The organism is Chryseobacterium sp. 'Rf worker isolate 10', from assembly GCF_050753305.1.
Classification (GTDB): domain Bacteria; phylum Bacteroidota; class Bacteroidia; order Flavobacteriales; family Weeksellaceae; genus Chryseobacterium.
The window spans coordinates 2,180,709-2,232,222 of sequence record NZ_JBOZOF010000001.1 but is presented as its reverse complement, the minus strand read 5'-3'; the positions used below and the strand labels follow the sequence as shown (position 1 = coordinate 2,232,222).

Here is a 51,514-nt window from a genome sequence, read left to right as displayed (position 1 = left end):
TGTCTAAAATAATCGCTCAAATTATTTAACACCTTTTCTTTGATAACACAAGCTAATGTTTGTTGTCTATTTTTATCCCTTGAAAACATTAGAATATTGGTGTCAACAGTAGCTGTATCGAATATTTGAGTTCCACCAAAGTCTATAAGAATTTCAGGATTTGTTTTATCTGCAAAAAACTTCCTTAGACTTTCTCCATAAGCTGCACGCATCCACTTGTTAGAAGTGATAAATGTTAGAAGTCCTTTTTCTTTTAAGACATTATATCCTAGTTCATAAAATAAACTGTAAATATCTCCCGTTCTGGCAAAAGTTTCATAACCTAATGTTTGTAATGCATCACTTGCTGCTCCCATTTTCTGTAATTGAATGTACGGAGGATTCCCAATAATGACATCAAAACCTGTGAAGTTTCCATCATTATCCAGTACTTCTGGAAATTCAAAACGCCATTCAAACGCATGACGATAAATAACATTATTTAGAATTTCTTCTTTTTGTTTTTTAGCTTGTTCAGCCTTGATTTTGAGTTTTTTGAGTTTATCTTTTTCTGCTTTTTTTATAGTTTCTCCAAAAACAATTAAATTGTTTTGTCTTTGTTCTTCATTTTGGTATTCACCTAATGCTTTAGAAACTTTTTCTTTTTCCTTATTGTCAAGACTGGATTTGAGATTGTTTTTGATAGTACTTATAATATCTTCAATCTCTCTCTTTTTAGTTTTGGAGTTGGTGGTTTTGTAGTCTTTTACTGCCTGTTTGTAATCTTCGACTGAGAATGTAATTTCCTTGCTTTTAAACGCACTCTTTAAACTGTCATTCAATTTAAACTTACTGATGAGTGAATTTCCGCATTTAATATTAATGTCAATATTAGGAAGGGTTTGTAGTTCTCCTTCATCCGTATAATAAGCATTTTTAAGGAGCTCGATCCAGAGTCTCAGCCTGCAGATATTTACTGAGTTAGGGTTAATATCTACACCAAATAAACAGTTTTCAATAAGAGTTTCCTTTTCATGAAAAATTGCTTTTTGAATTTTTAAACTTTGTGGATTTTTACGGTTATAGCTGAATAAATCTCCATCAGCATCAGAAATATAAATTTCATCATTATCAATTTCTATTGTGCATGGCAATTTTTTTCCATCCTCATCTCCTAAAATACCCAACTCACTTTTAATGACAATCATTTCATTAAGAGCAGAAACAAGGAAATGTCCTGATCCTACGGCAGGATCACAAATTTTGATAGAGTTAACTACTTCATTGAATTTTTTACGATCTTCCTTCTTGAAAAAAGTATTGCAATAATCAATAACATCTTCAAATGTTTCAATGGTTTCTGTAATTTCCTCTTTAAATTTTTGAACTACAGATTTTCTCAATGTTTCTTTACACATAAACATGGTAATGGTACCAGGAGTATAGAAAGATCCATCTTTATAACCATTGATTTTTTCAAAAATTAATCCCAAAACAGAGGCATTAATTAATGTTTTATTTTGTTGCTTATCATTAATTTCAACAGATGCATCCGCGGAAAAATCATAAGCATCTAAAAATTTAAATAGATATTCTAAAGTATTAAGCTTTCCTGTTTGTTTTTTCCCATTAGAATTTTTTAATACTGTTGATGAGAAAACTTCCATTTCTTCATCCATCAAAGCAGTTATATCAAAAGTCAAATCTTCCAGTTCACTCTTTTCAAAGAGGCTACTATTCAGATAAGGAATATATTTAAACCTTTCTGCGTATCTCTGATGACGGTCTTGTATAGGTTTTGCTAATGCTGAAAAAAACATCTCATTAAGCGCATCAAAACCAGGTATAAAGTCTGAATTTAAGAATTTATATTCGGGTGAATCATTATTGTAACTTCTCAACTGAGATTCTAATAATTTTAAGAAAAGAATCCTGTTAACCCAAGTAAGACATAGTTCCAAACCAACAGTGAAAGACTTTTCTTCATTATTAGGAATGTTTTTAACCTTGATAAGGTAGTCCTTATCTTCAAGTGTAAAAATTGTATTCTCTAATAATGGACCATAATCTGCTTCTTTATTCTTTTTTCTTTGGATAATTTTTTTACCACTTTCTTTTACTTCTTCAAGTCCTATGATATGAAGTAGCTCATTATAAAAGGCTTTATTAAGCTGATTACTATCGTTCCCAAAGCTTTTTCCAAGTAAATGAACATCAGAAAATAACTTATAAATATTAACAAGCTCTTTATCTTTAAATTTTGAAACTTCTTTGTTTCTAAAATCAAGATATACAAATGGAAGGGTATCTTCTACTTGTTCTATATATTTCTTTGCTATTTCATTATAGAATAGTTCATTTTTTATGGTGTCTTTTAAGCCATCTCTAAATGCTTTGTATTCCTTAATTAATTCGCTGTTTTTATAAAATAAGTTGTAGAAATCACTTGCATTGAAAAAGAACCACTCAAAACCATTGGTTATAATAAGATGCTTAATATTATTGTTCTTATAATCAACTCTTTCTCTAAGGTAATACAACAGCATTTCCTGAAATGCCTTTTTATTAAGCTGTTTTTCAGTCGGGAATTCAGCTCTGTTGCTTGGTTTTTTTGCTTCTATTAAAACTCCTACGTCAGAAGTTGCATCTTTACCCAAATAGATTGCTAAATCAATTCTTTCCTTTGTATTGATTTCATTTTCAGAATAGAACGTAGATGATAGAAATTTCGATATAGGAGATTTTAAATGCTCTTCACTTTCATTTCTACTATCAACTAAATGAATAGCATTGATACATTCTTGAAGTTTCACGGAAAAATCATCAATATCTGCTCTTAAAGGTTTAAATTTTTTGTAGGCAGGGTTTAATGCTTTCTGAGGTTCGAGTTTATTAATTTTCATGTACTGTTTGTCTAATAAAAGAGGGGATTAATTTAGACAAAAATGTGGTATAAAACAAACGGGAAACCTTTATATCTCTAGAAATTATAGCAAATTATTAAAATAAAATCCTTTAATTTTAATAAAGATGAGCTATTGATCAATTTCCAAACTCTTGCAACAGCCCTCCTACACATCCACCTCCTCAATCTCCACACCGGCAAATACACAAAAATCATAGGCAGTATAACATTATTCTTTAAAACAATATTCTGTCAACCTCTGTTCTCCGGATTTTAATAAAATACCCTGTTCAACAGCCCATTTCAGGTCTCTGCTTGCAGTGGGAGCAGAAATACTTTTGAAGTTCTGCATATAGTCTTTCCTGCTGAACTTATTTTGTTTTACTTTCTCTTTAAATAAGAAAACTCTGTCTTCTGTATACAATGTTTTATTTTGAGATTGTAAAAGTTCCTGTAGAGATTCGAGAATAATACCGAGCATAAATTCTATAAATGGGGTAGAATTTCCTTTTTTATCAGATTCTGATAAGGTATTATAGTATTCGGCCTGTTTTTGCTTGATGAGGGCTTCTACGGGCAGATATTCAAATACAGGATATTGCTGCATCAGAATCAAGGTCTGCCAGAGTCTGCCCATTCTTCCGTTACCGTCTGTAAAAGGATGTATAAATTCAAACTCATAGTGGAAGACACAGCTTTTAATTAAAATCAGGTCTTTGTCTTTTTTCAGATAAGAGAAGAGGTCTTTCATCAATCCTTTTACCATGGTGCCTCCTGGTGCTATATGTTCTACTTTCGAACCTTTAATGATACCCACATTGGTGGTTCTTAGCTTACCAGGATGAGCAACCAATCCTTTCATCAGAATAGAATGTGCTTTTTCTAAGTCTTTCAGGTGATAAGGATTCAGCTTATTGATTTCTTCATACACCTGTATTGCATTCTGAACTTCAAGAATATCTTTTTGGGGAGCAATGACTCTTTTATTTTCCAGTAAAGCGGTTATCTGCTCTTCAGTAATGGTATTTCCTTCAATTTCCAATGAAGACTGGATCGTTTTAATCCTGTTCTTTTTCCTTAATTCAGTGACAGGCTTATACAGATGTGAAGCATTGATTTCTCCTATTTTTTCAGAAATAGAAGCTACTAAAAATAAAATGGTGTCTGTAATAGTATAAGGAGGTTTCATATCTTTGATAGTATCATATGATACTATCAAAGATAGAAATTTATATTAAAAATATAGAGATTTATTAAAATAAACTATGTATTTAAATCCACAGCCTGCACTCGTTTACACATCCACTTCCTCAATCTCCACACTGGCAAATACACAAAAACCACAGACAATATCCCCGCCAGTATTCCCACGACCACAGCCATTGCCGTAGCATCCAGTTTATAGTCCTTTGAGAAATTATATTGTCCTATAAAGAGTAGGGAGAGTACCAATGAACCTGTAATTAAGCCGTGTAAGATGCTTAGCTTGGTCATTAATTTTTTAATATTCAGCTGTTCGTCTACGGTAAATTCTATGGCTTCCTGGCTGGCAGCATCGGTTACTCTTTTGATGATATCAATGGTAAGGACTACCGGAAGGAAGATAGCCATTGGTAGGGTAAGGCGGGCCAGGTTTTGGGTTCCTGAGAAAAAATGGGTGTAGCCTAGTTCTTTGAAGCTGGCATATGCGATGATGAAATTAAAAAATACATTCGGAAGGACATAATACATCGTACGCTTGATGAGAAAGCGTTTCAGGGTGGTTTTTTTTATTGGTTTTGGCTTTGGAGGCTTTATTTTAAATTTCATAGAGAGGTGGTCAATAGCTCGATGGCTTTATCTTTTATCAGATGGGCTTCTTCTTTGGGAAGAAAATTTTCATTGGACATGAAAGTGAAGTCCATTTCATTGTTGTACGTACTGGTTACCAAAGTGTTTGAGTTCAGCCATGGGAAAGCCACGGTAGGACTGATCATGGTTTCCAGTTTGAAGTTTTTATAGTCATTCGGGATATTTACCTTTCCCATATTGGATAGGGTTACATCATGTCCGCCTTCGCTGGATTTCAGCATACTGATCATACGTTCTACAATGGGGTGCATATGTTCACCCATCCAGAGGAGTTCACGGGCTTCCATTTTGTTGATTTTCTCGATCAGATCCTTTTTGATCTGTTTGGCATTGCTCATTATATCCTTGCTGCCTTTTTTCACAGAAAGCTCTACCGTTGGGGCAAAAGCAAACAAATGATCTTCTTTAATTTCCGGAATAAAATGACGCACATCTACAGGACTGATCACTTTACCTTTGGCACGGTCTCCCTGAATATCACGGAAGGCCTGCATCACAGATGAACACAGCAAAGCATGTACGGAAATTCCGTTGGCTTTACATTTTTCGGTGATCAGTTTGGTATCTTCTGGAGTCATTTTCCAGTGAATGGCGTAGTTTTTCCCAAGGTTTCTCTTTTTGCTTTTTCGCTGGATAGAAAAGAATATTCTGGCGAAAAGTAAATAAAGACTGGCCTTGTATTTTTTGATTCCTGTATTAAAATCTGAAGGCAGAAAATCATTCACAGATTCAAAAGCAACATAAGGAATGAGCGGGGCATGAGGATTGTCCAGCAAACTCAAAAGTTCACGCATCAAAGTCACTCCGGTTGTTCCGTCTGAAATACAGTGGGGCATGACCCAAAGGATTTCGGAAGCATTCTGTCCTTTCACCCAAACCACTTCGGCTAACGGTTTTTTCGGATGTTCAAAGAGCTGGAACCATCCATTTTCAGATTCTTTGAACCAATCTTCGTCTGTCTTTCGTTCCACAATACGAAGGGGAATAGGCTCAATATCCTTTTGTCCTACAAAAAGAGGATAGCGTCCGCTGTTGCGATCAATGACTGCTCTCAGCATCGGATGTTTCTGCTGGATTTTGATTAAAGCGATTTTAAAGTTCTCTTCAGTAATCTCTCCTTTGATTCTTGCGGTATACACACAGTTTAAAGGTGTTTCAGGATCCACATACATGATCCTTTCCACCATCATTAAGGGTCTTCTGATCATGATACTGCCATTTGTTTAAGTTGTGAATGTATAATCTGCATCACCTCATCACGGACTGCCAGAGCATCTGTGTAAGGCAAATATCCTTCGCTTCCCATGAATGAAAAATCCATTTCACCACGGTAAGTGGAGGTTACCATCGTTGTCGTATTTCCCAAAGGACCAATCACGGATGGACTGAAAATAGTATCCACCGAGAATTCTTTATACTGATGAGGAATCTGAATGCGTCCCAGATTGGAAAACATACAGTCGTTGGACGATTTTCCGTTCTTTAAAAGCTTGGTGAAATTCTTTAGCGCATCATGTCCGGATTCCATCACCATCATCGTGATATAAGGATTCAGTTTTGAGGTCTTTTGTTCCACCGATTTCTGCATCGCACGGAGATTGTCTGTAAAGCTCAGTTTTTCATCAGAAGAAACCACAATCATCAGCCCGAAAGCGAAAATATGATCTTCCTTGATCTGATTGGCAAAACGTCTGATATCTACCGGACAGGAAACTTTGTTAAAGGATTTCTCACCTCTTACTTTTTTAAATGCCTGTAATACCGATGCACTCAAAAATGTGTTCACGGTCACTTCCTGAGATTTGCAGTAGGCAATTAATTCTTTACTCACCGCTTCATCCAGTTTCCAGTGGATCAGATAATCTTTCTGTCTTTCCACAGCGTTTTTACCTACCGGAATACATTTGATTGCTGTGGCAGCAAGCCTTCCGATAAACTTAGCTTTCAGTTTCTGTCTGCGGCTGTTCAGAATTTTTGCCGGAACCACATCCTGAATTCCTAAGATGGGATTTTCAATTCCGATATCAGCAGCCGGATTGTCCAGTACTGCTAAAAACTCTTTTAAAAAAGCCATTGCAGAACCGCCATCGCAAAGACAATGATGGAACGCAAATAGCATGTCAGAAACGTTTTCCCCTTTGATCCAGACAAACCGGATCAGGGGTAATTTTTCATAATTAAAGGTGGTGTTCCATTCTCTTCTGGATTCTTCCTGCCATTGATCTTCGCTCTGTCGGGCAATGATTCTTACAGGAATAGAAACAGGATTATCAGGAACATTATACCATGGAATATTTTTTTCGTCATGGCTGATCAATGCTCTCAGCCATGGATGTTTTTTTTGAATCTGAGCCAGAGCCTGCTGGATATCTTTTAATGCAAAGGTACCTCTCAGTCTGAACGGAATGACCGCGTTAAAAGGTTCTGTGCCGTCCCCCAGTAACATACGTTCACCAAATAGCAATCTTCTTTTCATATGCAGCTATTTATTGGTTTATACAGAAGCTAAAGTTGAGTGTTCCTGTACAAAATTTTCTAACAGTTCTACTGCTTTGTCGTTACCTCCGGCAAGGGTAAATGTATTGCGGACTTCCTGAGCAGCTAATCTGTATTTCGGATTTTCCAACAATTCAAAAACCGTTTCACGAAGAGCATCTACACGCAGTCTTTTGTATCGGATGCTGATTCCGCAGCCTGCCTGTTCGATCAGTTTTGCAATATGGAAGTGATCATACGCAATGGGTGTAATCAACATCGGCAACCCGTTACGGAAAGTATCGTTAACGGTATTGAAACCTCCGTGGCAAATCACCATATCCATTTGCTGCATTACCGCAGATTGAGGGACAAAGCTGTTTACAATAAAATTGTCCGGCCACTCTTCAAAGATTTCCGGTGGAGTAGCGGCAATTACTGTAACGGGCTGGTCTTTAAATGCAGCGATGATTTTTTCAAAGAAAGCTTTTCTGATGTCTACCAGCAATGTTCCCAATGATACAAAGATCTTTGGAGTGGTAGAAGCGTTCAGTTTATCCCAGTCAAATGGAGCATCGTTTGGACGGCCTTTTACCGGACCTACGAATTTCATGTGAGACGGAACGGTTTCAAAACCAGCGAAAGCCTGAGATGTAAACACCATATTCAATTTGTGAGAATGGATGTAAATTCCTTCTTCATGAATACCTACTTCTTTTTGAAGGTCTTTGATCAGGTTTTGCTGCCATTCCCAGATTTTTGGGGCACTTTTTTCTGTATCTCCCATGACATCCGGTGGAACTGGAGTTGTCGTTACACAAGGAATATTATGTTTATGAGCGAAAAGAGCCCCTCCGAAAGTGATACAGTCGTTCACAATCACATCCGGCATCCAGCTTTCTGTCAGTCTGGTTAATCCCGGCATCATCATTTTCGCGAATGGAACATAGGTTTCTTCCAGTGCCAGTTTCATCACTTCAGGTCCGGAACATGCGGGTCCGTCATCCTGTCTTTTTAAAATACGGGCAATTTCCTCCTGATATGGGATAAGATCTTCTTCAGGATAGAAATAAGAACCTCCTTCAGGAATATGTTTGTTGTCTAAAGGCGTAATCCCGAACCATTTTACTTCGTGTCCGCGGGCAATTAAACTCGCTCCCACACTCAAAGTAGGACTTACATGTCCGAAAAACGGAGGAACAACGAATAAAAATTTAGACGGTTTTTCAGGTTTTGAAGCTTTTGACAGAGCCTGTTCCAATAGGGTAGCTGCCGTAACTGAGCCTCCTGCTTCCACAAAAGACTGACCTACTTTCTGAGCTGCTTCACGGTAGCTTGGATTATTTAAAATCTGCTGTACAGCGTCTCTCAGGTGATTGGCTTTAAATCTGTTAAAATTAAGACGCTCACCTGCTTCTGTACGCACTACACGTCCTGCAACATGTGACTGGTCATACGCAATCGGAATTACCACCAAAGGAATACCATTGGATAATGTTTCAGATACGGTATTATGACCGCCGTGGCAAACGACACCATCCAGATGAGGCAACAGATCCAGCTGAGGAACCTGCTGATACACCATAAAGTTATCCGGCCACTGCTCGAAAAGCTGTGGATCGGAAACCACTACCACAGTTAAATCTTCTTCTTTAAAGGCATCAACGACCTTTTGGAAAAATGCTTTTTTATGATCGTGATCGAAGGTTGTTCCGATACTTACTAAAATCTTTTTATTGCCATTGCTTTTTAATTTCTCCCAGTCGAATTCACATGAAACACGTCTTTCCGTAAGAACCGGACCTGTGAATTGGTATTGAGACGGTAGATCATCCATTTCACCAAAGAAATAATTGGACGTCAGAACCAATGTCAACAGATCTGAAGTCGCCAGAGAACGTTCTTCCTGAAACCCCAATTCTTTCTGCAGATCAATGATTTGATTCACTTCCCATTCGTGTACTTTTGGAAGCTCATTCATTATTTTAATGGCTGCCGGAGCCGTAACGGAAGTCGCACAAGGAATTCCTAATGCCTTTGCTGCAACCGGGACTGCAAATAACTGATGATCTCCGATAATCAAATCGGGTTGCTCTATTTTTAATAAAGAAACAATTCCGTTATAGCAATGTCTGTTCAGCGGGATAAGAACTTCTTCGTACAGGAACTTAACGCTGTCTATACCATACACTACTTTTTTAGATATAATATCAAGATATTGTTCGCTTTCTTTCTTTTCTTCGTCGGTCTGATCGTATTGGATCAGTAATAATTTTCCTCCCTCGGGAAGTTTAGCCTCTAAAGTAGGGTCAAGGCTGATCCAGGCTACTTCATGTCCTCTTTCCAGCAGGGTAGCACCAATGCTTAAGGTAGGGTTGACATGTCCTGTCAATGGTGGAACTATAAATGCAAATTTAGCCATGGTTTTGTGTTAAAATTTTAGATAAAAATTGAGCAATCGTTTCAGCGATACGCTGAGGTTCCTGAATAGGAATATTATGATCGCCCGGAATTAATTCAAGTTCAGACTGGCTGATTTGAGATTGCAGCCACTCACCGGTAGGTCTGCAGTTGGAATCAGCGCCATAAAGCAATAGAGTAGAAGCCGTCAGTTTGCTGAAGTCGGTTTCACCCAGGAAATGTTTTTCCTTAATCATATCTGCTTTAATGCTGGTCTGGTTAAACAGAAATTCATACATACGATGGTTCTTTTCCATTTGTCTTTTGCCCATCTGCACTTTGGTGGTATCGGTAAAGTTGGCTACATAGTGCTCAAGAAACTCTTTGCTGTATTCATCAATGATGTTACGGGCTTTTTCGTCCTGAGGATCCGGAGCTTCCGTCACTACAAGCTGATTCACGCGATCTGGGTATTCCAAAGCTGTTTTTAATGCAATAAGACCTCCGAAGCTATAGCCGACAAGGTGTACTTTTTCCAGTTGAAGGTGATCTATTAAACCTATTAAATCGGATGACATGTTGTCAAGATCGTACCCATCCAAAAAGCGTTCACTCATACCGTGGCTTTTCAGATCGTACATCACCACATGGAAATGCTTGGCCAGCACCGGGGCAATATTAAAATAATAAATGGACAGGTTACTGAACATACCGTGGATGAGTACCACGGTTTGTTCGGCTCCTTTGTTGAGTTCCTGTATATGAACTTGTCTGTTATTGACAGTGATTATTGGCATTCGTAGATATAATTGATGATCATACTAAGGTCAAGATTAATTAGCTGGTCAAGATCCATAGAAGATAACCAACCTGTAAAGTCGATCTGATCGCCAAAATGCGCCTTGATCTTTTCAGAGAAAGAGACAATCTCAATGCTATCCATTTCAAGATCTTTGGTGAATGAACTTTCAGGAGTAATATCCATCTCTTCTACAAATTCAGCACCTATCACTTCAGTAATAAAACCTTTTAATAAAGTAAAAAGTTCTTCGTGGTTCATTTTTAATGTTGCGTTTACAGTGTCCATCCGATAATATAATTTTTATGTTTAATAGTTTTGATTTCAATGTTGTTGATCCACAAGTGATCATCTTTTATCACTTCGACTTCGAAGGCTTTAGGATTTCCTTTGAGTCCTGTTCCCAGGAATTTTCCGTAAGCTTCCTTGGCTACCCAGAATCGGGTGGTCCATTCTGCCTGATCTCTGTCTTTTAATAAGGTTAATTCTTTGTCGGTAAATACCATGTCATAGAATCCTGAACTGCGTTCTTCCATCAGTTCCATATCGATTCCTACAGATTTTCCATATCTCGCAATTCCCACGGCTTCTTTTCCTTTGTGAGCTAATGAAATATGAATGTCTTCTGTAAAATCACTGATGAGGTAAGGTTTCCCTACTTCATCGGAACGAATTTCAAAAGTGATCGGGAAGCAGGCATGATTCTTTTCCTGACGGAGAAGGTTTCTTACGGCATCTTTCACCGCTACACGGCTTACCATCCAGTTTTTCTTTTTGTTAGGTAATAACTGTTGGTGATGCTGTTTTTCCGTTTGGTTGAAGTATCTTTTCAGGATAAAATCCCATGAAGCGACTCTTGTATAGGCTTGGTGGAAAAAGAATACTTCAGGAGCAATCTCTTCCGAAAGACGGTTGTGCAGCGGTGACATGGAAACATTCCATAAAGCGGCATCAATTTCCAGTCTTCTGTTCTGCCAGCCGGTAATCGCGCACCATACTTTTCCGTCTCTTTTCAGGATGATATCGGCGATGGCAAATTCATCATTAAGCTCGGTCAGCATGCAGGTACATTCAAAAATACCTTCCTGATCATGCATATCTCCGAAGAATTCAATATCTCTGATTTTCACAGGAAATGCAATACGGTCTTTCACCAAAGTAAGCTGAAGCCAAAGTCCGAATAACTGTCCTGCATTATCCAGTAAAGAACCTTTACCGCCGTTTCCTTTTATTTTTCCGATGATTCCTTTATCTCCAACGGCTGAAATTTCAGTAATTCCCTGGTATTTATCTCCATGGAACATATGCATGTCATAGATTTCTTCAGGCGTTCTTTCAATAGGCAAAAGATTACCAATGGAAAGATTGAAATCAGGGGTTGGAACAGGAGCAGATTTTAAGACTACTTCTGCATTGGCAAAGTTTTCAATATCGAGATAAGCGTGATTCGGTGAGCGCCATTCTCCTTTTACGGTTTTTTCGAAAGGTTTGGCTACGTTCATCCATTGGAATACACTTACGTTCATGATTTTATGAACCTGTGTTCCCGGAATTTCCGCTTCTGCAATTTCTGCAAGCTGTTCAAAGATCATCGTCATCGGAATAACCGGTTCCATATCAGCGACATGAGCCCATCCTTTTGGCTGTCTCAATAAACTGTGATCGATCAGGTAAGGATGACTTTCCAGTGTGACGTACAAGTCTTTTGTGAAGGTTGTACTTCTTGGTGCTTTTTGAGCTACATGGGTTACAGGTGCAGGTCTTTGGATGGTAATTTCCGGACGGTTTTGGAATAAAGTTAATACTTCTTCCTGCATACGGATCATATCTGCAACGTTTTCCTGAAATGCCTGTACCAGCGGATGACCGCTTTTTGTGGCAATAGCCGAAGCTGTTGCTGTATATTGTTTTGGCGTGTCAAAAGATTGAGCCAAAGCTTTCACTTCTTTAAAATTACGGATAATAGGAGAACCTAATTCCAGCTTAATGCCTTTTCCTGAAGGTCTTTTCGAATGATTCTGAATCTCCAGAAAATCAAGAGCAATTGTTTTTCCTTCTACAAATAATGAAGCCACTACACGCTGTAACTGAGCCAGTGCAGAACGGGTCGGAACGCTGGAAGCAATGGTACTGAAGGCTTTCCCCTTCAAAGTATCATCAATAAATCCAATCAGACCTCCTGTACCCACCTGAATGAAAACCCTTGCGCCTTCTTCGTATAATTTGTCTGTCAGTTCACGGAAACGAACAGGTTCTACCAAATGCTCAGCACTCAGTTTTCTGATCGCTGCCTGATCTGCAGGATAAGGTTCTAATGTTGTGGCAGACCACAATGGGATTTTCGTCTGCTGGAACTGTGCTTTTTCCATTCCCGCAAGGATTACATCCAGTTTGTCAGCGATAAAAGGAGAGTGGAATCCAGACTGGAACGGCAGTACCTGATGGAAGATCTGTTTTGCTTTTAAGAAAGGAACCAATTCATCCAGAGCTGCATTGCTTCCGCAAAGAATCACCTGATTAGGGCAGTTGTCATTGGAAACATAGAGATTTGAAATTTCTGCAATAAAAGGTTTTATCACATCAATTCCGGCTCCTATGGCGATGAATTTGGAGTCTTTTAATTCAAATGTTTCAGGATTCAATACATCAATTAAAGCTTTTACAGAGTTGGCTTCCGCTAATTCTGAAGAGTAACCGGCAAGCCATTCTCCTAAACTGTGCCCGGCATTCATATCAGGGATAATTCCCAGTTTTTTCAGTGAATTATCAAGGATACTGCAGTTGTTGAAGATGTTTAAAGCATCGGTTAAAAGGCCTTCACCTTCCGTTTCGATAGGGGCTGTCAGCCCGAAATAACGGCTTGCCGTTTCTACTTCACCTTTTGCAAGACCATCTAAGCCGGGGAATACAAAGGCTACTTTACCGCCATCTTTTAATAATGGGGCAGAGGTGTACCAGATATCCTGTTTATTTTTCCAGGTGATGTTTTTGGAAACAATTTTCATGGCTTTTTCTACTCTGGCAGGAGTGGGATCGAATATCGCAACTCTGAAATCTCCTTCGCCAATCGCTGTTTCATTATTTTGTAATGCTGAAAGCAGTTCTTCATGGGTAGGTCTGGCCAAGATCAATACCTGATCTTTTTTCGGCATATCATAGCCTTCCAAAACAACATGAGCATTGATTCCTCCGAATCCGAAAGCATTCACTGCAGCTACTTTTGGCAGTCCTGTTTTTGACCAGTTTTTGGCTTCCTGTACAGGCTCAAACCTTGTATTTTTCATATCCGAAGTCGGATTCTCACAATATAAGGTCGGTGGTAAAGTATCGTGATGTAATGCTAAACAGGTTTTAATTAATCCTGCAATTCCTGCAGCTGGCATAGCATGCCCGATATTGGACTTTACAGATCCGATACCTGCAGCCGGAGCCGTTTCTTCTTTTCCGAAGAACTGAGCTAAGGTCTGAAGTTCTGTTTTATCTCCAAGGGGAGTTCCTGTGCCATGAGCTTCAAGATATCCCACTTTACTTTTATCTAAATCAGCATTGATCCACGCCTGTTCTAAAGCTTTCAACTGACCTTTTACGGATGGGCTCATCACGCTGGTACCATTACCATCGCTGCTTACGCCCACGCCTTTGATCACAGCATAGATTTTGTCCTGATCCCGAACAGCATCTTCCAGTCTTTTTAAGACTACAAAACCGCAGCCTTCCCCAATCAATAGACCGTCAGCATCCATACTGAACGGTTTGATCTGCTGCTGGCGGGACATTGCGCCCAGTTGGGCAAAAATACTCCAGAAAGCGGCATTCTGTCCTGTGTGTACACCTCCTGCGATCATGATATCGGAACGACCTCTCTGAAGTTCCTGTACAGCATGATCTACAGCAATCAAAGCAGAAGCACAAGCGGCATCTACAGTAAATGCAGCACCTCCTAGATTGAAGCGGTTCGCTACAAGAGAGGCAACAAGATTGGGAATTAATCCCATTGCGGTGTCTGCTGCAAAACGTCCTTTACGCTGTTGAAAAGCATGCTTTACTTTTTCAATATCTGCAGGAGAAACCTGAGGCAGTAACTCTTGTAACAATGAAGAAATCTGTTCTCCGGTTCTTACAATTTCAATCGCTCGGGTAGCACCAGGACCAGTATAGTTTCCTTTACCAATGATGATTCCCGTTTTTTCAAGGGAGATATTCTTCTGAAATACGCCTGCATCTTCCAGTGCTTTCTGTACCAGATCAAGGGTAAGCAAATGGTCAGGTTCCGTTCCTTCAACAGCCAATGGCAGAATACCAAATGTGGTGGGATCGAATGTATAGTCAGGGATAAATCCTCCACGCTGACAGTAAAAACGGTCAACGGGACTTGTCGCATCACTGAAATGAACCGGATCTATCCGATCCGCCGGAGCGAGTTCGGTAGAATCAACTTTATTGACAATATTCTGCCAAAAAGTGTTGGCATCCTGTGCCCCGGGAAAGACACAGGATAGACCAATTACAGCAACATCTGTTTTTTTCATATTGAGTTTATGCAGCGTTTTACCAATTATTTCCTGACATGATCAGCACCTGGCTTTCTGTTCCGTATTTAATCTCGTTAAGGAAGATTTCTTTTCCTTCATCCAATGGAATCATGGAAATACCTCTGCGTTCGTACTCAGATTCAAGGGTGGAAGAAACCATTCCGGCACCTTTCCATGGTCCCCAGTTGATAGAGATTACTTTTCCTTTTAATCTTTTATTTAAAGCATTTGCATAGTCATCCAGTACGCTGTTGGCCGCAGCATAATCTGTCTGACCTTTGTTGCCGTATACGGAAGCGATGCTTGAGAATAATACTACAAACTGACAGTCTGAACGAAGCTGTTCTGCCAGTACACGAAGTGGTTTTACTTTGGTATCAAATACACGTCCGAAAGAGCTTGTGGTCTTTTGTTTGAATAATTTATCTTCTAAAAGACCTGCTCCATGAATCACTCCATCCAGACGGTTGTATTTCTCATAGATACTGCTGATCAGATTACTTAATCCTTCTTCGTCACAAAGATCCAGTGATTGGTAAATGATGGTATTTCCAAGCGCTTCCATATCACGGATTGTGCGCAGGATCTGATTGTTTTTGAAAATCTTCGTCGTTTCTTTTTCTATTTCTGCAGGAGATGTGAATTGTCCGGATTTGATAAGGAAGCCTCTGATTTCTTCTTTGGTTTTCATGGTTTCAAATTCCTTGGCAGAAACCTCATTTCTTGGATCAGCTGATCTTCCTACCAGAATATAGGTACAAGGATAAGCCTGAGACATGTGTTTTACCAGTTCGGCAGTGATTCCCTGTGCACCTCCCAGTACCAACACCACAGATTTTTGATCTAACTGGATATGTGCTTCATGTAAGCTTGTAGATAATGGAGAAGGAATGATGTCTACTTTATGTCTCTGATCATTTTTATAAATAACTTCAGCAGGTTTATCGTTGGTAAGAATTTCTTTCAACGTAATTTCAGCAATCTGATCTACTTCCTGAGGAGTACTCAGGCTGATTAATCTGCAGGTTGTATTATCAAATTCTCTTGCCAGACTTTTGAAAAGTCCCGGATATCCCTGGTGGTGGCGTAATATACTTGCATCTGTAATTTCCTGAAGGTGTGCAGGAATATCTGAGATCAGATATACCCATTTCGCTTTATCAAAATCCAGCTTCTTGATCAGATCTACATGATCAATGATGCTTGGTTTATCAGCTGCGGAGAATAGATCTAACATAATTAATCCGTCAATATGGGAAAGATCTTTTTCTGTATCTACTAATTCTACGATGGCACCATGTTTTTCCAATGCATCTTTGATTGCTGAGGTTTGTTTGCTGTCATCTTGTGTGATGGCAAAGCGTTTTCCCTGCAATACTTCTGTATTTTGTATTAAAAAAGCATCGGTAGGAGTGATATCAAAACGAAGACGTGAAAGTACATTCTGAACAGGTTCTGTAGTGCTGTCTTCTTTCACTTCAGGTGTCGTTTCGTTGGTTTTACCATTCATTTCGCTGATCCAGCTTGCCAGACCGCGAAGGGTTTTGATAGCCGCCAGTTTTTCCATCACATCATCAGCCTGTTCAAGGTTTTGCCCAAAACCGATCTTGGTTTTAAGATCGCCGATGATTTCCATACGTTTGATGGAATCTATACTTAGATCCGCTTCCAGATCAAGGTCAAGACCTAACATTTCTTTTGGATAACCTGTTTTTTCACTTACAATATTCAAAATGGCATTTTGAAGGTCTTCAAGAGAGAATGCCGGCTGAGCTTGTGATTTTGAAACTGTTGGTTCAGTTGCTGTTCCGTTTTTTTCAGGCGCAGCAGTTGTTTCAGCTCCTGAAAATTCAGTAAGCCATGAAACTAATCCGCTTAAAGTTTTTATTCCTGCAAGCTGCTCCATAACGGTATCTTCATTAGCATTTCCGTTACCCAGGGTTCCCAGTTCGTTACGAAGTGTTCCGATGATTTCAACTCTCTTAATAGAATCAATACTTAAATCCGCTTCAAGATCCATTTCCATACCCAGCATTTCCTGAGGATATCCTGTTTTGTCGCTTACCACCTGTAATAATAAAGACTTAATATCTCTTGTCGGAGCTTGTTTTACAGCAGCCACGGCTACTGGTTTTTCCTGATGAACAGGTTGAACCGGAATGGTAGAGATGGGTTGGTGTGCAGCAACTGGTGCTGGTGAATGGTATACAGGAGCAGGGAAAGCCTGAGGATTCTGTCCCATAAAGGAAAGCATCACATCACGCTGTGCCTGTATCATTAATTTCATGCTGTTCAAATATTCCTGCAACATACGTTCAGCAGTAGACTGAGCTTCAGTTGCGGGTGCCTGTGAGTTATTAGTAAAGTTGTTCATGGGAATAGGGTTTATAAGTGGTAATGCACCGTTGGCTGGCAGATTACCGGTAGTTGGGTGGGCAGTTTGCCCGTTAACACGCCATATGGCTGTGCTCTTCTTATAAAGCTCAGGTTGGTTAAGGTCAATAATGTTGACACTTCTACCATCAAAAAGCTTGTTGATCGTAAAGCTTCGGCCTGTTCCTAAATATTGAGCCAGCATGCAAAGCAGATGACTGAATTTATTACGGCTGTTGTCTTCAACATATAAGGTCAGCTGATCTTTTTCCAGACATGATTTGGTTAATCCGGTAAGTACTTTTCCTGGTCCTACTTCGATGAAGATTCTTGCACCATCATTGTACATGGCCTGAAGCTGTTCTACAAACCTTACAGGCTGTACCAGATGGTCAGTAAGTCTTTCTTTTATTTCTGATGGGTTCGACGGATATACTTCTGCTGTAGTATTGGACCAAACAGGGATCTGCATTTCCTGGAAAGGAACGTCTTTTAATACTTCAGCATATAAATTCTTGGATTTTGCCAATAATGGGCTGTGGAATGCACATGCAACTTCCAGTTTTTTAGCAGAAATACCTTCCTGTTTAAGCACTTCCAGTAATGTATTGATCGCTTCTGTACTTCCAGCGATAACGCACTGAGTGGGAGCGTTGAAGTTGACAGGATAACATCCTTCTACTTTTGCAATAATTGGCTGTAAACGTTCCGGAGCAGCACTGGCTGCCAGCATGGAACCCGGATCTCCACCTTCTACTGAATCTAAGATAGACTGCGCTCTCTTAACACTTAAGTCAACCAGTTTATCTTCTCCAAATACTCCTGCAAAGCATAAAGCCGGTATTTCACCGTAGCTGTGACCTGCCAGCATATCAGGAATAATTCCCAATGATTCTAAGAATTTAGCCAATGCAAGGTCTACAATTCCTAAAAGAGGTTGTGCTAAACGGGTATCTTTAATGGTTTCTTTCTGTTGTTTTAAATCAGTATCATTAAAGGTTTTAGATGGGAAAACTACTTTTTCAAGTTCAGGATACTCATCAATAATCTTACGCATAGCCGGGAAAACCACAAATAAGTCACGTGCCATATTGATTCTCTGGCTACCTTGTCCAGGGAATGTGAAAGCTACTTTACCTTCTTTTTTGTTAACTGTAAAGGTGTCTTTTGTCTCAATCCCTAGCAGTACCAGTTCAAGCTTCATCATCAGGTCTTCAGCGGTGTCAGCAACAATGCTGAACTGGATTGGTTTTTCTGAGCTGATGCTTAAACTGTAAGCGATATCTTTTAATGGAATACCATCATTAATTTCTAATAAAGCCTTAACCTTGCTTGATTCTCCTTTGGCTTCTTCATAGGTGTCTCCACGGAACACAAATAATTCTGAAGGCCATGACTGCATTGCGATTGAATTATCCTGCTTAGGATGGTTGGCAATAACCGTATGGAAATTCGTTCCTCCAAATCCAAAAGCACTGATTCCTGCATAACGGTTTTTCTCGCCCCACAATCCACTTTCTGCATGGAAAGCAAATGGGCTGGTTGCTGCATTATAATACGCATTAGGCTGCTGAAGGTGAAGGGTAGGTGGTTTTACTCCATGATATACAGCAAGTGAAGCTTTGATTAATCCAGCTAGCCCTGCCGCACACTTGGTATGCCCGATCTGTGTTTTCACAGAACCTAAATGCGTCTGCCCCGGTAATGCTCCTGAACGGCTGAATAAATTGGTCAGTGCACTTAATTCGGTTTTGTCACCTACTACTGTTCCTGTACCGTGAGCTTCTACAAGACCAACGGAAGAAGGACTAATACCAGCCTGGGAATAAGCACGCTCTAAGGCTCTTACCTGACCTATTTTTCTTGGAGCCGTTAATCCTAACGCTTTACCGTCACTGGATCCCCCAACTCCTTTGATTACTGAATAAATACGGTCACCATCACGTACTGCATCTTCATATCTTTTTAAAACAAGGATGGCAATACCTTCTCCAAGAGCGATACCGTCTGCATCACTGTCGAATGTAGCACATCTTCCTTTTCTGGATAGGGCATGCGTGCTGGAGAACATCAGGTAATCATTGATTCCATTGTGTAAATCTGCACCTCCTGCAAGAACCATATCGGATTTTCCCAATACAAGTTCCTGGCAAGCCAGATCAATAGCGGCTAATGACGAAGCACAAGCTGCATCTACGGTAAAGTTTCTACCGCCAAGATCCAGTCGGTTTGTAATTCTACCTGCGATTACATTCGCCAGAATACCTGGGAAAGAATCTTCTGTAGTATGTGGGAAGGCTTCTTTTACTTCTTCATGAAGTTCTCCGAAAACCTGTTTATAATATCCTCTGAAACTATAGCTGTTGGCAAGGTCATTACCTCCTTCAGCACCTATAATGACAGAAATGTTATCTCTGTTGATGTGTTTTTCACCATATCCGGCATCTTCCATCGCACGTTTTGCAACCAATAAGGTTAACAGCTGTGTAGGTTCAATAGCGGCAAGTGATTGTGGTGGAATTCCGAATGCTAATGGATCGAAATCAATTTTTGGAATGAATCCTCCCCATTTGGAATGGGATACATCCGATTCATTGGAATCTGGTTTGTAATAAAGATCTTTATTCCATCTTTCATCCGGTACTTCGGTAACACTGTCTTTTCCTAAAATGATATTTCTCCAGTATTCATCAAGGTTTTTAGCACCTGGGAAGATACACTCCATTCCTACGATAGCGATGTCCAGAGGTTTTTCTACAGATACCGGTTCTTCCGGTAACGCTGCATCCTGAATGTGTTCGTAATTGTCTACAACACTTTGATGAAGAGCTGCCAATGAGATGACACGGTTATGCATCGTAGCAACCTGACCAATCATATACATTCCTAAGTCTAATTGATCATCTTTAGGAATATTAACCAGTTTATCACCCTGACGTTCTATGCCTTTAGCGGCAATACGTAAACGGCCTACATTTAATTTTTCAAGCTGTTCCCATACCTGTTTTTTGTCCATTCCGGCAGCAAGAAGTTTTGCTTTTTCCGTATTGAAATGGTTGGCAAATGCAGTATTTAAGCAACGGGTTTCATGTCCCGGAGCTGTTTCCAGTAAAACGGTATCTTTCGCCTGCATAGCCTGAGCCTGGAATTCTTCCTGAATAGCTCCCGTCTGTACCGCTTCATGTGTATAAAGATAGGCAGTCCCCATCAATACACCAATTTTGACTCCTCTCGCAGCCAATGGTGCAGCCATGATGGATACAAATGCGGTTGAAAAAGCGTTATGAATTCCTCCTGCAAAAAAGACACTGATGTTTTCAGGGTGGTCTTCTTTTAAAATACGTTCAATTTGTTTTTCCCAAAGAACTGTACTTGAAAGAGGGCCTACGTGACCTCCGCACTCGCGTCCTTCAAAAATAAAGTTTTTAGCACCTTCTTTCAGGAAAATATCCAGTAGGGCAGGGGAAGGAACATGTAAGAAGGTTTTTATTCCGGCTTTTTCAAATACTTTGGCCTGAGCGGGTCTTCCTCCTGCGATCAAAACTACTGGAGGTTTCGCTTCTAATATATAAGAAGTCTGTTCTTCTCTTAATTCCTGTGGTGCAAATCCTAGGATTCCTACACCCCAAGTTTTATCACCAGCCAGTTTCTTGGTATCCATCACCAAAGATTTTGCAGATTCTCCTTTCAATAAGGATAGAGCAACAAAGGGTAGAGCTCCGGCATCTGCTACTGCATTGGCAAATGAAGGAACATCACTTACACGGGTCATTGGACCTTGAGCGATAGGATAGTTCAGACCCAGTTCCTGTGCTAAAGAATTATTTTTATCAATTACTTTCAGTGCTTTTGCCTGCTTCAAATGCCCATACATGGCTTCTTTGAAACCGAAAATCAGTTTTTTCAGTGTTTTGAAGTCTTCATACAGGTCTGTGGCCAATGAAATGTCTTGTCCCATAGGAATATAACATGTGCTAAGGTCAAGGCCTGTAAAATATTGTTTCAGATCTTCGGCGGTTGCATTTTCGGGTAAAGCCGGTGAATTGGGTCTTACCAATACACGATGGTTCGCAATCACCTTAGTTTCTGTACCATTCAGTTTTGAGCAAACTTCTTTCAGATCCTGTGGAACTGAACTTTCCGGGAATAAAGCCAACTGGCTGTCCAGTACAATTCCTGTTGCTCCCAAAGCTTTTGATGCTGCAGCGGTATGGAGACCTATTCCTCCCTGTACCCACACCGGAATGCTTTGGATTTCTTTGATCACACGCTGGAATAATACAAACGTGGATTCATAGCCTACTAATCCGCCTGCTTCATTTCCTTTGATAATGATTCCTTCTGCTCCCGACTGTTCAGCCTGTCTGGCTTCTTCCAAACTGCTTACCTGATATACTGCAGGCAGGCTGGAAGGCTTAGACATTCCGAACGGAAGGATCGCAAATCTTACTTTTTCAGAAATTTGAAGAGAGGCGAAGTTGTCTTTAGAAAAATAAATACCATATGATGGTACGTCTATCTGGTCAAGTTGATGTAACGCTTCCTGCGCAGCCGTTATCTCACTTCCTAAACTTAAAACGGGAAATGCACCCGCCTGGTGTAGTCTAGGTATAAGGTTAACGTCTGGTTTTTCAAAAGGCGTCAGTCCAATAATGGGTAAGTTTTTCATGGCGTGATAATTATTGAATGATAGCAAGAGATTCATAACAAAATGCTGTGCCTTTCGGTAATAAGGCGGTTGCTTTTTTGTTATGATATAATAAAATTGGTTTTTGTTAAATCGTTAACGGTTTGAATCGTTTTGTGGTAATTATTCAATAATCTATTACTTATCAATAGATTGTCTGATAGTAGGGTGATCTCCGGTTTTTCAAAAGGCATTAGCCTGATTTTGGTCAAGTTTTTCATAGCATTTACGGTATAGAAATGATTAATGATATCTCATAACAAAACATCAATATCATCGTTATAAACGACGATATCCCGTTATGAGGAAATAAAAATAATAAAATTATAATATATCTTCAGTCATAAATGCTATTTGATAATGATTTTTTAATAGAAAAATATCAATTGTTCAAATGCTATTAAAGTATATTTATTATTTTCTTATTCTTAGAAACGTGACGATACAATCTTAGTAATTTTAATTATAAATAGTTATAGTTAAAAAAATGTTAAGCAAATATAGTAATAAAAAATAAAATATTTCAAAAAAGGGAGATTTGTTTTCGGGTATATTACAAAAAGATAATATACAATGAATAAGGTTCGAAAATGTAAGAATGGCCTTTATCAATCTGATAAAACGGATATGCGAATTTATGTAAAATTAATCAATATATTGTGATTTAATCTGAATTATTTGTGAATTTTATCTATCTTTTTGATAAATAAACAGATAGGAATTTTAACAAATAATTAAATTATCTTTTCGAAATTCATAAAAAAAACAGTAAGTACTTGATATACTTACTGTTTTTGAATAGGTTAAATGTTAAGGTTTTTTCTGATGAATGACCTATAAAAGTTAGCGTTGTATCAATTATAGGCCAATATTATTTATTGGGTGGAAATTAATGGATTGTCAAAATTTAAAAAATACTTAATCCGTATTGTTTTGCCAGGTCTAAAATCATGTGATATCCTGCGAGTGAATTGCCGTGTTGATCTAAAGACGGACTGAATACCCCGATTCCCATTTTTCCGGGAACACTTACCGTAATTCCTCCTCCTACACCGGATTTGCTGGGCAGTCCTACCATTCTGGAGTATTCTCCACTGAACTCATACATGCCGGCAGTCAGCATCTGTGATTCTACCAGTTTTGCCATGTCGGCATTTTTGTAACTGGAATCTCCGTCAAATCTTACGCACTGGTTGGCGAAGAAGTAGCCTATTTTTGCAAGATCTTCAGCGGTAAGTTCAATAGAGCATTGTTTGAAATAGTTGTCCAGCTGGTCTTCATTTCCTGAAATCAGCCCGCTGTTTTTCATAATATAAAACATACCACGGTTACGATGTCCCGTTGATTTTTCAGATTCGTAAACAGATTTGTTGTAATCTATAGACTGGTTTTTGGTGATGTATCTTACCATATCCAGTATTTTCAGGAATGGTTTTTCTCCGTCTCCGGAAATTAATGAAGTGGTAAGAATTGCTCCTGCATTCATCATAGGATTAAGCGGTTTTCCTGTAGTTTCCAGATTTGAAAAATGATTGAAAGGTTTGTCTGAGCCGAAATACCCCATTTTATCAAAAATATCAGCTTCTCCTTTTTCGTTTACAGCCACCATTAATGAGATGATTTTGGAGATACTCTGCATGGTGAATTTTTTATTCACGTCTCCTGTGTTGAATACCTTACCGTTTTTGTCTACTACGGAAAATGCAATGGCTTTGGCATCCATTTTCCCCAGTTCAGGAATGTAGTCTGCTACTTTGCCCTGGCTGTAATAAGCTCTGTTCTTTTCCAGGATAGTGTTTAGGGTTTTTTCTGAAATGGTTGAAACATCTGCTGTTTTCTGAGCGTAAACAGTTGTGTTTAAGACTAAAAAAGCTGCAGTACAAATTCCTTTTGCAGATGATAAAAAGCTGTTGTCTTTCATAGGTAAGGTCTTCAAATAAAATGTTTATGATATGCCTGAGAAAACAAAGATAAAGTATTTTTAATATTGTCTGTAATTCTCCTTAATGGTACTCTTGCTGTTTATATGATATTTCTAAATTAAATAAAGTAATGTGTATAATGAGATTAAAAAAAAGGTTTTGACAAATGAAAAAATATTTTAAAAAAGAACAGAATTTCATTTAAATTTTTTTTCTTTTTTTAAATGATTTTTAAGTATGATTAATTTTAATTTATTATCTATTTTTAATTAATAAAATTCACAATTTTAATTTTTGTTGATTATTTTGGTTTTTAATAATGCATAAAATGTGGTATTTTATTTATTTAAAATAGGTTTAATACTCGGATTTTTTAGAAAAAGTTAATTTTTTCACATAACTAATATGTGAGTGAAATAAGATATAAGCAGGAATTTGTCTATATCGTTGGACTTCAGTTGTGAAATTGTGTTATTTTTTCACTATTAAATGATTTTTGTATTATTTTTTTTGTTAATTTGACAAAAAATTAATAACACTTTTTTAATAACTATGAAAAACAACACCTATTTTGGTAGGCAGCACGTCTTCAGATGGCTCCTGCTATGTTGGCTTTTGGTGCCCTGGGTACTACAAGCGCAAGCTCGAATTACATGGACCGAAGAGGTCGGATGCCAGGAATTCCGAGGCGAAAAAGAAGGTCAGGTTCCTGACAACGGAATCGCCAGTTCCTACATCAATTCTGCGCAGTGCCTCCGGGTCTGCGAGAAATCATTAGACCCTGTCAAATATCTGGTTCAGGGATCCAACGTTTCTAATGTACAATGGTCAGTTTCAGGAGGAACTGCCACAATTTCCGGAGCCGGAAATACCTTAGCGTATGTTACGTGGGGTGCCGCCGGTAACGGTTCTTTACAGGCTGTGATCACATACAACGACGGAACTGTGGAAACACAGACCATCTGTATTGAAAAAATCAACAGACCTATTGCTAAATTTGAATTGCTGAATCTGGATTATACCGTATGTAACAATACAACGGTGTATTTTGATAACCTTTCTGAACAAAACGGAGGGTCAGATATTGTCAATTATTACTGGCAGTTCGGAGATGGAACTACTTCCACTTCCACTGCTTTTGAGCCGTCTCACGTCTACACTAATCCTGGTACTTATACCATTCAGCTTACTGTAACCAATAAGTGCGGATGCCAGAGTAAATTTAAAAAAGAGATTAAGGTAGTGAAATCTTACCCTGTACAGATCAACTGTGCTTCTGTAGTATGCGAAGGAAGTACTGAGAAATACAATGCACAGGATGGATGTAACAAAGGTCAATGGAAAGTTATTGGCGGAAATATTGTAAGCAATAACGGAAATGAAATTGAAGTAATATGGGATCAGGTAGATCCATTGGACGGTTTCGGGTATGTAATGTACATGTCTGAATGTGCTTGTCCTGAATGGACTACAGTTAAAATCCCTGTGATTTTAAAGAATGCAAAAGTTAAAGGTCAGGAGAAAGTATGTGCTGGTAAGCAGTATACCTATTCTATTCCTCAGTGGCCTACAACCAAAGTTAACTGGAATGTATCAGGACCTGGAGCAGGTCAGTTGGTAAATACCCAGCAGAGAAACGAAATTGTGTTCTCAGCGACTCAGCCAGGAACTTACCACCTTGAAGCTACTTATTTCAATACTTTATTATCATGTGAAGGACATGCTTCTATTGATATCGAGGTAGAGCAGCCGGTAACCATAAGCGGTGGTGCAGATGAAATCTGTGCAGGAACAAGCCAGACATTTACAGCAACACCTAATGTACCTGTTATCTGGAAAGTAACCACTGGAGGTTCTACTGTCACATCGGGAGTGGTATCCGGACCATTTACTTACCCTTTTACAACAGCAGGTACTTATACTATTGTTGCTGTGAAACAAGGAGGAGGTTGTGAAAGTAATCCAAGAATTATTAAGGTATTACCAATTCCACAGCCACCTACAGGAACTATTTCAGGAGAGACTAAAGTATGTCCTGGAAAACCTTATGTGTATACCATCAGCTCTGTAGATGCAGGGATGGTGCCAGTTTGGAGTGTTACCAACGGAACAATCCAGGGGAGTAACGCAGGATCTTCAGTAACGGTTATATTTAATGCTGGTGCTTCGTCATATTCAGTGTCTGCACAGAATAAATCTATGAGTAATGCAGGATGTCTTTCAGCTCCAATTTCGTTCAGTGTAGCCGCATTGGATCTTAATACAATTACGGTCAATCCTAATCCGGGTGGACCTTTCTGTCCGAGCAGCACTCAGACTTTCACTGCCAATCTGAACGGGATTGTTCCGGACTTTATGGAATGGACATTCGGAAGTGCCAACTTCGGAAGTGTTGTAGGAGGACAGGGTACTAATAATATCATTGTAAACTTCAACGAAATTTCTTCAACAAGCAGCACTACGCTGAACTTAAGAGTTGTAAAGTGTGGAGTAACAAAAATTATCAGTGTTCCGGTATCTTTATTGCCGCTTCCTGTGGTGAGCTTCACGAATGTTGGAGGGCTTTGTTTAGGTTCCAATCTTACATTCACTGTAAATCAGGGAATTATCACTTCAGCAACGAGTGTAACTTTCACTTTTGCTAACGGAACGACATATACTACAGCTTATAATCCGGCAGGAAATTATAGCTTCCCGAATAACGGATATATCCAGAACGGTTCAGGAAGTAACATTTCTCAAACGGTGACAGTAACTTATACAGGAACTAACGGATGTAACTATAAGCCTACTGCAAGTGCTAACTTTACTATATATCCTGAAACTATTATTACGGTTTCTCCGGTATATAATATTTTGGTATGTGATCCTACAACAATGACACCGTATACGCTTACGGCAAACAGTTCTACAGGACTTACCAATATTGTTTCTTGGCAGTGGTTCAAGAATAATACACCAATATCTGGTGCTACTACCAATTCTTATACTATTGGAGGAGCAGGCGCTTTTGGAACCTATAGAGTACAGGCTGTAGATATTAATGGTTGTGTGGTTTCTTCACAGAACATTAATGTGAGCCAGCTATGCCCAAGCAGCGGAACTTGTACTGCAAATCCTCAGATCAACTTTACAGCTACATGGTCAGGTTGTAACACAATTTCTACTTCAGGGTTAACGTATAGCGGAACTCCTGATCAGATCGAGTGGTCATCAGACAGTGTACTTACTTTAACTTCCCCTCAGGGACAGCCTACAGCAACCTATCAGACTACTCTTGCAGGAGCACATATTGTTTTTGTACGTTTAAGATATGGTGCATGCTGGTATAGCAAAGCGGTAGAAGTAAGAAAGAATTACGAGCCTAAATTCAGTGTAAGCACAGTGTGTAGCGGAGGCGGATATAATGTGACTCTTTTCAATAGTTCTACTATTTTTGAGATCAATCAGTCATCTATTACCTATACATTCACTAGTCCGGGTCAGCCAACCCAAACAGGACAGACGGCTACTTACAACAACCTTGCGCCAGGTACTTATACCTTCACCATGACAATGTCTGCGCCAGGAAAGCCATCGTGTACAACTACGCAAACTGTTACATTAGCTCCAGTTCCGAATACCAACTTCCTGGTTCCGGCATGGATCTGTGTACGTGAGCCTATTACATTCACTGCGGTGGGATACAACTCGGCTAATACATACACCTGGCTTTTTGATGGCACAGCATATGTGGCTTCAGGATCAGGTGCAACAGTTACTTATAATACAAGTGGAGCAAAGACAGTACAGCTAAAAATCACTACCCCTAACGGATGTGTATATACTTCACCAGTTGCTAATATTAGCGTGAAAGAAGCCTTCATTGATGGTAATATTTCACCTATTAATGTGGTTGCTTGTGCAGGATCTGTTCCTACACTTGTGTTTAATGGTTCGGTAGGAACTGCCAGTCAGTATATCTGGATGAATGGTTCTCAACCAGTACCGGGAGCACCAAATTCATTGACATTCACGCCGACTCAGTCAGGAACTTACTGGCCGGTATTGGTATCACCAGATGGTTGTAAAACAAGCATCATGAGTACTAAAGCGGCAACGGTGACTGTTAAAAATGCTCCATATGTAAATATTTCAGGTAAAGCCAATATCTGTGCAGGATCTTCTACAATACTAAGTGGTCTTGTAACCGATAATACATTGGAATATCAATGGAAGAAAAATGGTTCTCCAGCATCACCTGCATGGATGTCTGGTCCTTATCCGATTACTTTAAATACGGGATCATTAACTGCAGGTACTTATGTTTATACTCTTGAAGTAAGAACTCCGGGAACATCAGGATGTGTAAGTTCTAAAAACTTTACCCTTACAGTAAGCAATCCGCCATCACCGGTTACAGTAGCTTACAGCCTTGTGAGCTGTCAGCCTTATAGAATTCAGCTAACTGCATCAGGACCATCTACAGGAGATTATAACTGGAGCAATGGAATGTCAGGACAGTCAATCACTGTAAATGAAGGTGGTGTATTCCAGGTTACTTATACAGCGCCAAGCGGATGTAAAGTATCTAATTCTGTAGAAGTACCACTAAGTCTTGAAAGCTTGATGTGGGTATTCCCTACAGGATGCTATGACGAATGTCTTAGAGAGAAGAATTATATCATAGGACCAAAAGGAGTATTTGATCACCATGACTGGATGTTGTTCGGAAACAGTATTCAGAGTGGAAACAATAATTTCATTTTCCCATTGTATATCGGAGCTCCGGGTACATACCAATTACAGGTTAATCATTTAGGATGCCAGTATACATCCGGAACCATGAATTACTATCCAGGAAAAGAATGCGGATACGAAACAGATTGTAAGATTAAAGGAGAAATTAAAGGAATGAAGTGGGTTGGAGATCACTACGCCGTTTATGGTGCTATTTACAACACAGGAGGTCAGCCGATAAGTCTTAATGTTACAAGTGTTAATGGATACGGAGTTTATATTCCATCTATTATTACCATTCCGGCTGGAGGAATGTATGATATGAATGCAAATCCATTGGCATTCTATCCAAATCCAAACTTCCAGGGTACTGACGAGGTTTTATTCTATAATGAAACATGTAAGTTTAGTACCAAAGCGGTAGATCCGGACTGGATGGGTATGAGAAGTGCATCAAGAAGCGTTACTGCTACTGCTGTTTCTTCTCTGAAAATGATACCGAATCCTGCGAAGGAAAAAGTGAAAATCTCGTATAATACGGGCGATGAAAAATTACTAGCAAAACAGATTACAGTTTTTGATGCCATGGGCAATGTCAAATTCCGTAAAGAAGTGAAAGCGGCTTCCGGAGAGGTAGACGTGGAAGTTTCCGGCTGGCTGCAAGGTGTTTACATCGTTATTGTACAAACGGGAGACACATCATTACAAGGAAAACTAATTAAAAATTAGTGACTTATAAATCAGTGTTCTCTTCGGAGAGCACTGTTTTTTTATAGTATGTGATAATTAAATGAATTTATATGATACAATTAAAAAACAAACTGTGGGGATTGCTACTTATGCTGCCGGTATTATCTTTTAGCCAGACTTACCAGTGGCAATGGGCAAAACAGGCCGGTGGACAATCTGGTTCTGCCGATCCGGGGTTTAATTACCAATTTGATGAATCTATACGCGATATTGTTGTAGATAATAACAATAACACCTACTATCTCGCAAGTGTATGGAATGGAGGTCAGAATCTGAATGGGGTAGCTGTACCCAATTATGGGCTTCGTGATCTTGTTTTGTTTGCTACAGACTGTCAGGGTAATACATTGTGGTCTACCGTTATCGGAGGATCAGAAGATGGTGAAAATGCCTGGCATATTGAAGTAGATAATAATGGCGGATTATATGTAATGGCTACTCTTTATAACAATTCATACAGCGGAGATCCTACTGCTGTTCCTATGCATTTTGATGCTGCTCACACCATGCCTTTGTATACATATTATGATCAGACGGTAGAACCTGCGCATAAAGCGGGTTATCTGCTTAAATACAAAACTTCTGACGGAACATTAGACTGGAGTAAGGCTTTGCAGGGAGATGTCAGCTATCTTAGCAGACGTTGTGATGTGCAGATGATGTATATGGATTCATCTAAAAATATTCATGCTGTTATGGGGTTCAGAGCAGGAACTCATTTAAATGGTTTAATTACAGTTCCATCAACATTTACTACATCATTTCAATATTATCTGGTTAAATTCAACTATGATAATGGAAATATGACACCAGCAACTCCTTTATTACTTCCTATTACCGGTGGAATAAGCGCGGGAGGAACAGATGGTAAAGTAAACCTGCTGTATGATGAAAGTTTAAATAGATACTATCTGGCCGGAAAAAGAATGGTTGGAAACTACACCAGTAATCTTGAAGATTTTTCGTACAATAATATTCCGTTTACAAAAGATGCTTATGTGCTTGCATTTAATGGAAGTACCGGAGCAGAGTTATGGAGAAAAGAATTTGATAATAGCTTACCAGGATTTATGGATGATGAAATTCATTCTGTTATCAAAGGTTCAGGCTCTTCAGATATTTATATTTCAGGACGTTATTTTTCAGGAACGGTTCCTACAACTTTCGGAAACTATTCTTTTCCTGTACAAAACTATCAGGGGCAGACTCCTTTTGTGATGAAGCTTAATGCTGATGGAGTAGTACAATGGGCAAAAGTTCCGGATGGGCTTACGAGTTTTTCCGCTTACCGTTTCATGAAAGGAAAAATTGCATTGAACGGAAATGAACTGGCATATGCTAAAGGAAGCTGGAATGAGGTTTGGGGAAGTTTTTCAATGACGCGTCCCAATTCAGATTTATCAGATCCTTTGCTGGTGCGCTTTAATAAAGATACAGGAGCGGTAATTGGTACCGGAGAGATTCATAGTAACTTTCAGGTTCAGGATGAATTTACAGCCATTGCTGTAGATAAAGACGGAAATTATGTATTAGGCGGTCTTTTTCATGACCAGCTGTTTACAGATTCCAATGATAATGTCAATACGATGACGGTAAATGTAACGGGGGGAAAATCTCAATCTTTTATTACAAAATATGCTAAATCAGCATGCAGTCAGATGTCGGTAGAAGAAACAGCTGTTCAGGCAGGAATACAATTATATCCGAACCCGGTTCAGGATGTGCTTACAATCAGAAGTAAAGAACCTTTGGTTTCTTATGAAATCTTTGGGGCTACGGGGCAGCTTGTAAAACAGGGAGCTTTGAATATGACACAGGAACAGGTAGTATTATCCTCTCTTCAGACGGGAGTGTATTACATTAAACTTAAAACAAAATCTTCCACAGTAACAGAGAAAATACTGAAGAAGTAAACAACAAAACTGAAAATTAATAACCTTATATATAAGCAGTGTTCTCAGAATGAGGGCGCTGTTTTTTTATGGAGTTTTATATCCGGATCTCTTTATAATAGAGTTTTTTGATCAGCTATTCCGTATTTTTGCAGAGAATTAAACAGTTAAACTCTTTATTCCGACATATGAGCAATACATTTTCTGACAACAGCCAAATTGAAGTGGTTTCTTCTTTTTCTGAACTTATAAGCACTCACTTTCATGAAGCTATGAATGCAATTTGCTGGCACAGAAATCTTATTGGAGATTTTAAAGAAATTGTCTCAAAACTTCAGCCGGAAGATAATTTTGCAGAAATTTTTCCTGAAGATCTTTTGGCACTGCAGCTATCAGAAGAGGGGAGTATTGCGCGGGAGACCATCTTAAATGATATGCAGTTATTGTCAGATTTTGGAGCATCCCCATCTCTTAATTTGCTTACATATTATGATCGTGATGAAGAACTGGATTTTATTTCAACAGATGTATATTCATATCATGTAGACCGATCACCCATTGGAACAGATACTTTTTTATGTACCTATCATGGAGCGGCAAGCGACATCATAGCGAATGATCAGGTTGAACAGAAAATCTTGATTCCGGAAATCCGTGAAAAACTAAGAAAGTTACACGACGGTCCGGAGGAAGAATTTGAAGCCTTTCTGAAAGAATATTTCTTCGATTTACATTATCAGCCTAAACCCAATGCAGAACCTGTTAATTTGGGAGTAGGAAATCTTTGGCGTCTGGCAGTAGATCATCCCGATCAGCAGGCTTTGCCTTGTGTACACAGAGCACCTGTGGAAAATGATGGAGAATGCAGGCTGTTGTTGATTTGTTAATTATCTATTGTATCTTTTGAGAAGAAAAAAACCCAATATCAGAAAGATCTTGGATTTTTTATGGCTGATCATAAAGTATTTTTATTATTCCTGGCTTAATGCGGTTAGTTTGTTTAAGTAATCCTTACTTTCAATATTCCCTAGCGCAAACTCATTTTCCAGCAGCTTTATTTTTTCTGTCTTGGTATAAGGACGCTTATAGATTGAATCCAGTATACTTTCTTCATCCTTCAAAGGTTCCCAAACGTGCTGAAGACCTCGGTAAGCATAATAGTACCTGATTCCCAGTAATCTTTGTGAGTGGGCATTAAAGTGAATACCGTCAGGATTGGCAGTAAGTCCTTTTGCGGTAACGAAAAAACAGTTTTTATGAGATTTGGCAAAAAGCTCCAACTCACGATTGACCAATGAATAATGGACAAAATACTGACCAAATATTCCAGTGGGTAAAAAGTCTCCCAAACCTCCAATGATAAGAGGTACCTCAGGAATGTTGAGTTCATGGCGCAAAGCATCAATAATGACAGAAAATTTTTCCTGATATTGCTCTGCCTTTTCCGGTGAACAGTCATTTTCGCCCTGATGCCATAAGATTCCTTTAATTTTACTTGTTCGCTGGGCAAGTCTGGCTTGTGATACAGCATTTTCAAAGAGTGCACCGCCTACAGCCCAATCATCCAGACTGGTTCCTCCATCAGCACAGGGGATCAATCCAATCTCATCTTGCTCATTATCCAGTCTCCAGGAAGCAGCAAATGATGAGGCGAGACCCACACCTGAACTGGGGCGGTCAAAATTAATCGGTTCAGACATGATCTGCCATAATCCGTTTCTCTGCATTTTAATATGTTCATCAAAAATTAACGGAACATCTTTTATGTACCCACGTCCGGCCATATTGGATTGGCCTATCATTAAAAAAGAATGTATCATTTTTGTTTATTTAGTTGTAAACCTATACTTCTGCTGAAAGAATTCCAGGCTAGTTTCTTTATTTCATTGGGAGCAATATCTCCGGATCTGTATGCTGTGATGGTTGCTGTGATGCTGTTTGTGAAAAGAATTCTTATCCAGGGTAATGGTAATTCACTGTCTATTAACTTCTTTTTTTGCAGTTTCTGTATCGCGCTGAATAAATCGGTTCTAGCTTTTAGATAGTTTTCACCTGTTTCTGTTGTATAAGTGGGTTCAATTTCGTTAAGCTTAATTAAAAAGGCATACCGGGTTCCGCTGTCAATTCCGGCATATAATAAATTTTCCAGCTGTTCTATAGGGTTGCTGGAGCTGTTGCAGGCTTTAATGGCTGCTTCTTCCCAGGCTTTCATCATATTTTTATTGCAAGCTTCTAATAAGTCGTTTCTGTTTTTAAAGTAGCGGTGCAATGTCCTGCGGTTGAGGTTACAGCGTACAGCAATTTCTTCAAATGTTGCCGAAAAATTCTCATTTAAAACAATTATGGCTGTATCAATAATTTTTTGTTGAGTATCCATTAATTTTTAATTGACTCAAATTTACGAGAAATGTCTCAATATTGAGACATTTATTTTTTGATTTAGCATATCGAATGCTTTTTACTTTTTTGAATCCAAATTCACATCCGACATATCCCTTTCCACATTCCCATAACTATTCATTGAATTGTATGTCTAGTTTTGCCTTGTATAATTATTAAATCTATATAATATGGGACTTAAAATATTGTTATTTTGTTTTTTAACAGCCTTTTCGATAGGTATGAAAGCACAGAAAAAAAAGAGTTTTGATAATGATTATAATAAGGTTATTCGGGAAAATGATCCGGATAAAATTATTATGGGTATGGCAAAACTTATTAAGGAATATAAGCTGGATACCTTAAAGCATGAAGAAGGTTTTGATGTATTTAATGGATCTGTGGCAATTGCTTATTTAAAAAAAGATGATTTCAAAAATTTTGAACGCTATATCGGTAAAATAAAAAATAAATTTAATAAGACATCTTATATGAATGAGGCAGCAGAAGAATTATATGAATCCAAGAGAAATATAAATTATGCTGTTAAACTGGCAGAAAACACAATTCGGGTGTATGAATCCTATAAAGATGATCCAAAAGCCAAACCTTCTTATTTTGATCCCAAAGAATGGGAAAGGTTCATGAAAATGGCTGCATATCCCTATAATGAAACCTTTGCTAAGGTGTTGTATGCTCAGGGGAAAACAGATACAGCATTATACTATCTGGAAAAAGCATTACAAAATGAAGATCTGGAAAATATGAGGCCGGAGACAACGCAGCTATACAGTTCTTTATTGATTGCTGAACATCATAATGAAAAAGCTTATAAACTGTTACGGAGAGAGGCTGAACTTGGCAGAGCTACAAATGTGATGGTTGATCAGTTTAAAACACTTTATACTAAATCGACAGGGAAAAATTCAGATCTAGTCATGGATTCAATTCAAAAAAATGTCAACAGCAGATATGTGCAGGAGGTGTCCAAGAAAATAAGCACTGGTCAGCAGGCTTTTAATTTTAATTTAAAAACTTTGGACGGAAATACAGTGTCTTTAAAAAGTCTGCGTGGTAAGGTTGTAGTGCTGGATTTTTGGGCTACCTGGTGTGTACCGTGCATTAAATCTTTACCCACTATGATTAAAATAAGTGAAAAAAATCCTGATGTGGTTTTTTTATACATAGCAACAAGAGAAGAGGAGTCTAATACTGTACAGAGGATAAAGAAATTTATGAAAAAACATCAGTTTACATTTAAAGTATTGCTAGATATTCCTGATAAGAATAATCCCAAAAGTTTTGTAACCCAATACAATTATAAAATAGAAGGAATCCCTGCAAAAGTGGTAATTGATAAAAATGGAGCGATAAAATTTAGCTCAGTAGGGTTTAGAAGTGAAAGCGAGCTTAGCAATGATCTGCAGGCTATGATCGATATTGTAAAAGGTCAATAGTTTTACAAGTCAATTAATTATCTTAGCAAAAGCAAATGTTTGAAAATGAGATTAATAATTCGCAATACCTTGTTTGTTATTCTGATGTTTTTAATTGTAACCACATCAGCAAAAGATTTAAAAGGAGAAACGCAGGAATATCTTATTATAGAAGGGGTAGGGGTGAAAAAGATCGTTGGCAAGAATAAATGGGATAGTAATATAACAACAGTAGGTGGTTTTGTTAAGATAAACACTACAGATCTTTTTAAGAAATCTGATATTAATGTAACGTTTTATTTTACTGGTATTCATAAAGAGTCCAATCTTAGGCAGGCCCATCAGGAGATTTTTTTAGATGTTGGGCAAGGATGTACTTTAGAATTATTTGATCAGAATACAAACAGACTTCTTCAACGATACAAGATACAAAGGATTAAATCTATTCCGGAAATTGAAATAATTCCGAAAAATACGAAGGATTCAGAAAATGGCTCTGCAGAAGAAGTTTCGACAGACCAATATCCCAATGTTATTCTACCATCCGGTACAAAAAAAATAGAATTGTTGCGGAAATCTAAAAATGATACCCTGGAAATTCAATACCGGTTAATTAATTTAAAGACCAAAAAAAATATTTATTCCGGAGTTCTGCATACAAAAGAGACATTTATTCTGGATTCAAATACAGAATATGAGTTGAGATACACCTATACAGTCCAAATGCAAAGTACTGGAGTGGAATACATTAAGATCAGACCACAATGGTATCAGTCGGTGATTATTTATATTTTGGTGCTTCTTATATCGTCAGGGCTTATATTCTATATTGTTACCCGGCAATTCAGGAAAAAAATTAAAAAATCGGAAGCTAAACAAAAAAAATTGGAAGAGGCTGCTATACGTTTGCAATCAATGCTGAATCCACACTTTACTTTCAATGCTTTGAGTACTATTCAGGGATTAGTCAATACAGAACGGATAGATGAAGCCAATAAATATCTCGAAGAGTTTAGTATCCTTTTAAGAAAGTCTTTATCTAAAAGTAAAAACGTTTTTAATAGTCTTGATCAGGAGCTGGAAATGATGCGGATCTATTTAAATATTGAATCCCTTCGCTTTGATTTTAAATGGGAAATAACAGTGCCTGCAGATTTACCTGCAACGGACATCGAAATACCAACATTATTGTTGCAGCCTTTGATCGAAAATGCTATTAAACATGGTGTATCAACGCTCAAACAAAAAGGAGAACTCCGGATTGCATGTACGAAAGAGGAGGAGGATATGATTATACTGATAGAAGATAACGGAACATGGAAAGACAAAACTTCTGTTACAGGTTATGGACTGGCTCTTACCCGTGAAAGAATAGAAACCATTAATAAGATGTATACAGACCAACAGATTTTTTTATCTTTAAATATCAACCAAAGTACTCAGGTAATTTTAACTTTTAAAAACTGGATCAATAATGATTAATGCGGTAATCGTGGATGATGAACCCATCAACATCAGTAACTTGCAATCCTTGTTAACCAAATATTGTCCTTCAATAAAAATTGTCGGGATCGCGGGTTCTGTAGATGAAGCCTGTGCTGTTATTGAGAAGGTAAATCCTGATGTGATATTTCTTGATATAGAAATGCCTCAGAAGAATGGATTTGAACTTTTAAAATATTTTAAAAATCCTCAATTTGATGTTGTTTTTGTGACAGCCTATGATTCCTATGGAATACAGGCGATTAAATTCTCTGCATTGGATTATTTACTGAAGCCTATTAATATTGATGAATTAAAAACTGCAGTAGAAAAAATTGAGCTTTCTCTTACGAACAAAACACATCAGACAAGGCTTGCTAATCTTATGGAATTATTGGAGAATAAATTGCCTCTTGATCATAAAAAAATAGCGCTGCCCTCCCAAAAAGAAACATTATTTGTCCTGGTTCAGGATATTTTGCGGTGTGAGTCATCCAATAATTATACTACTTTTTTCTTAACAGATGGTACGGTACACGTAATTTCCAAACCAATATATGAGTATGAAGAGATGCTCAAGCCTTTCGGGTTTATACGCTGCCACCAGTCACACCTTGTCAATAAAAGGCATGTAGTAAGTATTCTTAATGAAGATTCAGGATATTTGATTCTAGCCCATACAGATCAGAAAATTCCAATATCCCGCCAAAGGAAGCAATATGTAAAAGAAGCGTTGAAAGGATAGTTAGTTTTTATATTAAATTAGTTCTTATATTAAAAAAGATTATCCTTAGTACATACAAATCTGATTTGAGCTAAGGATATATCTGAATTTTTAGAATGAACGTTTTTTTTTTTTTTTTTCGTTCTGTATTTTATATGTCCTACTTTCCGATACAGAAAGTATAAAATACTTTATTCATAGTATTTTACATGTATGGAGATGTACAAAAGATGTACGGATGATTATAAATTTAATCATTGAAGTTTATTGTATGTTTGACTTTATTAGACTTTTTGATATACTTAAATCATCTTCTATTTTTAATATAAGTAAAACCAATAGCTTAAGCAAAGTTTTATAATCATTTTCCTGTTCTTCTTCATTGTGGCTATTGGTTGCATGAACATATTTATTTCGGAGCCATAAGCCATTGGAGAACCTATTATTAAGGTAGTAGTCAAAATATTCTTGTTCGGCTACAGTCAGTAATTTATCAGAAAATTTAACCATTTTTTGTTCACTCATAACATCAATTTCTTCACGAAGAGATTTTGGGAAACGCCAATAACTGATAACATCATAATCTTTTAAATAATAAACAATTAATATTAGGTTTTGGTTTACGAATTCCAATATTCCATTTTCATTTACTTTTAGATAATTTTCATCAATTAATTGTTGGATATTGTTCTTTCTGAAATCATCAAAGTCATTCAATGAAATTTTTTCATTCATCAATAAATGGCAAAAGCTACTATATTTATCTCCATATTTTTCGTAATCAATCAAGTAGCTCATATTGCTGAAAAAAGTATGTTTTAATTTCAAATATTCATCACCAAAAGGATAAACATATTTTTTCTGTAAAAGAGAAGGAATACTACTGGACTTTGAAGTTTTTGTACTTACTTGCAAAAGCTCATAATCAACGATGTCATCCTCTACGTATAATTTGTATTGTTCAAGCAAAGATTCAAATTCTGGTACTATTAATCTAATTTTTCCTAAGTAAGTGCTTTCTTTACTAGGTAAGTGTAGTTTAAAATAATTAATATTGTATGTTTTATTTAAATACTCATTCACAAAGCTTTCTATAACATCCTCTAAATTAATATCCATTGAATCAAGAAAAAACTTATAAATTTCGAAACACATGTGCCCATCCAGCGACTTTTCACTAAACGCAGATGAAATAAAAAATTCATTTTTAGATCTTATGAAAGAATACTCAAAGCTATCAATTTCTGATGTTCTTGGAACAAAATTAATACACCCTTGAAAATCTAAATATTCAAATACAGTTCTAAAATTTTTTAGAAGGGTTACATTATTAATATCTTCACTTAGTCTTTTTTTACTATACGAATAAATTTGTTCTCCATCTTTATATTCTATTTTTTTTATCTCATCTTGATCTTCAGACAGTGCAACCCCCTTTTTTAAAATTAAAGCATGCTCACTATTTAGTAATTCATCATTAATTTTATCAGCCAATCTTTTTGCTTTAAGTCTTGTTTTATCTGTGAATCTTAAATTTTCAGAATCCTTATTTTTAACAATTAAACGGATATAATTTAGATTTGTATTATCTGATTCCAAATATCTATCAATTAATTTTTCACGATCTTCTAAAGTTAATGATCTAGGGAAAAATTTTTCTTGTTGTGGACGATCATGTGTCGCTTCAAAATAACTTAGAAGTATTTCAGCATTAAGCGGATTACACACAAGATATTCACCAATTTCTTTATCAAAATGGTTAACAACTCTTTTGCAGTAAAGAATATCTGAAATTCTAAATCTTTTCTTTTTAAAAATCGAATCTAGTTCAGAACTCGTTATTTGTTCAAAAGTTCCATGCTTATTGATTAATAACCAGAAAGTTTCGAAATAATTAAAATGGATATCATCATAAAAGTTTAAAATGTCGTTTGTATTTAAATTTTTAAAATATTGACTTATATCTTTTTTAAATTCTTTTATAATACCTTTATATAAATCTACTTCCTTTCCTGTCCAATCTTGATAAGTAAAACCATTTTCAATATATTCAATAATATGATGTCGTTCTAAAATATCATCAATGGATTCAATCGGCTTTTCATTCAGCTTATTTTTAAAGAATTCATCAATTTTACCCATCATATGATATGATGCTAAATCCTCTTTTGAAAAGAAAACAATTCTACGCATATTACTTACTTGATCAATATTTATAAACATTAAATATACGAAAAGTGAAAAAAAGAAACTCTATAGAATAATCTTTAGAAACACATCATCTAAATTATCTATAGACTTAATTTATGCTTCTCTTTAATTCAAAAAAATAATACTTTTACAAAAAATCACTTTAAATATGAAAAGAATAATCACAGTTATATGCTTAATTATAGCATTTTCAGTATCTGCCCAAACATCTATCAAAGCAGGAAACGAAGCTGAAATATCTTTAAATAATTTGCCTGACAAACAAATAAAGGCACGTATGTTAACCAGTGGAAAAATCCAGAATGGAAGCTCCTTAACATTTATTCTTTCCGAGCCAACTTCAATTGCTGGTGTATCTACTAAGAAAGGACAAATCATATCTGGAATTGCAAGAGAACAGGATGGACGGCTTTATGTTGATGTAAGCACTGTAAAAATTGATGGTAAAGTTTATCCCACTAAAATAAAAGTATATTCAGAAAATGGAATAGAGGGTTTTGGTCTTAGTGGAAGAAATCCTAATTCTAAAAAGCCAATTGAAATTTCCAATAGTGGTACTAATGCTATTTTAATGATATATTAATATAAGCCCGGTATATATCAATACCGGGCTTTTTTTTCATAATCAAAATTTTGAACAAAGGAGCAACGAATGACAAACGTTTTGAAAAAACGAGCAGTCTGAGGAAGTGACGACTGAAAAATTTTGGTTTCAAATAAGTTAGTTTTTAGAAATTAAATTTCTTATTATTTCTCAAACAAATCATGAAGCTTTTTCTGAAGTAATTTTTTATCTGGCAACTGTGTTTGGTATTCAGCAACCATTGTTGGAGATAATGCTCTACTCAATGCATATTCTACAACTTCATTATCTTTATCCTTACATAATAATATACCTAGACTTGGGTTTTCATTAGTTTTTTTCACATCTCTATCTAAGGCTTCAAGATAGAAATTAAGTTGTCCCAAATGCTCAGGCTTAAATTTATCAGCTTTTAATTCAAAAGCAACTAAACATTGTAATCCTCTGTGATAGAATAATAAATCAACATAAAAATCACTATTTCCGACTTGAAGCTTGTACTCTTCACCTATGAAAAGAAAATCCTTACCTAATTCCAATATGAAGTTTTTTAACTGGTTCACTAAGCCTTTTTGTAAATCGCTTTCGCTATGAGTGGCAGGTAGATTAAGAAAGTCCAAAATATAGCTATCTTTAAAAGTATTCGTTATGTCCGGATACATTTCTCTCACTACTGGTGAGAGTTTCTCATTTCCAATCATCGTTCTTTCAAAAAGAGATGATGAAATTTGGCGATCCAATTCTCTGAAACTATATCTTTCTTCAATACAAAGTTTTATATAAAATTCCTTTTCTTCAATCGTTTTTCCCCTTGAAAAAATAGCTAAATTATTAGACCAACTAATTTCTCTCAACAGTGTTGAGAGTTTTGGAAACTCTCTGTATGTTTCATAAAACTGTTTCATCCGCCAAAGGTTTTTATCAGAAAAACCTTTAATCTCTGGCTCTGTTTCTCGAATATGTATTGCAAGCTCTTCTACAACCGATTTACCCCATTCCGAGCTTTCCACTTTATTACTGATATACTCCCCAATACTCCAATAGAGATTGATTAGCTCTTGGTTTACAGATTTTAGAGCATTATTTCGAGATTCTCGAATCAAATAGACAATATGATTGAACTGATTGGATAGCATAAATATCTTTGTTTTGTATGCAAATTTACTTTAATTTCTTTTCCATTTCAGATTCTAAAAGAGGGGAATATTTCTTAGCATCCTTTAACATCATTTCTAAACTACCAATTAGCTCTTCCAAGTTGTCATATTCACCCAAGTTTTCAGGGTTTTCGGTCCATACATTATCTCCATTTTTTTTAATATTAAAATAAATTTCGTGAATACCAAAACTCGGTTCATCTTCTGTTCCTCGGTTAATTACTTGGTATCTCCAATATGATTTATGTGCTTTCATTAGTATATTTTTTAGTTTAAATCTATTCCCATGTCCATTCTTTTTTATCAAAATCATTTTCAAAATCACCAGGCATTTCCTCTTCATTTATAGCCTTTAACGGCTCAACTTCTACTTTAACCTTTGTATTTTTATCTAAGTTAATCTTTAGCTCTTTGCAAACAACTTCAATATCATCAAACAGGCAATAAAATGTTTGCTTATCTTTCTCAAACTCAATATAACAAAAAGATACATCTTTTACTTCGAGTGAACTGAGAAACTCCTTTTCACTAAAGTTCAACAAATGAAATTTATATTGGAAAATGTAACTTTTAGAATATTTATCTGTGTCATTGAAAAATAACCTTACTCCATTTTCTTCCAGTCTTGTTATTGACAAGAAATTTAATATTCTTAAATAATTTTCAACTTCAAAAAAGCAGAAACAAAATCTCTCCTTATAATCAAAATCGATATTCCCAAAAATAGAAACCCGCAAATTGTGGTTTTTTGCATTTTTTAAAAACAATAATTCATCCTTGTTAAGATTTTCAAAATATCTAGATAAAGAATAAACATTAAGTTCTTTGTCAAGCTCCATTTCAATATTGGAATAAGAAATATCAGTTTCTATAAATAATTCATTAGTAGAATTATGACTATCAAAGAAAAAAGATCTTATAAGTTCTGTGATTTTTGCAATATAAAGATCTCTTTCAGCAAAAATTGAATCTATATAATCTTGAAGCAGATCTTTGACTTTATTATTGGCTGTTGTATTTCTGATAATCCTCAAGCATTCAATAATCTGATTATTTTTTATATTTTCGATACTGAAATTAGGTTTTCGTTCAAAGTATTTAAAGTCATCATCAGTATAGTATACCATATTTCGATAATTTGCCCTCTTCGTTCTTATGAATTTTGCCAAGTCAATACTATCCGGATAGCCAATTCCTCTTCGTTCTGATTTTATTTGCTCTAAAAGATTGATTGCATTTTCTTTTAAGATCGCATAGTTTTCATAAGGAAAGTCTCCAGTCTTAAAAACATTAGAATATTTTACGCTATTATTTTTTATTTTTTTGAGCAAATCAATGCTAGGAACATGTCCCTCTTTTAAACTCTCAACAAAATCCAAAACAATTTCTTTTTTATAAAACCATTCACCTGCAATATTTTGTTTCGAGAATAATCGTTTAATACGTGATTCTAAAGAGCTTAAATCAGGATAATGGTATACATTGATGATTTCATTATCTTTTATACCTGAACCTGTTTTAATATTATTAAATCTGCTTTTAAAATCCTGTGTAATTCCTACTTTAATCTTCTGTTTAAGTTCAATTACATAAAAATCTTTGTTTTCCATAATTTGATATTTTGTTATTTGGTTTTCTTTATAAAAATGATGTTGTTTTCAATTCGTTCTACTGTGGTGGTGATATGTCTGCCATTCAGATTAAAAGTATAGTAGTCTCCAATCTTAGGTTTAAAATCATTATCATATTGCTGGGTTTCCCTTTTTACCAAAATTATTTTGTCCGGTAATTCGAAAATTTGCTTTATAGTATAATTGATATGTCTATTATTCATTGTATTATGTTTAAATTAAGTTTTTGCTTTCTTCAATAATTCTAAAATAATTTTCACTCATTTCTTTATCACTAACAAATTCTTTAGAAGTGAGCCTGTCAGATGCAAAGTCTTCTAAAAATTGAGTTTTTAAGAACTCCTTTGGTTCGCCTTCTGCTATAATACCATAAAACTCTCCTGGGTTAAGATTAATTAAGTCACTAACTTTTACACGATCTCGTTCTTGAATATTTTCACTTTTACTTTTGCTATCATTACTTTGAATATGTATTACAGTTCCGCTTGTACCTGTTCCTGTATTTTTATTAATAAAGGTTCTATCTTCTTTAGAAAATAGGGTTTTAACCATTTCTGCCGTTTTTCCATTTGTAACCCTACCAAAGAATTGATTTCCTAAATTGGAAATAATTATTTGCGCTTTATCTTGCCCATAATTGTCAACTAGTTGACTAAAGTCCTGTACTCCAAATATTGTCGCAATTTTATTGCTTCGAGCTGTGGCAGGAATTTGTTCTATGTTAGGGATGTAAATCGTTGGAGCTTCATCTAACAAGACAACGCTTTTCTGCTGTTGTGGCTTGTTCATTTGTCGCATACCAACACTTATAATTAGAGAGATTACAGGCGCATAAACCTGCGGAAGTGTACTATCATTCCCTAAACATAAAAATGTTGGATTCTTGGGATTGTTTAAATTCAAATCAACATCGTTTTTTGACAAAATCCAGAATACATCTTTTGTATTTAGCTGAGCAACCGCTGTCTGAATGGTAGACAATATACCTGCAACTTGATTCTGTGCTTCATTTTCTAATGATTGTCGCAAGGAAGAAACCATTCCTCCGGCTTCATAATTTTGGGAAATTTTTAATAATAGTAATTTGATATCAGTGTGTAATAGTAAACTAATTACATGAGGTAAAGTACAATATTCAGGATGTTCCTCTTTTAACCACCATATTACTCCTGCAATAATCATTTTAGTATTATTTGACCAAAAATCAGCTTTCTTAATACTTTCAGGGATAAGGTTATTGACCAATGCTTGTGAATATTCGATAGCAATAACACTTTTAGTTAAATAATGGGGTGCAATCGGATTGATCCTATCGCTTTGTTGAGGATTTTTAAAGTCTACATTTTTAAGACAAACATTGCTGTTGTAATAACTTGACCTAACTTTATTTGTTAATTCAGGACTTTTAAAATCATAGAGAATACCAGTATATTCTTGCTGTGAAATTTGTTTGATAATTGGCTCAAAAATGCTTGCACTCTTTCCAGAACCTGCGCCACCTTGTATGTAAATTCCTCTAAATGGATTAGCTAGTTTTATGATTCCGGATTTTGTTTTAAAGTTTAGACTTTCATCATCAACCTCTTTTGCGAATTTTTGTATTGGAGAATATTTTAGCTTGGGCTTGCTTAGATCCCGGATAAGATAAAAAGCGGATATTAAAATTGGAGTAAAAATCAGAATTACTCCCAAATTTCCTAAAGATGATTTTGTTTTTTCTCCAATAAGCCCTGTTACAAAAATAGAAAGAACTGTGAAAATTCCAACATATACCAGACCGGTGGGAATGCTCTTAAACTTCCCTAACTTATATACAATATGCCAGAACGACAATCCTAAAAGTGAAAAGCATATATTTAACCAAATTGGAGCTTTAACAAATAACCCTAAAAGTGAGTGTGAATATTTTTCTGGTAAAAAATATTTAGTGACTGGTGCAGTAATAAACATAAAATTTACTGCTATAAAAGCCATACAAGTAACAACTGCTAAAGCTTTTAATATCTGAGGTAAACAACCTAATTGATTCATAATTCTAATTTTTACTTATTCCTAAACTTTGTGATTTCTCTTTATTTTTTGAAGTTTCTAATTGTTTTTTCCGACTATTATCCAAAACAGAATTAAACTTATAATCCAAATCATACTTTAATTCTTTAGCCAGATTATTAGCAGACATTTCTCTTTTAATTTCAGATATCTTAAATTCCTGTCCTGATTTCCGATCATTTACAGTGAAACCTTGTATTTCTCCTTTCTTATTAATGGTTGGCTTTATTTCATGTCCTAAAGCTTTCATGTATTCCATATACTTGGAAAAAGTTTGGGGTTTGATCTTCATTACTTGGCTATGAGATTCAAAGATTTGTTTCTTTATCTCTTTGGACTGCATAATTTTATTTTCCTGATTTTTATGCATTATATCTTTCGCAGAGATTAACCCTCTTTCTTTTGCTATTTTGTGAACAGTATTTTGAGCTTTAAGAACAATGAAATTGTCTTTAATTGCCTTGTTTTTTTCGTCTATACGATTGATCAATAAATGAACATGTTTGTGATTCTTTTCCGTATGTACAATTGCTAAGTAAGCTTGCTTTTCAGGGTTTACACCAATTCCTTTCATAAAATCATGGCTGATTTCCTTTAGCTCTTTATCTGTTAAATTCTGTCCGTCTTTAGGATCTGGGCTAATGTATGCCGTAAAGAATTTTTTATCACATGTGTAGTTTTCAGATTGCTGGATTCTGAAACTATTCATAATCTCTGTGGATGTTTCCCCATAAATGAGATTTCTATCTAATTCATATCCTTTATGCTCGGCAATTAAATAATCGACACCCTGCCGGCTTCCTCTTATGGATTTTGCACTTGCTGTCATCTTAGGAATTTTTGAATTTCAACTTTAATTTGTTCATTAATATTTTTTAACTCAGAAATTAGTTCCTCTCTATTTTCCTTATTTAAAATATTAGTTAGGTTTCGGAGCGCTGTACTGATAAAAGTCAAATTTTTCCAAGCTTCAATTTCTTCTTTTGAAAAGCGGAAATTTAAACTCTTATCTAACGACGCTTTTCTTACATATTCAGAAGTTTTAAGACCTGTTTTTTCAGCCTTATCAGAAATCATTTTCTTTTCATTTTCTGAAACTCTGATTTCAATTTTCTTATTCCTTTTCATTGTAAAATTTTTGCGACCAACGGGAGCAAAACGAGAAGCCTTTAGGACTGAAAAACGAAATGTAGCGTAGCGGAATTTGGTTTTGTCAGGACAAAGGCACTTCTCGACCTATGCACCGTAATAACTAAAGTGTTTTTTGCTTGTCAATAAAAAAGTCATTAAAATCTTTGTAGCCTTCATATAGTTTTGAGCAATCTTCAGCTCTAGAAAAACAAGATAAAATTTCGTTTTTGGACCTTTGTCCTGCCTTATCATTATCTAGAAAAAGCTTTATTGAACTAAAATTTTGCAACTGTGTTTTTGCTTTTTCAAGCATAGAAACCGAGTTTAAAATCAATAAACTTTCAGCATTTAAAGCAGTAAATTCAAGGTATGAAAGAGCGTCAATAAATCCTTCAAAAACCGAAATTGAAGCATCTGATTTTTGAATAAAAGAAATATCTTTTGAGGTACATCCTTTATAAAAACTATTGCGTAATTCATAACCTCCGGAAAGGTTTCTAAAACCTATTGCATATAACTTCCTATTACTGACTGTAAATTTCACCTCATTAAGTAGATGATAAAATTTACTACTAATCCCTCTACTTTTAAGATATTTTTTGAGATAATAATTAGAAAGTGGTTTGACTTCAGTAATATTAATATTAGCTTTTGATAAATCGTTTTGCTTTTGAAAAGAAAAATTAAAGTTTTTTTCTTCTGCCCATGATAAAGCCTCGGAAACAGAACAGTTGAAGTATTTCACAATAAAGTCTGCTGTTTTTCCTCCTTTGCCTTCAGAAAATAGATACCATACGTTCTTATGTCTATCTATCTTAAAAGATGCTTCTGTTTCTAGTCCAAAAGGATTAAGAAACCAAGCTTCTTTTTCATTACATTTTACAGGTAGGTGTCCAAGCGAAGCCAGAACTTCTTCCAGTCTTATATTATTATTTAGAGTTTGGCAATTCATAAAATTCGGGTTTATATTAATTGGAAATTTGATGAATTGATGAAAAATGAAAGTAAATGACTTGTTTTCAGGTATTTATTATTTCATCAAATACTCATCAATTCATCAAACAATTGTTTAATTGTCTCATCGTTATCTCATCAAAAAGTGTTAATTTTTATTTTGATGAGCTTTTGATGAATTACAATTTGTTATTAATTAGATGTTTATACATCTATCTCATCATTTCATCATAAATTTCTGTAATGAAATTTCTGTTTACTGTAAAATATCTTCCAATCTTATTTAGCTGATAAAAGCTTCCATTATATTCAATATCATATTTTACATAGGCTAAAGAATTATTTTTCGGTTCTATTTTCCAGTTGTTCTTCAATAGTTTTCTAACATCAGACACCGACCAGTATGCTTTAAACATAGTTTTTAACATTGATACTATATCCGTTGGAGTAAACTGTATTTCGTTTTCATCAAAATTTTCAAAAATCTCATTGAAAAGTTCTATCATTTGTCTCTCAAGTTTATTGTTGTTTCTCCAAACCAGTTTTCGTAGTGCATCGGTTTTAATTTCATTAGGAGAAAACCACATTCTTGATTTTTTTTCTGTTGTAAATGGATGCGTTAACAGAAAAGAGAGGAAATAGGGAATTTCAGTGACCAACTGAAATAAGAACTCAGTATTTTCTTCTTTGATAGGTTTTACTTTGATAATCCAAAATCGAATTTCGTTTTCATCTATCTGGATAAAATTGTCCTCGTTATTTGAACAAAGTATAAACTTTGCGAAAAAGTCAATTTCTTCTCTGTCGTGTCCCTTTCTTTCAATTTTATCTTTATCCGTTGTGGAAAGATATTTTAAACGCTCTGTGATTTCTTTTCTGTCAAAAAATACTTCATCAATAGCTACAATAAGTTTAGCTGTCCAATCTGCATTGAATTGAGAACTAAAGGAATCACCTTTAATATAGGTCATATTAAGTCCGAAAATAGCTTTAAGCCACTTTATCATTGTCGTTTTTCCGGTCGCTCTCTCTTTACTTACTAAGCAAAGTATTGGTAGATATTGAGTAGGGAGTTCTAAAAGGATTTTTAGATAATCTATTCCCAGGAGAAATTGATTTCCAAAAATATGATTGAGAAATAAAATTGATTTTTCAATTTTCGGAGAATCAATATCAACTTTTTCTTCAACTGGTTTAAATGGAAGTTCATTATAAGTATTGTAAAAATTACCAATTATCCTCTCATAATTTAGATTGTCGGGAATACAAATAAAATCATCTAGTTTAGGAATATTACTGATAAAATCTTTACCATGATCAGTAATTATTGTTTCTCTATTCCATTTTGACATCAGAGAAATTGTATCACCTGATATTGTTGGTTTTCGAATGATCTTATAGTATGATGTTCCCACACGTATATATGGATTTTCCTCGTTCATAAGTAATTGGATTATAAATCCGTATATTTGTACTACGGATTGATTAAACAAAAGATATAAGCGTAACTACTGCAATAGTTGCGCTTTGTTATTTTTGAGATTTGAAAATATAATTTTCAGCTTCTTCGGTAATTTCCGTATCGGATTTAGAATAGTTGCTTCTTAGCCAATTGTCTATTTTAGACTTTTCAAAGAATAAAGTCTTGCCGTTTGGTTTTGAATAAGGAATAATATTAGAATGTACGAGCTTATAGATATACGATTTACTAAAACCTGTATAATCTGCAAGTTCTTCAACATTAAAAATACTCTTTGCACCGACTAATAATTTTTCAAGTCGGTTAAGCTTTTGTAAGATTAGGTTACTTTCCATTGCTTGTTTTTTTTGGATTTATGACAGCAAAGGAAAGAATGTGATGTAAGTAAAAAAATACTCTGATACTCTAAAAGTCCCTTTTAGTAGGAGTTTAGACTATCTTTTTAGAGTATTATTGGGTAATATAAAGTTGGTGTATGCTCCATTAATAGTATTAAAGGAAATCTCTTTAATTTCTTCTTCTTCAAATTTTACAAAATTATCCGTAATGAAATTCATTAAGGCTTTTCTTTTCTCTCTCGAAAATTTAATTTCGCCTCCTTCAATTACCGAATGTAACACTAAAAAAATTCCGGTATATGTAATGCTATTTTTGCCAGAAGTTCCAACCCATTTAATTCTAGAATCCAATTTCTCTCCTTTTAAAAGTTTTTTAAAATCTTCTATTGAGCTTTTATCTATATTACTTTTGTTATCATTTATTAGAGAATCTAAAACTTTTGAATCTGATGTCATAATCTTGATATCATGACTAACAATATTTTTAAGTTCAGGAAGAATTAGGGTTTCAAATTTTTTAGACCAAATTAATCTTCCAACCACAAAAGATCCAATGAGAAGGTAAAAAATAAGTGAAAGACGATTTAGTATTAGTACATAATCATTTTTGTTACTTGGAAAGTTTGTAACGACTAGATATAATACTCCAAAATATACTATATATATTAGAATTCTTGGTCTTTGAATCCTTTTATCCCACCAACTATTATCTATACAAAAAAAATAATTTAAAACCCATTTAATATTAACTTTAAAAAAAGGAAAAAACATAAATAGTATACAAGAAAACAAGAGTACTTTTAATAGAAAGACTCTATCATCTAATGAAAAGAAATAAATTCCCCAGAGTAGAAGTGCTGAAATAGCTATAATTAATAAAATAAGTAAATATGCTTTGAGTATAAAACGATTCTTTTTCATAATTTAATTTTTAGTTCAGGAATTATTTCTGCGGTCTCTTTCATCTTTTTATCTACAATTTTGGCATAAATTGCTGTTGTTCTAATTTCACGATGACCTAATCTTTTAGAGACAGTATAAATATCTGCTCCGTTTTCTAATAATAAAACAGCATTTGTATGTCTTGCACTGTGAAATGTTATATGTTTTGATATACTTGCTCTATTACACCACCGGACAATTTCAGTATTATAAACCATCCCATATTTAAGTCCACGAAAAACTCTGTCTTCCGGAGACTGTCTTTCACCAAGTAGTTCCCTTGCTTGTTGAGAAATGTATAAGTATTCAACTCCATCTGTTTTTTCTTGACGGAAGTTGATTTTGCTTATTTCCCCCTCGTCTCTTACCTCTGACCAAACCATTGTATTAATATCACTCCATCGAAGCCCACTTAAACAAGAGAACAGAAAAGCACGCTTAAGTACAGCATATTTACATTGTGTACTGGCTAGGGCTTGCAATTCATCAAATGTTAAGTATTCCCTTTGACTTTCAGCCTGTTCAAATGATTTTATTTTACTGGCATAATTGATAGAAAGGTAGCCTTCATCAAAAGCATTCCTTAATGATGCTTTAAATTTGTTGAAATAAGAATATTTAGAATTTTGGGATAATGGAAGATCACTCTTAGTTTTTGCTTTGCTGTCAAAATAATTTCTAACCTTTTTAATAAAATTTTCGTCAACTTCATCAAAAGTAAAGTTTGGAGATATGATTTTCTTTAAATGTTGGAGAGTAGAAAACCAGTTTCCATAATTGTTAGAAGTATCTTGTTTCTGTTTTTCTCCTGTCTTTTCAGAAAAATACTCAAGAAATCTTCTTTTGGATTTGCTAGTGTTCTTTATATCAAATTTTCCTTGGACATATTCTGCTTTGCGTATTGAAAGAATATTTTCTGCCAGTTTTTCATTTTCTTTATTCTCTTTTTTTTCTTGAGCAGTTTTAGGAAATTGGTATAAATAAATTTTTAAATACTCAAAATCTCTAAGATGAATCCTTTTTCCAGATGAATCATTTGTTGAGCCTTTATAGTATTCAATATAAAGGCTAAGCATATCATTTTTAAGAGCTTTCTGCTTGAGTGTAATTTTCATAAGTTTGCAATTCAGATGTACACTTGTACAACTTTATAACAACAAGGTGTACTTTAGGTGTAACAAATATACAAACAAACACTAAAAAGAGAAAATAAAAAACATATAAAACACTATAAATCAAGCAAAAGAAACTAAAAGAAAACAAGAGAAAGTTAATTTATTTCCCGATACAAAACTTAGAAAAAATATTCCCCAGCACTTCATCGTTGGTAACTTCTCCTGAAATTTCTCCGAGATGTTCCAGGGCATTTCTGAGCTCATAAGCCAGCAATTCTGTAGAAATCTGGAACGAAATAGCTTCTTTCACTTTGTCAACAGCATCTAAAGACTTTCTTAGGGCTTCAAAGTGACGTTGATTGGTGATTACAACATTATTTTCTTCAGTTTTTAAATGCTCTACATAGGATGAAAGTTCATTTTTCAGATCCTGTATATTTTGATTTTCAACCGCAGAAATTTTAATGAAATCAAACTCTTGGGAAATGGCATTTCTGAAAATATTTTCTACCGCTTCGTATTTTGTTGGAATAACCTCATCAATTTTTGTTGCACAGATAATCAGTTTCAGATCTTCTCTCAAAAGTGATTGAATCATTTCAATATCCTCCGAAAAAT

General features: G+C 35.9%; 34 protein-coding genes (1 of these 34 running past the window's edge). 7 read left to right on the top strand and 27 right to left on the bottom strand.

All coding sequences use genetic code 11. The features are described from left to right. The 11 genes from LKL37_RS10045 to glsA form a co-directional block, all read right to left on the bottom strand. Nucleotides 1-2,882, bottom strand: a 2,882-nt coding sequence (locus LKL37_RS10045; protein WP_431610419.1) for a DUF7149 domain-containing protein, incomplete at its 3' end; no start/stop codon positions are given. A 231-nt stretch (nt 2,883-3,113) separates the two neighbouring features. Further along, nucleotides 3,114-4,073, bottom strand: a complete 960-nt coding sequence (locus LKL37_RS10040) for a Fic family protein (protein WP_431610450.1) — start codon at nt 4,071-4,073, stop codon at nt 3,114-3,116. 74 nt (nt 4,074-4,147) lie between these two features. Next, entirely contained in the window at nt 4,148-4,693 is a 546-nt protein-coding gene (locus tag LKL37_RS10035) for a hypothetical protein (RefSeq protein ID WP_431610418.1), read from the bottom strand. Beyond that, nucleotides 4,690-5,943 carry a phthiocerol/phthiodiolone dimycocerosyl transferase family protein gene (locus LKL37_RS10030; protein ID WP_431610416.1) on the bottom strand — a complete coding sequence of 418 codons (1,254 nt, stop codon included), beginning with the start codon at nt 5,941-5,943 and terminating at the stop codon, nt 4,690-4,692. Before LKL37_RS10030 ends, LKL37_RS10035 begins: the two co-directional genes overlap by 4 nt. Next, nucleotides 5,940-7,211 carry a condensation domain-containing protein gene (locus LKL37_RS10025; RefSeq protein WP_431610415.1) on the bottom strand — a complete coding sequence of 424 codons (1,272 nt, stop codon included), beginning with the start codon at nt 7,209-7,211 and terminating at the stop codon, nt 5,940-5,942. Before LKL37_RS10025 ends, LKL37_RS10030 begins: the two co-directional genes overlap by 4 nt. An 18-nt stretch (nt 7,212-7,229) precedes the next feature. Then, entirely contained in the window at nt 7,230-9,632 is a 2,403-nt protein-coding gene (locus LKL37_RS10020) for a glycosyltransferase (RefSeq protein ID WP_431610414.1), read from the bottom strand. Then, nucleotides 9,625-10,407, bottom strand: a complete 783-nt coding sequence (locus LKL37_RS10015; protein WP_431610412.1) for an alpha/beta fold hydrolase — start codon at nt 10,405-10,407, stop codon at nt 9,625-9,627. Before LKL37_RS10015 ends, LKL37_RS10020 begins: the two co-directional genes overlap by 8 nt. Next, a complete protein-coding gene (locus LKL37_RS10010) occupies nt 10,398-10,697 on the bottom strand; it encodes an acyl carrier protein (protein WP_002977699.1) in 300 nt (99 codons plus the stop codon). The genes LKL37_RS10015 and LKL37_RS10010 overlap by 10 nt, the downstream gene beginning before the upstream one ends. Beyond that, on the bottom strand, nt 10,685-14,938 hold the full coding sequence (locus LKL37_RS10005; RefSeq protein WP_431610411.1) for a beta-ketoacyl synthase N-terminal-like domain-containing protein: 4,254 nt from the start codon (nt 14,936-14,938) through the stop codon (nt 10,685-10,687). Before LKL37_RS10005 ends, LKL37_RS10010 begins: the two co-directional genes overlap by 13 nt. Nucleotides 14,939-14,957: 19 nt before the next feature. Then, on the bottom strand, nt 14,958-21,983 hold the full coding sequence (locus LKL37_RS10000) for an SDR family NAD(P)-dependent oxidoreductase (protein ID WP_431610410.1): 7,026 nt from the start codon (nt 21,981-21,983) through the stop codon (nt 14,958-14,960). Nucleotides 21,984-22,908: 925 nt separating this feature from the next. Beyond that, on the bottom strand, nt 22,909-23,922 hold the full coding sequence (gene glsA, locus LKL37_RS09995) for a glutaminase A (RefSeq protein ID WP_431610449.1): 1,014 nt from the start codon (nt 23,920-23,922) through the stop codon (nt 22,909-22,911). A 553-nt stretch (nt 23,923-24,475) separates the two neighbouring features. Between glsA and LKL37_RS09990 the strand changes: the two genes are divergently transcribed. From LKL37_RS09990 to LKL37_RS09980, 3 genes are all read left to right on the top strand, one after another. After that, nucleotides 24,476-29,371 (top strand): PKD domain-containing protein, encoded by a 4,896-nt coding sequence (locus LKL37_RS09990; protein ID WP_431610409.1) that lies wholly within the window; start codon nt 24,476-24,478, stop codon nt 29,369-29,371. A 71-nt stretch (nt 29,372-29,442) separates the two neighbouring features. Then, nucleotides 29,443-31,305 (top strand): T9SS type A sorting domain-containing protein, encoded by a 1,863-nt coding sequence (locus LKL37_RS09985; RefSeq protein ID WP_431610408.1) that lies wholly within the window; start codon nt 29,443-29,445, stop codon nt 31,303-31,305. 167 nt (nt 31,306-31,472) lie between these two features. Beyond that, the gene (locus LKL37_RS09980) at nt 31,473-32,171 is read left to right on the top strand and encodes a DUF1826 domain-containing protein (protein WP_431610407.1); all 699 of its coding nucleotides are present in this window, start codon (nt 31,473-31,475) and stop codon (nt 32,169-32,171) included. Between the two features lie 84 nt (nt 32,172-32,255). On the opposite strand, the gene LKL37_RS09975 is transcribed toward LKL37_RS09980, so the two are convergent. After that, nucleotides 32,256-33,104, bottom strand: a complete 849-nt coding sequence (locus tag LKL37_RS09975; RefSeq protein ID WP_431610406.1) for a sialate O-acetylesterase — start codon at nt 33,102-33,104, stop codon at nt 32,256-32,258. Beyond that, nucleotides 33,101-33,661 carry a TetR/AcrR family transcriptional regulator gene (locus LKL37_RS09970; RefSeq protein WP_431610405.1) on the bottom strand — a complete coding sequence of 187 codons (561 nt, stop codon included), beginning with the start codon at nt 33,659-33,661 and terminating at the stop codon, nt 33,101-33,103. The genes LKL37_RS09975 and LKL37_RS09970 overlap by 4 nt, the downstream gene beginning before the upstream one ends. Before the next feature lie 244 nt (nt 33,662-33,905). On the opposite strand from LKL37_RS09970, the gene LKL37_RS09965 reads away from it, so the two are divergent. From LKL37_RS09965 to LKL37_RS09955, 3 genes are read left to right on the top strand one after another with little or no spacing between them, the layout of a single operon-like run. Beyond that, entirely contained in the window at nt 33,906-35,120 is a 1,215-nt protein-coding gene (locus tag LKL37_RS09965) for a redoxin family protein (protein ID WP_431610404.1), read from the top strand. A 45-nt stretch (nt 35,121-35,165) separates the two neighbouring features. Next, the gene (locus LKL37_RS09960) at nt 35,166-36,581 is read left to right on the top strand and encodes a sensor histidine kinase (protein ID WP_431610403.1); all 1,416 of its coding nucleotides are present in this window, start codon (nt 35,166-35,168) and stop codon (nt 36,579-36,581) included. After that, nucleotides 36,574-37,326, top strand: coding sequence for a LytR/AlgR family response regulator transcription factor (locus LKL37_RS09955; protein ID WP_431610402.1), 753 nt, complete (start codon nt 36,574-36,576; stop codon nt 37,324-37,326). Before LKL37_RS09960 ends, LKL37_RS09955 begins: the two co-directional genes overlap by 8 nt. 243 nt (nt 37,327-37,569) lie before the next feature. Here the strand turns inward: LKL37_RS09955 and LKL37_RS09950 are convergent, their stop codons facing one another. After that, on the bottom strand, nt 37,570-39,498 hold the full coding sequence (locus LKL37_RS09950; RefSeq protein ID WP_431610401.1) for a hypothetical protein: 1,929 nt from the start codon (nt 39,496-39,498) through the stop codon (nt 37,570-37,572). 166 nt (nt 39,499-39,664) lie between these two features. On the opposite strand from LKL37_RS09950, the gene traM reads away from it, so the two are divergent. After that, a complete protein-coding gene (gene traM / locus LKL37_RS09945) occupies nt 39,665-40,099 on the top strand; it encodes a conjugative transposon protein TraM (RefSeq protein WP_431610400.1) in 435 nt (144 codons plus the stop codon). A gap of 164 nt (nt 40,100-40,263) precedes the next feature. Here traM and LKL37_RS09940 read toward each other — a convergent pair whose 3' ends face one another. The 13 genes from LKL37_RS09940 to mnmE form a co-directional block, all read right to left on the bottom strand. Continuing rightward, entirely contained in the window at nt 40,264-41,235 is a 972-nt protein-coding gene (locus tag LKL37_RS09940; RefSeq protein WP_431610398.1) for a PDDEXK nuclease domain-containing protein, read from the bottom strand. A gap of 25 nt (nt 41,236-41,260) precedes the next feature. Then, on the bottom strand, nt 41,261-41,512 hold the full coding sequence (locus tag LKL37_RS09935; protein ID WP_431610397.1) for a hypothetical protein: 252 nt from the start codon (nt 41,510-41,512) through the stop codon (nt 41,261-41,263). Between the two features lie 22 nt (nt 41,513-41,534). Beyond that, nucleotides 41,535-42,866 (bottom strand): GIY-YIG nuclease family protein, encoded by a 1,332-nt coding sequence (locus tag LKL37_RS09930; protein ID WP_431610396.1) that lies wholly within the window; start codon nt 42,864-42,866, stop codon nt 41,535-41,537. 14 nt (nt 42,867-42,880) lie between these two features. Further along, nucleotides 42,881-43,090 carry a hypothetical protein gene (locus LKL37_RS09925; RefSeq protein WP_431610395.1) on the bottom strand — a complete coding sequence of 70 codons (210 nt, stop codon included), beginning with the start codon at nt 43,088-43,090 and terminating at the stop codon, nt 42,881-42,883. A gap of 10 nt (nt 43,091-43,100) precedes the next feature. Beyond that, on the bottom strand, nt 43,101-44,918 hold the full coding sequence (locus LKL37_RS09920; protein ID WP_431610394.1) for a type IV secretion system DNA-binding domain-containing protein: 1,818 nt from the start codon (nt 44,916-44,918) through the stop codon (nt 43,101-43,103). A 4-nt stretch (nt 44,919-44,922) separates the two neighbouring features. Continuing rightward, nucleotides 44,923-45,765, bottom strand: coding sequence for a relaxase/mobilization nuclease domain-containing protein (locus tag LKL37_RS09915; protein ID WP_431610393.1), 843 nt, complete (start codon nt 45,763-45,765; stop codon nt 44,923-44,925). Then, nucleotides 45,762-46,064, bottom strand: coding sequence for a plasmid mobilization protein (locus LKL37_RS09910; RefSeq protein WP_168237402.1), 303 nt, complete (start codon nt 46,062-46,064; stop codon nt 45,762-45,764). The genes LKL37_RS09915 and LKL37_RS09910 overlap by 4 nt, the downstream gene beginning before the upstream one ends. 124 nt (nt 46,065-46,188) lie before the next feature. Next, nucleotides 46,189-47,019, bottom strand: a complete 831-nt coding sequence (locus tag LKL37_RS09905; RefSeq protein WP_431610392.1) for a toprim domain-containing protein — start codon at nt 47,017-47,019, stop codon at nt 46,189-46,191. A 214-nt stretch (nt 47,020-47,233) separates the two neighbouring features. Continuing rightward, entirely contained in the window at nt 47,234-48,463 is a 1,230-nt protein-coding gene (locus LKL37_RS09900; RefSeq protein ID WP_173426498.1) for a primase-helicase family protein, read from the bottom strand. Nucleotides 48,464-48,551: 88 nt separating this feature from the next. Beyond that, on the bottom strand, nt 48,552-48,836 hold the full coding sequence (locus LKL37_RS09895; RefSeq protein WP_168237404.1) for a helix-turn-helix transcriptional regulator: 285 nt from the start codon (nt 48,834-48,836) through the stop codon (nt 48,552-48,554). Between the two features lie 99 nt (nt 48,837-48,935). Beyond that, entirely contained in the window at nt 48,936-49,760 is an 825-nt protein-coding gene (locus LKL37_RS09890) for a hypothetical protein (protein ID WP_431610391.1), read from the bottom strand. Next, nucleotides 49,757-50,896 carry a tyrosine-type recombinase/integrase gene (locus tag LKL37_RS09885; protein WP_431610390.1) on the bottom strand — a complete coding sequence of 380 codons (1,140 nt, stop codon included), beginning with the start codon at nt 50,894-50,896 and terminating at the stop codon, nt 49,757-49,759. Before LKL37_RS09885 ends, LKL37_RS09890 begins: the two co-directional genes overlap by 4 nt. Before the next feature lie 160 nt (nt 50,897-51,056). Beyond that, a protein-coding gene (gene mnmE / locus LKL37_RS09880) for a tRNA uridine-5-carboxymethylaminomethyl(34) synthesis GTPase MnmE (RefSeq protein WP_431610389.1) crosses the window boundary here: on the bottom strand, nt 51,057-51,514 show its final stretch. 928 nt of this gene lie beyond the right edge of the window; only the last 458 of its 1,386 coding nucleotides appear in the window; the start codon falls outside the window, past its right edge; its stop codon occupies nt 51,057-51,059.

Bases quoted from the DNA above. Each gene is read 5' to 3' on its own strand.
- LKL37_RS10000 (WP_431610410.1), bottom strand. From the start codon at position 21,983: ATGAAAAACTTACCCATTATTGGACTGACGCCTTTTGAAAAACCAGAC.
- LKL37_RS09955 (WP_431610402.1), top strand. From the start codon at position 36,574: ATGATTAATGCGGTAATCGTGGATGATGAACCCATCAACATCAGTAAC.
- LKL37_RS10040 (WP_431610450.1), bottom strand. From the start codon at position 4,073: ATGAAACCTCCTTATACTATTACAGACACCATTTTATTTTTAGTAGCT.
- LKL37_RS09950 (WP_431610401.1), bottom strand. From the start codon at position 39,498: ATGCGTAGAATTGTTTTCTTTTCAAAAGAGGATTTAGCATCATATCAT.
- LKL37_RS10020 (WP_431610414.1), bottom strand. From the start codon at position 9,632: ATGGCTAAATTTGCATTTATAGTTCCACCATTGACAGGACATGTCAAC.
- LKL37_RS09980 (WP_431610407.1), top strand. From the start codon at position 31,473: ATGAGCAATACATTTTCTGACAACAGCCAAATTGAAGTGGTTTCTTCT.
- LKL37_RS10010 (WP_002977699.1), bottom strand. From the start codon at position 10,697: ATGGACACTGTAAACGCAACATTAAAAATGAACCACGAAGAACTTTTT.
- LKL37_RS09935 (WP_431610397.1), bottom strand. From the start codon at position 41,512: ATGAAAGCACATAAATCATATTGGAGATACCAAGTAATTAACCGAGGA.
- LKL37_RS10035 (WP_431610418.1), bottom strand. From the start codon at position 4,693: ATGAAATTTAAAATAAAGCCTCCAAAGCCAAAACCAATAAAAAAAACC.
- LKL37_RS09925 (WP_431610395.1), bottom strand. From the start codon at position 43,090: ATGAATAATAGACATATCAATTATACTATAAAGCAAATTTTCGAATTA.
- LKL37_RS09905 (WP_431610392.1), bottom strand. From the start codon at position 47,019: ATGAATTGCCAAACTCTAAATAATAATATAAGACTGGAAGAAGTTCTG.
- LKL37_RS09960 (WP_431610403.1), top strand. From the start codon at position 35,166: ATGAGATTAATAATTCGCAATACCTTGTTTGTTATTCTGATGTTTTTA.
- LKL37_RS09990 (WP_431610409.1), top strand. From the start codon at position 24,476: ATGAAAAACAACACCTATTTTGGTAGGCAGCACGTCTTCAGATGGCTC.
- LKL37_RS09915 (WP_431610393.1), bottom strand. From the start codon at position 45,765: ATGACAGCAAGTGCAAAATCCATAAGAGGAAGCCGGCAGGGTGTCGAT.
- LKL37_RS10030 (WP_431610416.1), bottom strand. From the start codon at position 5,943: ATGATCAGAAGACCCTTAATGATGGTGGAAAGGATCATGTATGTGGAT.
- LKL37_RS09985 (WP_431610408.1), top strand. From the start codon at position 29,443: ATGATACAATTAAAAAACAAACTGTGGGGATTGCTACTTATGCTGCCG.
- LKL37_RS09920 (WP_431610394.1), bottom strand. From the start codon at position 44,918: ATGAATCAATTAGGTTGTTTACCTCAGATATTAAAAGCTTTAGCAGTT.
- LKL37_RS10005 (WP_431610411.1), bottom strand. From the start codon at position 14,938: ATGAAAAAAACAGATGTTGCTGTAATTGGTCTATCCTGTGTCTTTCCC.
- traM (WP_431610400.1), top strand. From the start codon at position 39,665: ATGAAAAGAATAATCACAGTTATATGCTTAATTATAGCATTTTCAGTA.
- LKL37_RS09940 (WP_431610398.1), bottom strand. From the start codon at position 41,235: ATGCTATCCAATCAGTTCAATCATATTGTCTATTTGATTCGAGAATCT.
- LKL37_RS09910 (WP_168237402.1), bottom strand. From the start codon at position 46,064: ATGAAAAGGAATAAGAAAATTGAAATCAGAGTTTCAGAAAATGAAAAG.
- LKL37_RS10025 (WP_431610415.1), bottom strand. From the start codon at position 7,211: ATGAAAAGAAGATTGCTATTTGGTGAACGTATGTTACTGGGGGACGGC.
- LKL37_RS09900 (WP_173426498.1), bottom strand. From the start codon at position 48,463: ATGAACGAGGAAAATCCATATATACGTGTGGGAACATCATACTATAAG.
- LKL37_RS09930 (WP_431610396.1), bottom strand. From the start codon at position 42,866: ATGGAAAACAAAGATTTTTATGTAATTGAACTTAAACAGAAGATTAAA.
- LKL37_RS09885 (WP_431610390.1), bottom strand. From the start codon at position 50,896: ATGAAAATTACACTCAAGCAGAAAGCTCTTAAAAATGATATGCTTAGC.
- LKL37_RS09975 (WP_431610406.1), bottom strand. From the start codon at position 33,104: ATGATACATTCTTTTTTAATGATAGGCCAATCCAATATGGCCGGACGT.
- LKL37_RS09965 (WP_431610404.1), top strand. From the start codon at position 33,906: ATGAAAGCACAGAAAAAAAAGAGTTTTGATAATGATTATAATAAGGTT.
- LKL37_RS09890 (WP_431610391.1), bottom strand. From the start codon at position 49,760: ATGAAAAAGAATCGTTTTATACTCAAAGCATATTTACTTATTTTATTA.
- LKL37_RS09970 (WP_431610405.1), bottom strand. From the start codon at position 33,661: ATGGATACTCAACAAAAAATTATTGATACAGCCATAATTGTTTTAAAT.
- LKL37_RS09895 (WP_168237404.1), bottom strand. From the start codon at position 48,836: ATGGAAAGTAACCTAATCTTACAAAAGCTTAACCGACTTGAAAAATTA.
- LKL37_RS10015 (WP_431610412.1), bottom strand. From the start codon at position 10,407: ATGCCAATAATCACTGTCAATAACAGACAAGTTCATATACAGGAACTC.
- glsA (WP_431610449.1), bottom strand. From the start codon at position 23,922: ATGAAAGACAACAGCTTTTTATCATCTGCAAAAGGAATTTGTACTGCA.